Raw genomic sequence first — 56,294 nt, forward strand, 5'->3', positions numbered from 1 at the left:
GATCTGCGCGCCGATGGCGTTCAGCGCGTCCACCAGGTCGCCGATCGGGCGCTCGTGCATGCGCGCCACGCCGTGCAGCGTGTAGTCGCCGCCGATCACGGCCAGGGCCGCCGTCAGCGGGCGGATGGCGGTGCCGGCGTTGCCCATGAACAGGTCGGCCGATGGCGCCAGCGTGACGCCGGCGTCGCCGCCGGCGCCCTGCACGGTGTGCATGGGGTAGCCGTCCATGGTGGGCTGCTCGCTCCAGTTCACGCCCAGCAAACGCAGCGCGTTCAGCATCACGTGCGTGTCGTCGGACGCCAGCAGGCCGCCGATGCGGGTTTCGCCTTCGGCCAGCGCGGCCAGCAGCAGGATGCGGTTGGAGATCGATTTCGAGCCCGGCAGGCGCACCACGCCTTCAGCGTGGGCGACCGGCGCCAGGTCGATGTGTTCGGGATAGTGCTGCGTCATACCAGTCCTTTTGCTTGCTTATTCAGCTTTGTCATTCAGCTTTATCTTGTGCGGGCGGCGCCTCGGCCGCCTCGATCGTCGCGATCCAGCGCTCGCGCGCGTGCCGGGCATTGCCGTACACCGCCTCCAGGGCGGCGCCGTCGCCGGCGGCAAGCTGCGCGCGCAGCGTGGTCAATTGTGCCAGATAGGCGTCCAGTTCCGTCAGCAGCGCGGCCTGGTTGGCCAGGCTGATGTCGCGCCACATTTCCGGCGACGAGCCGGCGATGCGCGTGAAATCGCGAAAGCCGCTGGCGGCGTACTGGAACAGCAAATCGGCGTGCGGCTTGTGGGCGATGTCGTCCACCAGTGCGTAAGCCAGCAAATGGGGCAAATGGCTGACGGCGGCGAACACCTTGTCGTGTTCCTCCGGCGAGAGGCGATGGATCACAGCGCCACAGGCACGCCAGGCGGCGGCCACCAGCTCCACGTCCGCTTCGGCGTTTTCGGCCAGCGGCGTGAGCACTACTTTCTTGCCTTGATACAGATTCGGAATGGCCGCGTCCGGGCCATTGGTTTCGCGGCCCGCGATGGGGTGGCCGGGCACGAAGCGTCCCAGCTTCTCGCCCAGCGCGGCGCGCGCGGCGGCCGCCACGTCGCCCTTGGTGCTGCCGGCGTCGGTGACCACGGTACGCGGGCCCAGGTGCGGCAGCAGGGCCGCCAGGATGTTGCCGGTCTGCGCCACCGGCGCGGCCAGCAGCACCAGGTCGGCGTCCCGCACGGCGCCGGCAATGTCGCTGCCGGCCACGTCGATGATGCCCAGCTCCAGCGCCCGCTGCAGCGAGGCCGGCGAACGGTCCATGCCGACGACGCTGCGCGCGGCGCCGGCCTGCTTCAGCGCCCGCGCAAACGAGCCGCCGATCAGGCCGACGCCGAATATGACTACCTTATTCACGGTCCGTCGCCAGCGCTTTCTGCAAAGCCGAGATCAGGATGGCGTTTTCCTGCGGCAGGCCGATGGAGATGCGCAGCCACTCCGGCAGGCCGTAGTTGCCGACCGGGCGCACGATCACGCCCTGCTTGAGCAGCGCCAGGTTGACGCGCGCGCCGGCGGCCAGGTCCTTGCCCACTTTCACCAGCACGAAGTTGCCGTAGGAAGGCACGTACTCCAGGCCCATCTGCTCGAACGCTTCCACGAACTGCTGGTAGCCGGCGGCGTTGTTGCGCGCGCCCTGCTCCAGGAAGCTCTTGTCGTTGAGCGCGGCAATGGCGGCGGCCTGCGCCAGCGAGTTCACGTTGAAGGGCTGGCGGATGCGGTTCATCAGGTCCGTCAGCGCCGGCTGGGCGATGGCGAAGCCCACGCGCAGGCCCGCCAGGCCGTAGGCCTTGGAGAAGGTGCGCGAGACCAGCAGGTTCGGGTACTGCTTGACCCACGCCGCCGACTCGTACTGGTTTTCCGGCGACAGGTATTCGTTGTAGGCCTCGTCCAGCACCACCACCACGTTGGCCGGGACCTTCTTCAGGAAGGATTCGATCTCGGCCGCGCCGATGAAGGTGCCGGTCGGGTTGTTCGGGTTGGCGATGAAGACCAGGCGCACATCGTCAGCTGCGGCGTCGATGGCGGCGGCCATGGCGTCCAGGTCGTGGCCGTAGTCCTTGGCCGGCACCACGATGGCGCGCGCGCCCAGGCCTTGCGTGGCCAGCGCGTACACCGCGAACGAATACTGCGAGTAGACGATGGCCTGGCCTTTTTCCACGAAGGCGTGGGCGGCGATTTCCAGGATGTCGTTGCTGCCGTTGCCCAGCGTGATCCAGTCGGCCGGCACGTCGTAGCGCTCGGACAGCGCGGCCTTCAGTTCGAAGCCGTTGGCGTCCGGGTAGCGGCCCAGGTCCGCCGCAGCGGCGGCCATGGCTGCCTTGGCCGATTCCGGCACGCCGAACGGGTTCTCATTGGAGGCCAGCTTGACGATGGACGCCTCGTCGAGGCCGAACTCGCGCGCCACTTCGGAAATGGGTTTGCCGGCCTGGTAGGGGGCGATGGCGCGGACGTATTCTGGACCGAAATTCTTGGACATAGTAATTCTCGAGTTAGGTAAAGGTCAGGTCAAAGGTCAGGTGAGACTCACCGGGTAGGAACCCAGCACCTTGAAGAATGCGGCCTGGTCTTTCAGTTCCGCCAGGGCCTGTGCGACGGCCGCGTCGTTCACATGGCCGTCCACGTCGACGTAGAAGTAGTACTCCCAGGTGCCGATGCGGGCCGGGCGGGATTCGAAGCGCGTCATCGACACGCCGTGCTTGGCCAGCGGCGCCAGCAGCTGGTACACGGCGCCGGCCTTGTTCGGCACGGCCAGCACCAGCGAGGTGTGGTCCTTGCCGGACGGCAGCGTTTGCAGGTGGCCGATGACGGCGAAACGGGTGCGGTTGTGCGGGTCGTCCTGGATGTGGCCCTTGACCACGCCCAGCTTGTACTGCGTGCCGGCCATTTCGCTGGCGATGGCCGCCACGCTGGCGTCGTCGCCCGCCATGCGCGCCGCTTCGGCGTTGGAGGCCACCGCGCGGCGCTCGATGTTGGGGTAGTTCTGGTTCAGCCACACCTGGCACTGCGCCAGCGCCTGCGAATGGGCGCAGATCACCTGCACGCCGTCCATATTGCCGGTCTTGGTCATCAGGCTGTGGTGCACCGCGATGGCCACTTCGCCGCTGATCAGGGTGGTGGTGCCCAGCATCAGGTCCAGCGTGCGGTTGATGGCGCCTTCGGATGAATTCTCCACCGGCACCACGCCGAAATCGGCGGTGCCGGCCTCGGTGGCGCGGAACACTTCGTCGATGGAGGCGCACGGCAGGCCTTCGACGGCGCTGCCGAACTGCTGGTACACGGCCTGCTCGCTGAAGGTGCCCACCGGGCCGAGGTAGGCCACGGTGACGCGCTTTTCCAGCGCGCGGCAGGCCGACATGATTTCGCGGAAGATGGTCTGCACGTCGGTGGCGACCATGGGGCCGGGGTTGCGGTCGGCCACGCCGCGCAGCACCTGGGCTTCGCGTTCGGGCCGGAACACCGGCGCGTTGGTCTCGGCCTTGACGTGGCCCACTTCCTGCGCCACCTTGGCGCGCTGGTTCAACAATGCGAGGATCTGCGCGTCGATCGCGTCGATCTGCTCGCGCAGGGGTTTCAGTTTATCGTTCATGAAGGTTGCCTCAGGGGCCAGCGCTCAGCGGCCGGCGAATTCGTTCAAGTAATCGACGAGGGCTTGCACGCCCTCGATAGGCATGGCGTTATAAATGGATGCACGCATGCCGCCGACGGACTTGTGGCCCTTCAGCTGCAACAGGCCGCGCGCTTTGGCGCCGGCCAGGAATGCTTCGTTCTTGCTTTCGTCGCGCAGGTAGAACGGTACGTTCATGCGCGAACGGTATGGCGGCAGGACGCGATTCTGGTAGAAGTCGTCCGCATCGAGCGCGGCGTACAGCAGCGCTGCTTTTTCCATGTTGCGGCGTTCCATCTCGGCCACGCCGCCCTGGCGCTTGAGCCACTGGAACACCAGGCCGGCGATGTAGATGCCGTAGGTGGGCGGCGTGTTGTACATCGATTCGTTGTCGGCCACGTTCTTGAAGTCGAACGCGGACGGGCAGAACGGCAAGGCTTTGCCGATCAGGTCGTCGCGCACGATCACCACGGTGACGCCGGCCGGGCCGATGTTTTTCTGCGCGCCGCCGAAGATCAGGCCGTACTTGGACACGTCCACGGGGCGCGACAGGATGTGCGAGGACATGTCGGCCACCACAGTGGTGTCGCCCTGTGCGGTGGGCACGAAATCGATCTCCACGCCGTCGATGGTCTCGTTGGTGCACAGGTGCAGATAGGCCGCGCCCGGCGTCAGCTTCCATTCGGCCTGCGGCGGCACGAAGGTGTAGTTGTTGTCCTTGGCGCTGGCGGCCACGTTCACCCTGGCGTAGCGCGCCGCTTCCTTGATGGACTTGCTGGACCAGGAACCGGTCTGCACGAAATCGATGGTGGCGTCGCTGCTGCCGACCAGGTTCATCGGGATGACGGCGTTCTGCGACAGGCCGCCGCCCTGCATGAACAGGATCTTGTAGTTGTCCGGCACCGCCAGCAGCTCGCGCAGGTCGCGCTCGGCCGCGCGGTAGATGGAGATGAATTCCGGACCGCGGTGGCTCATTTCCATGACGGACATTCCACTGCCGTTCCAGTCCAGCATTTCAGCGGCGGCCTGGGCCAGCACTTCTTTCGGCAATACGGCTGGGCCGGCGGAGAAATTGTAGATATTCGTCACGTCTCTTTCCTTATTTTTTTACGATGTTCGCCGTCATGTCCTCAACCATCTTGCCGATGCGCGGCATGATGATCTTCTGGCTCGCCACCATGGATTCCTGCATTACCTTGGGCATGGTCGACAGCATCTTGGCGCCGATCGGGCTGCGGTAGAAGTCCAGCAGCTGGCGCATCTCATCGACGCTGTAGTTGCGCGCGTAGATGGCGGTGGTTTCGCGCTCCAGCTCATCCAGCATGGCCGGATCGTTGAACAGCTTCTGCATGGAGGCCATCATGCCGGGAACGGCTTTTTCGATCTCGGCCTGCATCGCCTTCTTGTCGGCGGCGCTCAGCCCCTTGCCCTTGCTTTCCACCATCGACGCCGTCATGGCCTGCATCATGCTCGGCAGCTGCGCCGCCGCTTGCTGCATCGACGCCTGCATCAGGCTGCGCGCGTTGATCGCGTCCATCAGCTGCCTGGCTGCGGCGGTGGACTCGGCCGTGGCCGCGCCGCTGGGCGCGATACCCTGCGCAGCGGCAGGAACGCAGGAAAACGCCAGGGCGGCGGCCAACAGTGCAACGATTTTCTTCACAGGTTTCCTTTTGAAATGTAAAACGGGGGCAATGTCATTGTCGCATTATTCTGCGTACACGACACTGCCCCCGCTGTGGCGGGTTACGGCTTGCGCCTCACCCGCCCTACGCTGCTGCTTACTCCGGCGCCGATTCCGAAGCATCCGGGGTCGCGTCCGGCGTGTCCGGCGAGGCAAGCGCGCCGCCGGACGGCTCCAGTTCCACCTCGTCGATATCGGTTTCCACGATGCGCTGCAGGCCGGACAGCTTGGTGCCGTCTTCCACCGCGATCAAGGTCACGCCTTGCGTGGCGCGGCCCATCTCGCGGATCTCCGCCACCCGGGTGCGGATCAGCACGCCGCCGGTGGTGATCAGCATGATCTCGTCGGTCGGTTCAACCAGCGTGGCGGCAACCACGCGGCCGTTGCGCTCGGAAGTCTGGATGGCGATCATGCCCTTGGTGCCGCGCCCGTGGCGGGTGTACTCGGTGATCGGGGTACGCTTGCCGAAGCCGTTCTCGGTGGCCGTCAGCACGGACTGCTGCTCGTTCTCGGCCACCAGCAGGGCGATCACGTTCTGGCCCTCTTCCAGGTTCATGCCGCGCACGCCGCGCGCGGTGCGGCCCATCGGACGCACGTCGTTCTCGTCGAAGCGCACCGCCTTGCCGGCGTCGGAGAACAGCATCACGTCGTGCTGGCCGTCGGTCAGCGCGGCGCCGATCAGGAAGTCGCCCTCGTCCAGGTCGACCGCGATGATGCCGGCCTTGCGCGGGTTGCTGAAGTCCTTCAGCGGGGTTTTCTTCACGGTGCCCAGGCTGGTGGACATGAACACGTAGTGGTCTTCCGGGAAGGTGCGGTTTTCGCCCGACAGCGGCAGCACCACGGTGATCTTCTCGTCGTCCTGCAGCGGGAACATGTTCACGATAGGCTTGCCGCGCGAGTTGCGCGAGCCTTGCGGCACTTCCCACACCTTCAGCCAGTACATGCGGCCACGGTTGGAGAAGCACAGGATGTAGTCGTGCGTGTTGGCGATGAACAGCTGGTCGATCCAGTCCTCGTCCTTGGTGGCCATGGCCTGCTTGCCGCGCCCGCCGCGCTTTTGCGCGCGGTATTCGGAGATCGGCTGCGACTTCATGTAGCCCAGGTGCGACAGGGTCACCACCATGTCCTGCGGCGTGATCAGGTCTTCCGTGCCCAGGTCGGTGGCGTTGTGCTCGATGGTGGAGCGGCGCTCGTCCTTGCTGCCGTATTCCAGCTGCGCGGCGGTCATCTCGTCGGTGATGATGGTGGTCACGCGGGACGGCTTGGACAGGATGTCCAGCAGGTCGGCGATCAGCGCCATCACGTCCTTGTACTCGTTGACGATCTTGTCCTGTTCCAGGCCGGTCAGGCGCTGCAGGCGCATTTGCAGGATTTCCTGCGCCTGGTCTTCGGACAGCTTGTACAGGCCGTCCGGCTGCAGGCCGTAGTGCTTCGGCAGGTGCTCGGGGCGGAACGCCTCGATGCCGGCCTGGCCTTCGTCGCCGGTGCGGGCCAGCATTTCGCGCACGATGGACGAATCCCAGCCGCGCTCCATCAGGGCCGTTTTCGCCACCGGCGGCGTCGGCGCGGCCTTGATGATGGCGATGAAGTCGTCGATATTGGCCAGCGCCACGGCCAGGCCTTCCAGCACGTGGCCGCGCTCGCGCGCCTTGCGCAGCTCGAACACGGTGCGGCGCGTGACCACTTCGCGGCGGTGCGACAGGAAGCACTGCAGCATCTCTTTCAGGTTCAGCAGCTTGGGCTGGCCGTCGACCAGCGCCACCATGTTCATGCCGAAGGTGTCTTGCAGCTGGGTCTGCTTGTACAGATTGTTCAGCACCACTTCCGGCACTTCGCCGCGTTTCAGCTCGATGACCACGCGCATGCCCGACTTGTCGGATTCGTCGCGGATGTCGGAAATGCCCTCCAGTTTCTTGTCGCGCACGTTTTCGGCGATGCGTTCGAGCAGCGACTTCTTGTTGACCTGGTACGGCAGCTCGTCGACGATGATGGCGGTGCGGCCGCCGTCCTTGCCGTACTCTTCATAGTGGGTCTTGGCGCGCATCACCACGCGGCCGCGGCCGGTGCGGTAGCCGTCGCGCACGCCGGACACGCCGTAGATGATGCCGGCGGTCGGGAAGTCCGGCGCCGGGATCAGTTCGATCAGCTCGTCGATCGAGCAATCCGGGTTGCGCAGCACGTGCAGCGCGCCGTTGATCACTTCGGTCAGGTTGTGCGGCGGGATGTTGGTGGCCATGCCCACCGCGATACCGGACGAACCGTTGATCAGCAGGTTGGGGATGCGGGTCGGCAGGACGGTCGGCTCTTTTTCCTTGCCGTCGTAGTTCGGTGCGAAATCGACCGTGTCCTTGTCGATGTCGGCCAGCATTTCGCCGGCGATCTTGTCCAGGCGGCACTCGGTGTAACGCATCGCTGCCGCGTTGTCGCCGTCGACCGAACCGAAGTTGCCCTGGCCGTCGACCAGCATGTAGCGCAGCGAGAAATCCTGCGCCATGCGCACCAGCGTGTCGTAAATCGAGGCGTCGCCGTGCGGGTGGTATTTGCCCATGACTTCACCGACCACGCGCGCGCATTTGACGTAGGGGCGGTTCCAGACATTATTCAGTTCGTGCATCCCGAACAGGACGCGGCGGTGTACCGGCTTCAGGCCGTCGCGCGCATCCGGCAAGGCACGGCCCACGATCACGCTCATGGCGTAATCGAGGTAGCTCTTGCGCATCTCTTCTTCGAGGGAAATTGGGATTGTTTCTTTTGCGAATTGATCCATGGGTGGGTTTCGTCTGTTCTTTACTGAGGTTGACTTATCTGTTACGCACGCTGACCGTGATTAACCCGCTGTCCGCAGACAAGCGTACGATTTTAGCATGCGCGCCATGGCTGCTGCGCAATTCCGCCGCCGGCCCGCTGCCAGCCCGCGCCGCCGCATGTCATGGAGCGGAAATAATGAAACGTTATTATTTCGCCCGACGTTGCGCAAAAACAACATTTTGGTCGATTGCGGCCCGGATTCAGTTTGCGCTGTTCGTATTCCGTTCCGATGCCTATGGCAAAATGGACGAGAAGTTAATTGCTTGTTTCGCAATCGGGAACCGGCGCGACATAGGGGCGTATGGTAGGATGCGGCCCACGTACCAACGTCGCGCAGTTTTTCTGCGGATATCACCCCGAAAGGAAGAAAAAATATGAATAAATATGTTGCATCGATTTTTGCTGCGTCGGCAGTGATCGCTGGTTCCGCCATGGCCCAGCAGCCAACCACCCCGCCTTTCGCCCCAGTGACCCAGGACATCAAAGCAGCCACGCCCAAGAGCGCCTACGTGCAAGATGCACGCGGCGTGATCGCGCGTGATCCGTTCGGCCTGTGCTGGCGCACCGGCTACTGGACCCCGGCTGACGCCGTGCCAGGCTGCGATCTGCCGATCTGCGTAGAACCGGAAAAACTGGAAAACGGCAAGTGCGTCGCACCGCCGCCACCAGTGGCCCCAGCACCAGCCCCGGCGCCAGCCGCCACGCCCGCGCCAGCCCCGGCGCCAGCGCCAACCTCGGAAAAAGTCAGCTTCGCAGCGGACGCCTTCTTCGACTTCGACAAAGCCGTGCTGAAGCCTGAAGGCAAAGCCAAGCTGGACGACCTGAGCTCGAAACTGGGCGCCATCAACCTGGAAGTCATCATCGCCGTGGGTCACACCGACTCCGTGGGCACCGATGAATACAACCAGAAGCTGTCGATCAAGCGTTCGGAAGCCGTCAAAGCCTACCTGGTCTCCAAAGGCGTGGAAGCGAACCGCGTGTACACCGAAGGCAAAGGCGAGAAGCAGCCAGTGGACGACAACAAGACCGCCGCCGGCCGCGCTAAAAACCGCCGCGTGGAAATCGAAGTGGTGGGCACCCGCAGCAAGTAATTCGTAGATAGCAACATCGCTCAAGCCGCCCGGTTCACGCCGGGCGGCTTTTTTTGCGCGCTCTTCGCATGCTTTTTGTTACGCACACGCTTTGGCGCCAGGCAAAATCCCGCTATCATGCGGATATGAATGCCGACCCTCTAGAAATCCAAAAATTTAGCGAACTGGCCCACCGCTGGTGGGATCCCACGTCCGAATTCCGTCCCCTGCACGAAATCAACCCGCTGCGCCTGGAGTGGATCAACGCGCGCGCCCCGCTGGCGGGCAAGAACGTGATCGACATCGGCTGCGGCGGCGGCATCCTGGCCGAATCGATGGCGCGCAAGGGCGCCAAGGTGACCGGCATCGACCTGTCCGAGAAGGCGCTCAAGGTGGCCGACCTGCACAGCCTGGAAAGCGGCGTGCAGGTGCGCTACAAACTGATCGCCGCCGAAGAGATGGCCGCGCAGGAAGCCGGCCAGTACGACGTGGTGACCTGCATGGAAATGCTGGAGCACGTGCCCGATCCGGCCGCCATCGTGCGCGCCGCCGCCACGCTGGTGAAACCGGGCGGCCACGTATTCTTTTCCACGCTGAACCGCAATCCCAAGTCCTACCTGTTTGCCGTGATCGGCGCCGAGTACGTGCTGCGCATGCTGCCGCGCGGCACCCACGACTACGCCAAGTTCATCACGCCGGCCGAACTGTCGCAATATGTGCGCAGCGCCGGGCTGCAGGTGAACGGCCTGAAGGGCCTGGGCTACAACCCGCTCAGCAAGATCTACTCGCTGAACGACGACACCAGCGTCAATTACATGGTGGCCACCAGCCGCACCGACTGACTCTCCCTCTTAACGGCGGCTGCGGCCGCCCTCTCACCGTCCCCTTCATGAGCCATCCTGCCCCCTTGCCCGCCCCGCGCGCCGTGCTGTTCGACCTGGACGGCACGCTGGCCGACACCGCGCCCGACCTGGCTGCCGCCGTCAACCTGCTGCGCAGCGCGCGCGGCCTGGAAGCCACGCCCTACGAGCTGCTGCGTCCCACCGCGTCGGCCGGCGCGCGCGGCATGATAGGCGCGTCCTTCGGGCTGACGCCGCAGGACGCCGGCTTTGACGAGCTCAAGCATGGATTCTTCGACAACTACGAGGCCGCCATCGCGGTGCACAGCACGCTGTTCGACGGCGTGCCGGCGCTGCTGGCCGGACTGGAAGCGGCCGGCGTGGCCTGGGGCATCGTCACCAACAAGCCAGCCCGCTTTACCGACCCGCTGCTGCCGCTGATCGGCCTGGCGCACGCCGGCTGCGTCATTTCCGGCGACACCACCGCGCATGCCAAGCCGCACCCGGCCCCGCTGCTGGAAGCGGCGCGCCGCCTCGGCCTGCCGCCGGAAGCGTGCTGGTACGTGGGCGACGACCTGCGCGACATCCAGGCCGGCCAGGCCGCCGGCATGGCCACCGTGGCTTGCGCCTGGGGCTATTGCGGCGCCACCGAACCGGCCGCCTGGAACGCCGACTATTTATTGCCGACGCCGCAATCTTTGTTGCAGCTTGTGCAAACAGTGTTGGCTGCGCGCGCCGGAAACGCGCTGGCAGCCTGATAGATTGTCACACGACCATTGCCGTACGGAAATTCTCCCAGTAAGATAAACGGGAAATCAAACACGATGAAAGCCGGAGTACGCACATGACTAGCGATGAACTAATCGCCGACGCCGCTGCGCGCAGCCATACGCCGCAGAGCTGGGATGTGACGGTGTCCGAATCCAAGTTTTACTGGTACGACCTGCTGACGGATTTCCCGCCCATCCCCGACTTCCGCGATCCGCTGGGCCGCTACCTGCGCCGCATGCAGTTCGCGGTGGAAGCGACCATGGAAAAGCGGCTGATGTACATGCTGGTGAGCCGTCCCAAGCTGCGTTTCGACACGTCGCGCTCGACCAGCTGGGGCTTTTTCGGCCTGAAGCTGAGCATTCCCATCCTGGTGGGCGCCGACCAGAAGCGCGACGCGCTGACCATCGAGCTCAACACGCCGGAGGACGCCACCTTAAAGAAGCCCACGGTGCAGGTCTTCGAGCGTTTCATCACGCTGAACTGGGGTTCGATGATCGAAACCTACTCGATCCACGACCTGCTGCAGAATTTCAACACCAAGCACGACTACCCGACCAAAGTGCACTACGTGGGGCAGACGCGCGACCCGGCCGGGCGCCTGATCAAAGGCCGCATCAGCGGCGTCAACCGCGCTTGCGACAACAGCGGCCCGGACAATGACAACTTCCTGCTGATCCAGCGCATGGACTTCAGCACCGGCGCGCCGGTAGTGACCGACGGCGCCTCGGACGAGTTGCACGACCTGATGCTCAAGGACCAGATGGACCTGCTCGAGTGCATACTCATCAAGTACTTCGAGAAAGACGACGAGAAAATGCGCAGTCCGCGCGAAGTGCAGGCCCGCGAAGCGCGCGTGGCAGCGCTATACCAGGCGCACATGCTGCAGCGCCTGCAAGTGGACCTCGGCTTGGAAGCGCCGGACGCGTTCCAGAACCTGTTCTCGGACATGGTAAAAGTGTCCGACCGGCACCTGTTCGAAGTCACTTTCAAGGGAACCGAACCGGTGTTCCGGGTGCCGGGCAAGGTGTGACACCCGGGTCAGTCGGCATTGAAATCGGCAACCAGATATTGACAACAAACCATCCCATAAGTTCCCCCGTCAAGCTCGCGCATTGAGTACTGAGCCTGCCCGAGTTTTCCGAGAGACACCTTTAGCGACGCAACAAGGAAAGTTTTTTGCCTCCGTGATTGCTCGCCAGACACTGTTCGCAACGGCCGGCAAAGCGTGATACACGAGGTGAAGGAATGGAGTACAATAGTAAGTCTGTGGGGACGACCTGGCTTCGACGTGGGTTGCAAAGCAGAACAGGGCATACCGAGGCCTGGTTACCTCGTAAATACACCCAGAAATCAATAACTGCAAACGATAACTCGTACGCACTGGCAGCTTAATTGCTGTTAGCTCCTCAACGCTTCTTCCCTGGGGCGGGCCGTTAAAAGCTGAGGAGTCATTTACAGGGAATCGCGCTATAACGGGTCACTTGAAGTAGCGCTAAATCTAAGGTGAATCGCTGGTACGTAACGTGCACATCCGTGCCGTACCGGTTAAATTAAATGATAGTGCTAAGTATGTAGAACTGTCTGTAGAGTGCTTGCGGACGCGGGTTCGATTCCCGCCGTCTCCACCACCGAACAAATAAAATGGGCCCCAAGCGCAAGCTTGGGGCCCATTTTATTTGTTCGGTAGCGCAGCCAGCGGAATCGGATCCGCGTCCGCCCCGGCGGACGCGGGGCTTTTGCGGGAATTCGGCGAGCATGCTCGCCGCCGCAAAAGCGGGTTGCGCTTGCAAGCGCAACCCTCTCCGACTCGCCCATTCCGAAAATCGCCTTTGGCGATTTTCCGCGTGCGGCGTCTATCAACCTGATCATCTCACTTCCACGCATCTCCGCCCCTCGCCCCAATCCGCAGCGCAGCCTGTGACAATGTGTGCATTTTTCGCTCTAGCAACATGCTACCCTTTAAGCAAGGTCACTCGGCAATCCGCCCAACCAGCCTGGACGAGACATGGAAGCAAGCGACGCGGTGCTGCGCGACATCATCGACCGCTTCGTACAGCCGGAACATGCGGAGCGCTTTCTCTACCTGCTGGAGAAGCCCAAACGCCGTTCACAGCTCTATGAAGAATTGCTGCATGACGCCAGCAGCTTGCGCCGCGACAAGCGGCAAGCGCTGGAGCCGCCGCAGTCCGATCCGGACCAGCTGCTGGCGCTACTGCGCAAAAAGGGTGCCGGGCAGACCTGTTTCATATTCAGCCGCCGGCATGCGCTCGACGGCCAGCAGGTGGATTTCCGCACTGCCCTGGCTTCTGTTGCAGGACAGATGAGCGAAGCCATCCTGTACTGCCCGAAAGCGCACGTCGCTTTCGTCGAGGAACACGATGGCCGGCAGTTCATCCTTTCGGCCAAGTTGTAATTGAGCAACAATCACGCTGCAAGCTGATTATTGGTATATATTTAATGTCGCATATTGGTATCCATCCGCCGGATCAGACGCTGCATTAATCGATCGCCATGCCCAACTACCTGACCCTGATCACAGCCGTGCCGTCCAGCAGCCTGCTGTACGAGGGGCGTTACGACACCTTGCTGGTGCTGCTATCGGTGGTGGTGGCAATCTTCGCCTCATATGCCGCGCTGCTGGTGTCGCAGCATGCGTCCGGCATCGCCAGCGGCGCGCGGCGGCGCAGCTGGCTGCTGGTGGGCGGGCTGTGCCTGGGCCTGGGCATCTGGGCCATGCACTTCGTCGGCATGCTGGCCTTCACGCTGCCCTGCACCAGCAGCTACGATTACCGCATCACCCTGCTCTCCACGCTGCCCGGCATCCTGGCCAGCACCATGGCCCTGAGCCAGATCAGCCACCGCGACATCACCGGCCGCGAACTGGCCGTCGGCGGCCTGCTGCTGGGCGCCGGCATAGGCGCCATGCATTACTCCGGCATGGCGGCCATGCGCCTGGACGGCTTTATCCAGTATGACCTGAAACTGTTCCTGCTTTCCATCGTAGTGGCCGTGGCGCTGGCTACGCTGGCGCTGTGGACCAAGTTCCGCCTGATGACGCTGCGCGCCGGCTGGCGCCAGCACGCCACGCTGATCGGCGCGTGCGTGATGGGCCTGGCCGTGGCCGGCATGCACTACACGGCCATGGCCGCCGCCTATTTCATCCGCGCCGGCGAAAATCCCGCCGCCGAGTCCGAAATCGGCGCCACCTTCCTGGCCACCATCGTGCTGTTCGCCACCAGCCTGATCATTGTGATCACCATCGTGGCCACTTACATCGGCAAGCACAAGCTGTTCTCCTTCGAGCGATCCTACAAGCTGGCCGGCCTGGTGATGGCAGGCTGGATCATGGTCGCGTGGCTGAGCGCGAACTATTTTCACGAGCGCATGGTGCGCGAGCTGGACCGGCACGAATCGGCACAGGCCCGGCAACAGGCGCGCGACGCGGCGGACAACATCTCGGCCCATTTGCAGCGGCTGAAAGGCATTCCTGCGATGCTCAGCCGCAATGAAGCGGTGCGCAGCGCCCTGCGCCAACCAGGGCCCGTGCCGCCCGCGCTGAACCGGGAACTGAAGCTGACGGCGCAAGACCTGGATGCCGACGCCCTGTGGATCATGGACGCGAACGGCCTCTGCATCGCTTCCAGCAACGCCGATACGCCCGCCACCTTTGTCGGCACCAATTACGCCGACCGCACCTATTTCAAGCAAGCCAAAGCAGGCGGCAACGGCCGCCAGTACGCCATCGGCCGCACCAGCAATGTCGCCGGCCTGTACTACTCCACGCCCGTCTTCGACGGCGCGACGTTCACCGGCGCGGTGGCGGTGAAGCGCAACGTCTCGCGGCTGGCGGCGTGGACCGGGCCGGTGCGCGCCTTCCTCTCCGACGCCAACGGCGTCATCGTGCAGGCGGCCGATGCGCGCCTTGAATTCCGCGCCCTGCCGCAGGCGGCGGTCAATGCGATGACGCCGCAGCAGCGCCTGTCGCAGTACCGGCGCGGACACTTCGATGTGCTGCAGGTGAGCTCCTGGGGCGAGGCCTATTTCCCGGCGGCGGTTCGCATCGGCGCCGACCAGGCGCCGGTGCTGATCTCCTCCGCGCCACTGGCCAGTGACGACATGGCCCTGCACGTGGCGCGCCCGCTGCCGGAACTGGCCCGCCTGAGCACGGAGCGTCTGTGGCTGTTCGCGCTGATCGCGCTGGCCGGCAGCATGCTGATCGTCGCCGCTTCGGCCGTCGTGCTGTACCTGCGCGCCTCGCACAAGGTGGAAGCCGACCTGCGCGTGGCCGCCACCGCGTTCGAGGCCCAGGAAGGCATGGTGATTACCGATGCCAACGGCACCATCCTGCGCATCAACCGCGCCTTCACCGACATCACCGGCTACACGGATGCGGACGCGGTCGACCGCAAGCTGGACCTGGCCGACGCCAGCCGCCACGACGTCCAGTTTTGCGCCGGAATCTGGCAAGCCGTGCGCAGCGAAGGCGCATGGCAGGGCGAGATCTGGAACCGGCGCAAGTCCGGCGAATCGTTCCCGGAATGGCTGACCATCACGGCCGTGCGCGACGCCGCCGGCCACGCCACGCACTACGTGTGCACCTTGACCGACATCACCCGCCGCAAGGCCGACGAAGAGGAAATCCGCAACCTGGCACTGTACGACTGCCTGACCACGCTGCCCAACCGGCGCTGCCTGATGGAGCGGCTGGAACACGCCATCCGCGGCAGCGAGCGCAGCGGGCAATACGGCGCCCTGCTCTTCATCGACCTGGATAATTTCAAGGACCTGAACGATACCTTGGGCCACAACATGGGCGACCTGCTGCTGCAGCAAACAGCGCAGCGCTTTGTGTCCAGCGTGCGCTCGAGCGACACCGTGGCGCGCCTGGGCGGCGACGAGTTCATCGTGATGCTGGAAGACCTGGGCACCTGCCAAAAAGAGGCCGTGGCGCACGCGCGCGAAACCGGCGAGAAAATCCTGCGCCGCCTGAACGACGCCTACGCCCTGGGCGACCACGACTTCACCTGCAGCGCCAGCATTGGCGTGACCGTGTTCCAGGGCCACGACCAGAGCGTGGCCATCCTGCTGAAACAGACCGACCTGGCGATGTACCAGGCCAAGGCTGCGGGCCGCAACGCGATGCGCTTCTTTGAACCCAGCATGCAGGAAGTGGTGACGGTACGCGCCACGCTGGACGCCGACTTGCGCCTCGGCTTGCAGCATGGCCAGTTCCGGCTGTACTACCAGCCGCAGGTCGATGCGGCGGAACGCGTCACCGGCGCGGAAGTACTGCTGCGCTGGCTGCACCCGCAGCGCGGCCTGGTGCATCCGCTGGACTTTATCGCGGCGGCCGAGGAATCGGGCCTGATACTGCCGCTGGGGCGCTGGGTGATGGAAACGGCGTGCGCCCAGCTGGCGGCATGGGCGGGACAGCCGGAGATGGCCCATCTGGCGATAGCGGTAAACGTGAGCCCGCTGCAGTTCCGGCAGCCCGATTTCGTCGAGCAGGTCAACGAGGTGCTGATTGCCAGCGGCGCCAATCCGCGCCGCCTGAAACTGGAGCTGACGGAAACCATGCTGCTCGACGACGTGGAACAGGCAATCTGCAAGATGGCCGCCCTGAAGGTGCGCGGCGTGAACTTTGCGCTGGACGATTTCGGCACCGGCTACTCCTCGCTGTCCTACCTGCAGCGCTTGCCCATCAGCCAGCTGAAGATCGACCGCAGCTTCGTGCGCGACGTGTTGAACAGCCCCAGCGACGCCGCCATCACCAAGACCATCATCAGCCTGGCCCACACCATGGGGCTGGCAGCGGTCGCCGAAGGGGTGGAAACGCCGGAGCAGTTCGCCTTGCTGGCGGAGCTGGGCTGCGACGGCTACCAGGGCTACTGGTTCGGCCGTCCCATGCCGGTGCAGGCCTTCGAATCCGTTTTGCAAGGCCAGCAGGCCCTGTCGGCGTGACGCCCGGCGCCCCCGGCGCCACCCGGTGTATGCTAGCGGCATGGACTCCCTGATCGCCGCCTCCGCGCGTGCCCTCGCTGCCGGAGACGCTCTCGGCGCCCTGAAACGCGTCGCCCTGCGCGGCGATCCGCCCGCGCTGGCTTTGCGCGGCATCGCCATGGCGCAACTGGGCGAGCATGCGCGGGCACGCGAACTGCTCAGGCTGGCCGCACGCGGCTTCGGCGCGCACGAGGAACTGTCGCGCGCCCGCTGCGTGGTGGCCGAGGCCGAAGTGGCGCTTGCCATGCGCGATTTCAGCGCCGCGCCGCGCGCGCTGAGTGCAGCCATTGCCACGCTTGAGGCGCATGCCGACCATGCCAACGCGCTGCAGGCGCGCCTGGTGTCCACGCGCCAGCTCCTCCTGCTGGGCCGTCTCGACGAGGCCGCCGCCGCGCTGGCGCTCATCGACACGCAAGGCTTGCCGCCGGCATTGGCGGCCGTGGCCGCACTGGCGGCGGCGGAACTGGCGCTGCGCTCACTGAGCATGGAAGCGGCCCGCAACGCGCTTGCCCATGCGCACCATGCGGCCGAACGCGCCCGCGTGCCCGCGTTGCTGGCCGAAGTGGCCGAAGCGCACACCGCGCTGGAACGCCCTGCCGCGCGCCGCATCTCGGCCGGCAAGGAGCAGTTGCTGCGCCTGGACGATGTGGCCGCCCTGCTGGGCTCCGGCGCCCTGGTGGTGGACGCCTGCCGCCGCGCCATCGGCACCGGCACCGGCGCAGACGCCGACGCAGGCCCGGCCGCATGGCAATCCCTGGCGCGCCGTCCCATCCTGTTCTCGTTGGCGCGCACACTCGCCGAGGCATGGCCTGGCGGCGCCGACCGCGAGTCCCTGATTGCCAGCGCCTTCAATATGCAAGCCCCGGACGAAACCCACCGGGCCCGCTTGCGCGTTGAAATCGGCCGCCTGCGCGCGCTGGCCGCCGGCTTCGCCCGCATCGAAGCCACGCCGCGCGGCTTCGTGCTCAAGCCGCACGGCGAACGCCCGGTGGCCGTGCTGACGCCGCCCATCGACGGCGACCAGGCCTCGCTGCTTGCCCTGCTGTCCGACGGCGCAGCCTGGTCCACCTCTGCCCTGGCGCTGGCCCTGGGCGCCAGCCAGCGCACCGTGCAGCGCGCGCTGGCCGATCTGGAAGCCGTAGGACGCGCGCGCTCCATCGGCAAGGCGCGCACCTGCCGCTGGCTCGCGCCCCCGCTGGCCGGATACACGACAATCTTGTTACTCCCTGCCGCGCTGGCGATGGCATAAAGTTCTCTTGCGGCGCCGATCCGTGGCGCGACACCAGGAGACAGCAATGACCAGCAAGAACCAAAGCAGTCCGCGCACGGCGGAAATCGTGCGCGAGTATGGGCCCTTCGACGGCGCCAGCAGCATCGCCGGCGTCACCCATGACGGCCAGCGCGTGTGGGCCGCCACCGGCGCCAAACTGATCGCCTTCGATCCGGCCAGCGGCGACACCACGCGCACGCTGGACCGTGCCTGCGACGCCGGCACCGCCTTCGACGGCACCTATCTGTACCAGATTGCCGAGGACCGCATCGACAAGATCGACCCCGCCACCGGCAACGTCCTGTCCTCCATCCCCGCGCCCGGCCAGGGCGGCGACTCGGGCCTGACCTGGGCCGAAGGCAGCCTGTGGGTGGGCCAGTACCGCGACCGCAAGATCCACCAGATCGATCCCGCCACCGGCGCCGTCATCCGCAGCATCAGCTCCAACCGCTTCGTCACCGGCGTGACCTGGGTGGACGGCGAACTGTGGCACGCCACCTGGGAGGGCGACGACAGCGAGATCCGCCGCGTCGACCCGAACAGTGGCGATGTGCTGGAGCGGCTGGCAATGCCGGCCGGCACGAACATCAGCGGCCTGGAATCGGACGGCGCGGACCTGTTCTACGCGGGCGGCGGCGGCAGCGGCAAAGTGCGCGCCGTGCGGCGCCCGAAAAACTAAGCCATCAAGGAGCAAATCATGAACGATACCCATACCCATCCCGTGGTCAGCAGCGAGCAGTGGACCAGCGAACGCAAGGCCTTGCTGGAGCGCGAGAAGGAACTGATGCGCCTGCACGATGCAGTCGCCCGCGAACGGCGCGCGCTGCCGTGGGTGCGCATCGACAAGCATTACGTGTTCGATACACCCCAGGGCAAGCGCGCGCTGGCCGATCTGTTCGAAGGCCGCCGCCAGCTGATGGTGCAGCACTTCATGTTCACACCCGGCAAGGAGCAAGGCTGCCGCAGCTGCTCCTACATGGCGGACCACACGGACGGCGCGCTGCCGCACCAGGCCCAGCGGGATCTGGCTTTCGTGGCCGTATCGCGCGCGCCGGTAGAGGACATCGAACGTTTCCGCCGGCGCATGGGCTGGCAGTTCAACTGGGTGTCATCCGGCAGCGGCGATTTCAACTACGACTTCGATGTCAGTTTCACGCCGGAGCAGACGGCCAAGGGCAACGTCTACTATAACTTCACCATGCAGCCCTTCCCGCTGCCGGATGCTCCGGGCATCAGCGTGTTCTACAAGGACGGCGACGGACACATTTACCGCACCTACTCCACCTACGGACGCGGCGTGGAGGTGATGATGCACACCTATGCCTTGCTGGACCTGACGCCCAAGGGCCGGCAGGAGGAAGGCCAGGCCGACACCATGTCCTGGGTGCGCCACCACGACCTGTACGATCCGGCGCCGGCGCACGCCCCCGCAGCGGCATCCGCAGCCTGCTGCCACGCCGCAGCCTGAAGCACGGACCACGCGGACACGCGGAGGTGGCATGGATAGCATATGGCCATGGCTGGCGGTGGCGGGAAGTGGCGCGCTGCACGGGCTGAACCCTGCCACTGGCTGGATCTTCGCCGCCTTACATGGCCGACGCTACGGCGGCCGCATGCCGGCCCTGCGTGCACTGCTGCCGATTGCCGCCGGCCACACCGCGTCTGTGGTGCTGGTGGCCGCTGCGGCCATGCTGGGCATGGCGATGGAGCGCGCCGCGCTCCAGCTGCTGGCCGGTGCGCTATTCCTGCTCGCGGTGCTGACGCTGCTGGGCGCGCCGGCGGCGCTGGGGCGCCGCGTCAAGGCCGCGCGCCTGCCGGGCAGCACATGCACGCCGGGCCGCCCGCCGGCCCGCCATGCCGCGCTGGCGCTGTGGTCCTGCATGGTGTCCACCATCCACGGCGCAGGCCTGATGCTGGTGCCGGCCCTGATTCCGTTCTGCCTCAGCGACGGCCCGGCGCGCCAGATCACCGCCACCGGCTCGCTGGGGCTGGCGCTGGCCGCAGTCTGCGTGCACACCGCTGCGATGCTCGCCGCCGCCGGCCTGATGGCGTCGCTGGCGCTTCTGGCCCCCTTCTCGCCGCAAAAGATAGCGCAATCATTACTCAGCAAGCCTTTTCGAAATTATGGTATCGTGCGTATCCCGTCACATTTATGGTTGCGCAAACATGACTATCTCCAAGATCAAAGGACTGCGCTGGTGGATGATAGGCTTGATCATGCTGGGCGCGGTCATCAACTACCTGACACGCAGCACGCTGGCCGTGTCGGCGCCGACGCTGCTCACTGAACTGAACATCACCACCCAGGAATACTCGTACATCACGGCGGCGTTCCAGGGGGCCATCATGCTGCAGCCGCTGTGCGGCTACGTGCTGGACGTGATCGGCCTGAAATGGGGCTTCGCCATGTTTGCGGCGGCATGGTCGGTCATCTGCATGGCGCACGGCATGGCCACCAGCTGGCAGGCGCTGGCCTGGCTGCGCGGCCTGCTGGGCCTGGCCGAGGGATCGGCCAATCCGGCCGGCATGAAGGCCGTGTCCGAATGGTTCCCGGCCAAGGAGCGCGGGCTGGCGGGCGGCTTCTTCAATATCGGCGCCTCGGTCGGCTCCATGCTGGCGCCGCCGCTGGTGGTGTGGGCCATTTTGCACTACAACTGGCAGTCCGCCTTCGTGATCACCGGCGCGCTGGGCCTGGTGTGGGTGGCGGCCTGGCTGCTGCTGTACGACGCGCCGGCGCGCCACCGCCGCCTGTCCGCCGCCGAGGCCAAGCACATTGCGGACGGACAGGAACAGCATCTGCAGGGCGACGGCAAGCGCCCGTCCATCACCAGCATCCTCAGGATGCGCAATTTCTGGGGCATCGCCCTGCCCCGCTTCCTGGCCGATCCCACCTGGGGCACGCTGTCGTTCTGGGTGCCGCTGTACCTGACCACGGTGCGCCATTTCGACCTGATGCAGATCGCCATGTTCGCCTGGCTGCCCTTCCTGGCGGCCGACCTGGGCTGCCTGTTCGGCCCCGTGGTGGTGCTGGCGCTGCAAAAGCGCGGCGTGCGGCTGATTAACGCGCGCCGCAGCGCGTTCACGCTGGGCGCCTGCATGATGATGGGCGTGGCCTTTGTCGGCTTCGTGGACAGCCCGTATGCCGCGATTGCACTGCTGAGCCTGGCCGGCTTTGCGCACCAGACCTTGTCCGTCACCGTCATCACCATGTCGTCCGACCTGTTCCGCCGCAACGAAGTGGCCACGGTGGCCGGCATGTGCGGCAGCTTCGGCAACCTGGGGCTGCTGCTGTTCTCGCTGCTGATCGGCGGCCTGATTTCCACTGTCGGCTACACGCCGTTCTTTGTCAGCCTGGCGGTGCTGGACCTGGTGGCCGCCTTGCTGCTGTGGGTGCTGGTGCGCGAGCCCCTGCAGCCCGTCCTCGTCACCCAATAGACCATGATTCAGAATCCCATCCTCCCCGGCTTCAATCCCGACCCGTCCATCGTGCGCGTGGGCGACGACTACTACATCGCCACCTCCACCTTCGAATGGTACCCGGGCGTGCAGATCCACCATTCTCGCGACCTGGTGCACTGGCGCCTGCTCACCCGTCCGCTCACCCGCGCCAGCCAGCTCAACATGCTGGGCGCGCCGGACTCCTGCGGCGTGTGGGCGCCCTGCCTGACCCATGCGGACGGCCTGTTCTGGCTGATCTACACGGACGTGAAACGCTACGGCCGCACCTCCACCGGCGCGGCCAGCGGCGGCGCCTCGCTGCGCGACTTCCATAACTACCTCGTCACCAGCCCCACCATCGACGGCCCGTGGTCCGACCCGGTGCACCTCAACAGCAGCGGCTTCGATCCCTCGCTGTTCCACGACGACGACGGCCGCAAGTATGTGCTGAACCAGCTGTGGGACCACCGTCCCGGCAGCAACCGCTTCGCCGGCATCGTGATGCAGGAATACTCGGTGCAGGAGGGCCGCCTGATCGGCCGCCGCGAGAACATCTTCCAGGGCACGCCGCACGGGCTGACCGAAGGGCCGCACATCTACAAGCGCAACGGCTACTACTACCTGCTCACCGCCGAAGGCGGCACCGGCTGGAACCACGGCGTGACCATGGCGCGCGCGCGCAAGCTGCAAGGGCCGTACGAGCTGCATCCAGACCAGACCATCCTGAGTGCGCGCCACCGTCCCGACTCTGCGCTCCAGCGCGCGGGCCATGCCGACCTGGTGGAGACGCAGGACGGGCAGACCTATATGGTGTACCTGTGCGGCCGTCCGCTGCGCAACCGCGGCACCTGCACCTTGGGGCGCGAAACCGCCATCCAGCCGATGGCCTGGGGCAGCGACGGCTGGCTGCGCAGCGCGGACGGCCACGGCACGCCCGAGCTGCAAGCCGCCGCGCCCGGCCTGCCGGAGCAGCGCTTCCCCATCGCGCCCGCGCGCGACGAATTCGACGCCCCGGCGCTGCCGCCGGCATTCCAGTGGCTGCGTACGCCGTGGCCCGAAGAGCTGTTCAGCCTGACGGCACGGCCTGGCCACTTGCGCCTGTATGGCCGCGAAAGCCTGGGCAGCCAGTTCCGCCAGGCGCTGGTGGCGCGCCGCCAGCAAGCGCACTGCTACAGCGCCGCCACCGTCGTGGACTTCGAACCCGAGCACTACCAGCAGCAGGCCGGCCTGGTGTGCTACTACGGCGGCGCCAAATTCCATTACCTGTACATCACGCACGACGAGGCCGCCGGCAAGCATCTGCGCGTGATGAGCAGCCTGCCCAACCACGTGCAGAGCGACGCCTTCACCGCGCCGATTGCGCTGCCGCCCGGTGTGCCGGTGCAGCTGCGCGTGGAAGTGGACGAGGAGCGCCTGCTGTTCGGCTACCGGGTGGGCGCAGACGGCGGCGACTGGCAATGGCTGCCGCAGCAGTTCGATGCCAGCATCCTGTCGGACGAAGCGAACGCGCCGGGCCAGCCCAACTTCACCGGCACTTTTGTCGGCATGGCTTGCCAGGACATGGCGGGCAGCGGCCTGCACGCCGACTTCGACTACTTCGAGTACCGCGAACGGCCGTACAGCATCAACCCTGCCGCAGCCGTTCAGTCAGGAACTCGATAAAGCGCTGCGTCTTGGCGGGCAGCAGGCGGGTTGCCGTGACGGCATACACCGCGGTGGATGGCGCCGTCCATTGCGGCAGGATCTGCCGCAGGCGCCCGCTGGCCACTTCCTCGGCCACCAGCTCCTTCGGGAAGATGGCGATACCCTGCCCCAGCGCCGCCAGGCGCCGCACCATGCCCAGGCTGTTGAGCCGGAAGCGCCCGCTCACCGGCACCCCGGCGCTATCCTCCCCGCGCTGCAGCGCCCACACGCCCTTCGCCGCGCGGAACACCAGGCATTCGTGGCCCGCCAGTTCGTGCGGCTGCGCCGGCTCGCCGGCCCGCTCCAGGTAAGCCGGCGCCGCGTACAGGTAACCGGGCAGGCGCGCCAGCGGCCGCGCAATCAGCGTCGAATCGGGCTGCTCGCCCATGCGGATGGCCAGGTCGAACGGTTCGCTTACCAGGTCCACGTTGCGCGGCGCCAGGTCCAGCTCGAAGCGCAGGCCGGGATACAGGGCCGCGAACTCCACCAGCAAAGGCGCCAGGAAGGTGATGCCGAAGTCCACCGCCACGGCAGCGCGCAGCACGCCGCTGGGCTGGGCCAGCAGGTCGCCCAGTTGCTCGTGCGCCAGCCGGGCCTCGTCCACGATGCGCTTGCAGCGTTCGAAGTAAGTCTGTCCCGCTTCCGTGAGCTCGATCCGGCGCGTGGTGCGGTGCATGAGCCGCAGCCCGATGGCCTTCTCCAGCGCCGTGATGCGGCGCGACAGCGTGGAGTTGGGAATGCCCGTTACTTCGGAGGCGCGCCGGAAACTGAGCACTTTGGCCACCTCCACAAACAAGGCCATGTCGTTGAGCAGGTCCATCGGCATCGCACGCTTGATTGCGTCAAAAATGAATTAATGAATTCCATTTTCTCATATTTATCCCATCGGTGGAATGACGGATACTCGTCGCACGCAAGCTAACCAAGGAACCCGTCATGACCGCCAAACAATTGCTCACCCCCGTCCGCATCGGCCGCACCGACCTGTCCAACCGCATGATCATGGCGCCGATGACGCGCTCCCGCTCGGACGACGCGGGCGTGCCCGGCGAACTGGTCGCCGCCTACTACGCGCAGCGCGCCAGTGCCGGGCTGATCATCACAGAGGGCGTATTCCCCGCAGCCACGGGCAAGGGCTATGTGCGCACGCCCGGCATCGAGACCGATGCGCAAGTCGAGGCGTGGAAAAAAATCACCGGCGCGGTGCACGCGCGCGGCGGCCGCATCTTCATGCAGCTCATGCATTGCGGCCGCATTTCGCATCCCTTGCTGCTGGACGGCGCGCAGCCGGTGGCGCCATCTGCCATCCGCCCCGCAGGCCAGGCCTGGACCGCGCAGGGCCAGCAAGACATGGTCACGCCGCGCGCGCTGGCGCTGGACGAGATCGCGGACGCGATCGACGGCTACCGCCGCGCCACCCGCCGCGCGCTGGCAGCGGGCTTCGACGGCGTGGAGCTGCACGCCGCGTCCGGCTACTTGCCCGAGCAGTTCCTGTCCTCCGGCACCAATCAGCGCGGCGACGCGTACGGTGGCTCGCTGCCCAACCGCGCGCGCTTCGTGCTGGAGGTGCTGGCCGCCATGGCGGGCGAAGCCGGGGCGGACCGCGTTGGCGTCAAGATCTCGCCCGAGATGAACTTCAACGACATCCGCGACGACGCGCCGCAGGAAACCTACGCCTACCTGGTCGAGCATATCGACAAGCTGGGCCTGGCCTACCTGCACGTGGCGCTGTTCGGCGCCAAGACCGACTACCACGCGCTGCTGCGTCCGCGCTTCAAGGGTGCCTACCTGGTGGGCGGCGGGCTGACCCAGGCAAGCGCCGAGGCCTTGCTGGCCGGCGGCCAAGCCGACGCCGCCGTGTTCGGCAGCAGCTTCCTCGCCAACCCGGACCTGCCCGAACGTTTCCGCCGTGGCGCTCCGCTCAACGAGCCGAACCGGGCCGCGTTCTACGGCGGCGGCGCCGAGGGCTACACGGACTACCCGGCGCTGGCGGCGGACGCGGCCTGAGGCAGCCTGAGGCAGCCTGACGCAGCATAGCGTGGCGAAAGCGTGCGGCAGACCTGGCCGCTTGCGGTCACAATAGGCGCTCCACCTGACTGCGGAGGGGCCATGCGCATCGCCACGTTCAATGTCAACGGCATCACCAGCCGCCTGCCTGCGCTGCTGCAATGGCTGGGCGAAACCAGGCCCGACGTCGCCTGCCTGCAGGAGTTGAAGGCGCCGCAGGAGAAATTTCCCGAAGCGGCGCTCAACGCGGCCGGCTACCTATGCATCTGGCACGGGCAGAAGAGCTGGAACGGGGTGGCGATCCTGGCGCGCGGCAAGGCGCCGCTGGAGGTGGGGCGCGGGCTGGCGGGCGATCCCGACGACGCGCAAAGCCGCTACATCGAAGCGGTGGTGGACGGGGTGGTGGTGGCCTGCCTCTACCTGCCCAACGGCAACCCCGCGCCCGGCCCCAAGTTCGACTACAAGCTGAAGTGGTTCGAGCGCCTGATCCTGCGCGCCGCCGAGCTGCTGGACACCGGCGCGCCGGTGGTGCTGGCGGGCGACTTCAACGTCATGCCCACCGAGCTGGACGTCTACAAGCCGGAGCGCTGGGTGGACGACGCGCTGTTCCGCCCGGAAACGCGGGCGGCCTTTCACCGGCTGCTGGAACAAGGCTGGTGCGACGCGCTGCGCACCATGCACCCGGGCGAGCGCATCTACACCTTCTGGGACTATTTCCGCAACGCCTACGGCCGCGACGCCGGCTTGCGCATCGACCATTTGCTGCTCAGTCCCGCGCTGGCCAGCGTGCTGCAAGCGGCCAATGTGGACCGCGACGTGCGCGGCCGGGAGAAGCCCAGCGACCACGCCCCCACCTGGATTGAGCTTGATTTATAGCTGAATCTATTTTGCTGGACATCCCCGGCGCGAGTCCTATACTCCTCATACCCACGCGCAACCGGAATGAGGAGACCATCATGGACGCATACGAACCACGACGCCGCAAATTCGAGCAGCAAACCCACTCGGGCACGACCAGCGCCGGCAGCATGGGCGCCGGCAGCACGGGGGGCAGCAGCCAGTCCGGCATCCGCGACGCCGCAGCGCCCGGCAACAGCCAGTCCGCCGGCCGCACCGACGACTTGCTGTCGGGCGGCTGCACCGAAGACCAGCGCGCCGAAGGCTTCCAGCGCGACTGCAACGCCGACGCCCTGCGGCAAGGCCTGGAGAAACCCGCCCCTTCCGGCAGCGGCGGCAATCGCCAATAGAACACCGCCGGCATCTAGCGGGTATTACGGCGGCTCCGTGCATGGTTCTGTGCTTTCGGGCAAAATGGTTGGATTGCCAACCTGAGGACCTGACCATGATTTACGAAGTCGCCGAAATTCAGATCAAACCCGACACCAACGCCGCGTTCGAAGCGGCCGTCAAGGAAGCCGTGCCGCTGTTCAAGCGCGCCAAGGGCTGCGAGGCGATGCGCCTCGAACGCATCATCGAGCGTCCCGACACCTACCACCTGGTGATCAACTGGACCACGCTGGAGAACCATACCGTCGACTTCCGCGGCAGCGAGGACTTCCAGGCCTGGCGCGCGCTGGTGGGCGGCTTCTTCGCCCAGCCGCCCAAGGTCGAGCACAGCGAAACCGTCATCACCGGTTTCTAAGCCCCCTGCCCCGAAGGCGGCGACGCGGCGCGCCGCTTTCGCCCACAATACGCCATCACGCAACGATCCAAGGAGCACGCCGTCATGGCCAATACAATCCACCGCAATTTCATGTCGCAGGACGACGCCGAGGCCGCCCGCGGCGCGCTGCTGGCGGCGGGCTTCCCCGCCAGCGCCCTCAACCTGGCGCCGCACCGTGCGCTCGCGCAAAGCACCACCGTATCGGCAGTCGATAATATCTTCAACTCCCTCACGCCGGACAGCGCGGACAAAACCGACGAGCCGCGCCCGCGCCCGGTCGCGCTGCTGAGCGTGGACGTGCTGGACGACGACCAGCGCGAGCAGGCCGAAGCCATTTTGCGCCGCCACAACGCCATCGACGCCTAGCGAACTGCGACAGGCCTGACGTGGCGTGGGCGTCACGCCGGGCGATTACCGCAGCCGCTTGCAGAAGGCCGCGAACCAGGTGCCGCGTGCGCGCGAAGCCGGCGGCAAGCGGGCGCAGCGGAGGCAGCTCAAGCCGCGGAGGTGCTAGTGCGCCACTCGCCGCTGCCTCGCGGCGCCGTTGTCGCTGGCCACAGCCTGCCGCACCGCCGGATCGACGCAGACATGATCGGTGGGCACCACTTCACGCCAGACAAAGCCCGGTTTGCATGTATCGGGACCGGACGGCCCGCCATTGGGAGAACGCCGGGAAGCCGCCGCCGCGTTGTCGGCCCACGCCTGCGCGCGGGTCTGCGGCGTCACGCAGACGCGGTCGTTGGCAATCGCCTCGCGCCAGACATAGCCCTGCTCGCACGTATCGCGACCATAGTTGACAGGCGCCGGCACCCGCCGTTCGGCCGCAAGGCCATTGTCGGCCGCCGTTTGGGCCCGGGTTTCCGGCGTTACGCATACCAGGTCGCTCGGGGATGCCTCCCGCCAGACGTATCCGCTTTTGCAGGTGGCCGGGCCGTAAGGACCACCGTTGGGTGAACGGCGGTCAGCGGCTTGCCGGTTGTCCCGGGCCGCTTGCGAACGGGTCGACGGCGGAACGCAGACGTAGTCATCCGCCACCGCCTCCCGCCATACATAGCCCTGCCTGCAAGGCGGAGCGCCAAAGGTCAGCGCCGACGACGTGCTGCCGATTCCAATGCACACGCCGCACGCGTACGTGGTGCAACCGCGCCAGAAGCCGGTCTGGTCCGCAGAACCGTTCTCGCATATCTTGACCACGCCGTAGCACTCTGTTTTCGTGGAGGTCACCGGACAGGCTGGATTGGCGTTGCGGCACAAGGCCTTCTTCCCGGTGACGCAATATCCGCCGTCGCCATAGTCGCTTTCACCAACTTTCTGCTCCCCGGGAAGACACGAGCCATCACAGAACGGCGCGGTACCGCGCCAGGTATCCGCGTGGCAAATTGAGGCCAGCGACATCAGCAATGCCGCTGTAAATGGCAAGCAGCTCGATAGGCTCGGCATGATTTCCTCCTGCGTTGTAGACATTCCCCTACTCACGCAGTTAAGAATAATCGGCGCAGCGGCGCCCCGCGCCGAAACAAGACGCTCCTTGCGCCGCATCAAATGTTGAGCAAGGTCCGGTTGACGAGGAGCGACTGGAAGGCAGGCTGGTGCTTACACAGGGTGGTGGAATACCTGCCGCAGGTAAGCCAGGAAGGTCTCGTCCTTGCACATGGTCTTGCCCGGCGAATCGGACAGCTTGGCCACCGACTGGCCATTGCAGCGCACCAGCTTCATGACGATGTTGAGCGGCGTCAGGCCGACGTCGTTGGTGAGATTGGTGCCGATGCCGAAGCCGGTCATGATGCGGCCGGCGAAGTGGCGGTACAGGCTGAAGGCGGTCGGCAGGTCCAGGCCGTCCGAGAACACCAGGCGCTTGGTGTTGGCGTCGATGCGCAGCGCGGCATAATGCGCCAGCGCCTTCTCGCCCCACACCACCGGATCGCCGGAATCGTGCCGCAGGCCGTCGAACAGCTTGGCGAAGTACAGGTCGAAGTCGTCCAGGAACGCATCCATGCCCACCACGTCGGTCAGCGCCACGCCCAGGTCGCCCCGGTACTCCTGCACCCAGTCCTCCAGCGCAGCCTTCTGGAAGTCGCGCAAGCGCACGCCGAAAGCCTGGAAGGACTGCATGTACTCATGCGCCATGGTCCCGATGGGCACCATGCCAAGGCGTTTGGCCAGGTAAACGTTGGAGGTGCCCTTGAAGTACTGCGGCACCTCGGCCGCCAGGCGCAGCACCACCTCGTCGTGCCAGGCCGAGGAGAAACGGCGGCGCAGGCCGAAGTCGGAAAACTCGAAGGGATGGCGCAGGCCTGGCTGCAGGCCGAAGGCCTTCAGCGAGGCGATCTTGTCGACCAGGCGTTCGCGGCCCTCGGCCAGCGCGCCGGCCTGGTCGAAGCGGCGGAAATACAGCTCGTTGACGATGTAGAGCACGAAGATCTCGAAGCCCATCACATGCACCTGCGGGCCGGCGGCCGTGATGGCCAGCGCGTCGCCCTGCACCTCCACGTGGATGAACTTGCGCTGGAAGCGGAACACGGCCAGGAAATCGACAAAGTCGGCCTTCATGTAGCGCAGCGAGCGCAGATAATCCAGCTCGTCGTCGGCGAAGGACATGGCGCACAAGTGGTCCAGCTGCGCGTTCACTTCATCGGCCAGTTCGGCCAGCGGGAACACGGTCGTGTTCCGGCACAGGAACTCGTACTCGGCGTGCGCGCCGGGGTGACCATGCAGCAAAGCCTGCCACATGCTGAATTTATACAGGTCGGTTTCCAGCAGGCTGCGTACCACGGGGATCATCAAGTTATTCTCCAGTCACTTCAACGGCCGGCATTGACCAGCAGCTCTTGCAGCACGTCGCCCGACTGGGCCAGGCGTACGCCGCTCTCCTCCATCTCTTCGAGGAAGTCCTGGTACTGGTCGCAGAAGCCGGCCACGGGGCTCATGCAGTCGGTGATGAGCACCAGGCGGCGGCGGCCGTCCTCGCCGAACCGCGCGGTGAACTGCGCGGCGATATGTTCAGTGGTCGCCTTGACGCAGTGGCTGCCCGCCTCGCCGGCGATGTAGACCAGTTCCGCTTCGGCCAGGCGGTCGATCAGGGTGCGGTTCAATTGCGTATCAGGATCGGCGTCGTCCGGCACTTCGGCCATCACGGCCGAATAGTGCTCGGTCCAGGGATTGGCACCCTTGGCGATCTTGGTGACGGTGCCGAGCGACGCGTCTTCCCAGCGGTTATAGGCCGAGCGCACATCCTCGTGCACATTGTGGCCCCAAGAGCCGATCTCGCAATGTACCGGCCAGATCATCAGGCGATAGCGCTCGGCCTGTTCGAGCGCATCCAGATAGGCCAGCGCGCGCGGCAAGGCGGCCGAATCGCGCGGCAGGAATTTTTTCCCGCGCACGTCGGCGGCGGTGATCTGGGTAAACGGCTCGGGCGCGGCGCCCTCCGCGTTGAGCCAGAAGGTCGGATGCGCGATGTCGTAGCGGTGGTGGGAATCGAGGGTGACGCTGATAGCCGTCAAGCCGTGGCGGCCGCGGTTGATCAAGCCCGCCAGGCGCAGCATATCCTGGTGCGCCCCTGGCACCGGCAGCGCCGGCGCGTGCAAGCCCTTGGTGGCCGGATTCTCCGGCAGATAAGCGGCAGGCAAGTCGCAAAAGTCATTTTGCGGATCGATGACAAGCAGGTGCAATTTGCGTTTCATGGTCAGGCTCCGTGGCGCGATAGCCCCATGATACCTTCAGCCCGGATTTCCTACAAAACACTAGTGCAATCCTTACAAACATTCGCGAATTCCTACAAGCGACCTGTGCCGCATCCTTCCTACTTCGGGGTCAGACCCCGAAGTAGGAAGGATGCGGCACAGCTTGCTTAGGCGGCAACCAGTTCGTCGATCGATTTGCGGGTCTTGGCCAGGGTGTCGGCCACGGCTTGCTCGCCCAGCGCCACGCCTTCGGCTTGCACGAAGGTGATGTCGGTCAGGCCCAGGAAACCCAGCACGGCGCGCAGGTAGGTGCTCAGGTGGTCGTAGCCGGCTGCCGGACCTTCGCTGTATACGCCGCCGGTGGCCGTGAAGATGTAGACCTTTTTGCCGGTCAACTGGCCGACCGGGCCGGTTTCGGTGTACTTGAAGGTGACGCCGGCGCGGGCGATGTGGTCGATCCAGGCTTTCAGCGTGGAGCTGACCGAGAAGTTATACATCGGCGCGCCGATCACGATCACGTCCGCCGCCTGCACTTCGGCCACCAGCGTGTCGGAAATCTTCACCGTGTGGGCCTGGTCGGCATTGCGCGCTTCGGCCGGGGTGAAGAAGGCGCCCATCATCTGCTCGGTCAGGTGCGGCACGGGATGGGCGGCGAGGTCGCGCTCGACGATCGTGTCGGACGGGTTGGCGGCCTTCCATTTGGCGATGAATTCTGCCGACAGCTGGCGCGACAGGGAACCGGAGTTACGTACGCTGCTGTTGATATAAAGTACATTTGCCATGATGCTGCTCCTTCAAGATGTGGAACCCAAGTGGGACCCGGTTGGGATTGCATGCATCATAGAACGGGTTTAGTATCGATGAAATACTGCAAATTTCAATCGATAGCATCGATTTTTTAGATCATGAGAGACCCCGGCCACCCTTCCCTGGACCAGCTGCGCGTGTTCATCGCCGTCATCGACCATGGCGGCTTCGCCCACGCGGCGCGCGCGCTGCACCGCACGCAGTCCGTCATCAGCTACACCATCGCCAACCTGGAGGACCAGCTCAACATCGCGCTGCTGGACCGCAGCAGCCGCAAACCCACCCTGACCGAGGCCGGCCGCGCCTTGCTGGCCGACGCGCGCGCCGTGTCGATGAAGGTCGACAGCATGCGCTCGCGCGCCAAGGCGCTGTCGGCCGGGCTGGAGGCGGAAGTGTCGCTGGTGGTCGATGTGATGTTCCCCACCTGCCTGCTGGTGCGTATCCTGAACCAGTTCCAGCAGCAGTTCCCCACCGTGGCGATGCGCTTGCGCACCGAGGCGCTGGGGGCGGTGACCCAGCTGGTGCTGGAACGGGTGTGCCACATCGGCATCTGCGGCGGGGTGATCGCGCCGCCGGACGCCATCGAGCGCCGCGCGGCGGGCGAAGTGACGATGATGCCGGTGTGTTCGCCAGACCATCCGCTGGCTAACATCGAGGGCAAGATCCCGGTCTCGGCGCTGCGCGACCACATGCAGCTGGTGCTCACCGACCGCAGTTCGCTCACCGCCGGCAAGGACTTCGGCGTGCTGGGACTGCGCAACTGGCGCCTGGGCGACCTGGCGTCCAAGCACGCGCTGCTGCGCGGGGGGCTGGGCTGGGGCAGCATGCCGCACGCCATGGTCTACGACGACCTGGCCAGCGGCCGCCTGGTGCAGCTCGATATCGCGGACGGCAAGGCGTTCCAGTATCCGCTGTTCGTGATCCATCGCGGCGACGAGGAGCCGGGACCGGCAGGCCGCTGGCTCACGCAGCAGTTTCTGGACCTGGACCACCAGCTGCCGCACGGCGCCTACTGAGTCCGCGCGGGGACGAGCGCTCAGGGCTTGCGGTAAATCGACGGCGCCAGCATGGCCACGTCGCTGTTGATGTCGTTCAGGCTTTCGGAGTGGCCGATGAACAGGTAGCCGCCCGGCTTGAGCTGCTGCGCCACGCGCGCCACCACCTGGCGCTTGGTCGCGGCGCTGAAGTAGATCAGCACATTGCGCAGGAAGATCACGTCGAAGCTGCCCAGCTGCGGCAGTGGCGCGTTGAGGTTTACTTCCATGAACTGCACGCGCTGGCGCAAGGGCCGCTGCACCAGCAGCGTGCCCGCGTACTGGTCCATCCCTTTCAGGCAGAAACGCTGCAGGTAGCTGCGCGGGATGTTGCCGGTGCGTTCCATCGGATAGTGGCCGAAGCGCGCCTTGTGCAGCACGCGGCTGCTGATGTCGGACGCGGTGATCTCCCAGCGCTGCTGTTCCAGCACGTCGGCCAGCACCATGGCGATGCTGTACGGTTCTTCGCCGGAGGAGCAGGCGGCGCTCCATACGCGCAGGGCCTGGCCGCTCGCGCGCGCTTCCTGCGCCACATTGCGCAGCAGGTCGAAATGCTTGTTCTCGCGGAAGAAGTAGGTCTCGTTGGTGGTCAGCAGGTCCACTGCGAATTGCGTTTCACCGGGCGCCTGCCCGCTGGCCAGCAGCTTGAAGTACTCGCCGTAGGAGCTCACGCGGTGGTGCTGCAGGCGCTTGGACAGGCGGCCGCTGACCAGCGCCTTTTTGCTGGGCGCCATCGTGATGCCGGCGGCGTCGAATATGAAGCGCTGGAACTGCGCGAACTCATGGTCGCTGATGGCGGCGGGTGTCATGCGGCCGCCAACGCGCTGATTTCGTCCACCGACAGCACCTGGCTGGCGTCCAGCAGGATCACGAACTTGCCGTTGACCTTGCCCATGCCGGCGATGAAGTCGCTGCGGATGCGCGCGCCGAAGGCCGGCGCCGGTTCGATGTCGGCCGCGGCAATTTCCAGCACGGCGCTGACGGCGTCCACCATCACGCCGAGCACCTGGTGTTCTCCGGTGTGCCCCTGCACCACTTCAACGATGACGATGCAGGTGCGCTTGGTGATTTCGCTGGCCTGGCGGCCGAAGCGCGCGGCCAGGTCCATCACCGGCACCACGGCGCCGCGCAGGTTGATCACGCCGCGTATCGCTTCGGGCATCATCGGCACCGGCGTCAGTCCGGCGTATTCGATGATTTCCTTCACCGCCAGGATGCCGACCGCATAGGTCTCGCCGCCCAGGGTGAAGGTCAGGTATTGCGCAGGGGCTTGCGGTAACGCTTGCATATGCCGTTCCCGCTCAGAACTTGGTGAAGTGCGCTTCGTCCGGCTCGCCGTCCGGGAAGTGCGCCAGGCTGACATGGCCACCGGACGGCGACGCGGGCTTGCGGCCGCCGCTGCGCGCAGGCGGTTTGCGCAATACTTGCACGTTGGCGCGCTGCTGCACCGGCGCGGCGCCGGCCACGCGGAAGAAGGCAATGGCGGCCTGCAGTTCCTCGGCCTGGCTGCTCATCTCTTCGGCGGTGGACGCCAGTTCCTCGGAGCCGGCGGCATTCTGCTGGGTGGTGCTGGACAGCTGGCCGACCGCCGCGTTGATCTGGCCCACGCCGGTGGACTGTTCTTCCGATGCCGCCGTGATCTCCTGCACCAGGTCGGAGGTCTTCTTGATGTTGGGGACCATGGAGTTCAGCAGTTCTCCGGCGCGCTCGGCCAGGCTCACGCTGCTGGCCGCCACTTCGCCGATTTCCTGCGCCGCCACCTGCGAGCGCTCGGCCAGCTTGCGCACTTCAGCCGCGACCACGGCGAAGCCTTTGCCATGTTCGCCTGCGCGCGCCGCCTCGATGGCAGCGTTCAGGGCCAGCAGGTTGGTCTGGTAGGCAATGTCGTCGATGATGACGATCTTGTTGGCGATCTGCTTCATGGCCGCCACGGTTTCCCTCACCGCCGCACCGCCCTCGGTGGCCTCGATGGCGGCCTTGCTGGCCATGGCGTCGGTCACTTTGGCGTTCTCGGTGTTCTGCGCGATGGAGGCGGTCATTTCCTCGACCGAGGCGCTGGTCTGCTCCACGCCCGCCGCCTGCTCGCTGGCCGCCTGCGACAGCGACTGCGCGGTGGCGCTCACTTCTTCGGATGCACCGGCCAGCACCTGGGCGCCGTTGGTCACTTCGGCCACCACCTGCGACAGCTTGTCCACCATCTGCTTCATCGAATACAGCAGGCTGCTGCGGTCGCCTTCGCGCACGCGGATGTCGACCGCCAGATTGCCGTGGGCGACTTCACCGACGATCTGCGCCGCATAATCAGGCTCGCCGCCCAGCTGGCGCAGCAGGCTGCGGATCAAGATCCAGGACAGCAGCACGCCAATCAGCAGGCCTCCGCAGATCAGGCCCACGTTCAGGCGCGTGGTGTCGTCGTATTGCCTGACCGCGTCTTCGTACTCCTGCCTGGCCACATCTTCCTGCAGCGTGCGCAGCTTGGTCAGCAAGTCCAGGGGCAGGTAAAAGTCCTTTTCGATATTGCGCATGGCCTCGGCGGCAGCCTTCTGGTTGCCGGCCCTGGCCAGCGCCATGGCGGCGGCGCGCTTGTCGTTGTAGGCATTCCAGGCTGGCGTGAACTCATCGACCATCTTCTTTTCCTCGGGCGTGAGCACCGTACCCAGGTAATCGCCCATGTTCTTCTTGAAGGCTGCGTCGTTCTTTTCCAGCGCCACCAGGTCGGCTTCCACCTCGGCCGGCGTGGCGCCGAACGAGGCTTGCACACTGCGGTGGCGCATGCGCAGCATGGCGTCGCCGATCTTGGCCAACTGGCCGAGGGCGATGGTGCGGTCCTCGTACACCGTTTTGAGCTTGCCGTTGCTGAAGTTCATGCCGCGCATGCCCGCGTAGCCGACAGCCATCACGATGATGGACAGCAGCGCGACCAGGATGCCGAGGCGGGTGCCTACCTTGAGTTTGTTGAACATGCTCGTCTCCGAAAGATCTTGAAATAATTACGCGGCTTGTAGTTGCAGGTGCTGGGACCCGGCGCCGCCATGGTGCTGCAGCAGGGCCGCCACATCCAGTATCAGCGCCACTTCACCGCTGCCCAGGATGGTGGAGCCGCTGATGCAGCGTACGCCGCTGAATACGGGGCTGAGCGGCTTGATCACGGTCTGGAACTCGCCCAGCAAGCTGTCCACCACCAGCCCGGCGCGCTGGCCTGCGTGCTTCAGCACCACGATGGATTCGCGCCGCCCGGCCGGGCCTTGCACGCCGAACATGTCGCGCAGGCGCACGAAGGGCAATACCTGGCCGCGCAGGTTGGCGTAGTCCTGGCCAGGTTCGGCCGCGAATTCGATGCACTCCTCTATCGTGTCGAGCGGGATCACATAGGTGGACTTGCCCAGGCCGACCAGGAAGCCATCGATGATGGCGAGCGTGAGCGGCAGGCGCACCGTCACCGTGGTGCCCTTGCCTTCCGCGCTGTCGACCGACACGCTGCCGCGCAGCGCGTTGATATTGCGCTTGACCACGTCCATGCCCACGCCGCGGCCGGACAGGTTGGTCACCTGTTCGGCCGTTGAGAAGCCCGGTTCGAAGATGAGCGCGTAAATTTCACCGTCGCTCAGCTTGCGGTCGGCCTCCACCAGGCCCCGCTCGACGGCCTTGGCGAAGATGCGCTCCTTCTTCAAGCCGCCGCCATCGTCGCTCACTTCGATGACGATGCTGCCGGAGTCGTGATAGGCGTTGAGCCGCACGGTGCCGCGCTCGGGCTTGCCCGCCGCGGTGCGCCGTTCGGCCGCTTCGATGCCGTGGTCGATGGCGTTGCGCACCAGGTGCATCAGCGGGTCGCCGATTTTCTCCACCACGGTCTTGTCCAGCTCAGCGTCCTCGCCGTTGACCACCAGCGCGATGTCCTTGCCCAGTTCGCGCGACACGTCGTGTACCACGCGCTGGAAGCGGTTGAAGGTGGCGCCGATTTTCACCATGCGCAGCTGCAGCGCGCTGTCGCGCACTTCCTCCACCAGCGTGGACAGGCGCGAGGTGCTTTCCTGCAGTTCGGCGTTGCGCACGCGGCGCGCGATCAGGTCGGCCGAGGCGCCGGCGATGATCAATTCACCCACCAGGTTGATCAGGTGGTCCAGCTTGTCAGCGTCCACGCGCACGGTGCGCGATTCGGCGCCCCGTTGATCCGGCTGCGCTTTCTGCAGCTCCTGCGGCTGTACCGGGGCCTGCAGCTGCGGCAGCCCCGGAGGCTGGGGCGGCATGACGCGCACCGTGCAATCGTCCTGCACGAATTCGAACACCGCCTCGATGGTGGCCTGGTCGGCGCCGCTGTCGAAGGCGATCTCGTAGCCCAGGTAGCAGGACTCGGGGTCCATCTGGCCGGGATCCGGCAGCGCGTCGTCCACGGTGGCAATGGCGGTGATGCGGCCGATCTGGTTCAGGTAGCGCAAGAAGGACAGCGGGTCCATGCCGTTGCGCAGCACGTCCGGTCCGAAACGCAGGGAGATGTGCCAGTGCGTGCCTTGGCTGCGCGCCACCGGGGCTCCACCGTCCGCTACCGTGGCGGCGGCGCCATCCGCCGCGCAAGCGGCGTTGGCATGCCCATCGTCCAGGTAGGCGGACAGCCGTAGCAGCAAAGGCGCGCCGCGCTGCCGCATGGCGTCGTCCGCGCCGGCCTGACCGGCTTCCAGCGCGTCCGTCATGGCGCCGATATGGTCGCAGCAGGACAGCAGCAGCGTGACCAGCTCGCCGTCCGTATCGACCGTCCCGGCGCGGACTTCATCGAGCACGCTTTCCAGCACGTGGGTGAAGGCGACGATGTGGTCCAGGCTGAACAGGCCGGCCGAGCCCTTGATGGTGTGTGCGGCGCGGAAGATGGCGTTCACCGCTTCCAGCCGATCCCCATGGCGGCCCAGCGCCAGCAGCGCGTTCTCCATGTCGGCCAGCAGGTCGCGGCACTCCGCGATATAGGTTTGCAGCGCGTCGTCGAGGTTCATGCCACGCTCCTGCCGCCGCCGTTGCCGCCGGCCGCCATCAGCAGCGGATCGCCGAACCAGCCGGCCAGGTCCATCAGCTCGAAGACTTCCAGCACGGCCGGACTGTGAGCCACCAGGCGCAGCTGACGCTGCAGCTGCAGCGCGCTGCGCCTGGCCAGCATCAGCAGCTGCACGCCGGCGGTGTCGATTTCGGTCACGCCGGCCAGGTCCACTTCCAGTGCATGGCCGCCAGCGTGGGCGCGGCTGACGGCGGCCAGCAGCGCCGCCTTCAGCTCGGCGGCGCGGTAGATGGTCAGCTCGCCTTCGATAAACAGCAGACCCGGATCGATATCCCCTGGCATGGCCGCTCCCGCTGCTTAAGGCAGGCAGAGTTTTTGCACGGCGCCCAGCAGCACTTCGGGCTTGAAGGGCTTGACCACCCAGGCCTTGGCGCCGGCCGCCTGGCCTTCGCGCTTCTTGGCCTCCTGCGATTCCGTGGTCAGCATGATCACCGGCGTAAACTTGTGGCTGGCCTGCTGCTTCAGCTCGCGCACGAAGGTGATGCCGTCCATATTGGGCATGTTCACGTCGCACACGATCAGGTTGACCTTCTTCTCGCCCAGCTTGCTCAGCGCAATCTGGCCGTCGGCCGCTTCGATCACGTCATAGCCCGCGCTCTTCAGCGCGATGCCCACGACCTGCCGCAGCGAAGCCGAGTCGTCTACCACCATAATGGTCTTGGCCATACCTACTCCTTAAAAAAACGTAACTTCATCGGCCGGCGCGGGCAGCGCCGCCGGCTTGGCGCGCTGCGGGGACGCGGACGGCGGCGCCGGCGGCGCGGCCCGGCTGTCCAGCGCATACTCCTCGGCCATGGCATAGGTTTTTTCCAGCTCGGCCAGCAAGCCGGCGGCATCCAGCGGCTGCAGGCGGCGGTCCTGCTCGAAGCCGGCGCAATGCCGTTCCAGCGCCGCGCGCAGCAAGTCGATGTTCTGCTTCACATGGCTCATGATCTGGGTCACGCGGTCCTGGAACTGCAGCTGCACCAGCGCCTCGCCCACCTCGTACTGGATGCCGACGCTTTCTTCCTTCAGCAGATTGCTGGACTGGACCAGCGCGTCGGTGACACCGCGGAAACCGCTCAGTACACCGGCAATCGCCTGTTCGGACACGCGCATCGACTCTTCTTCCAGCGCGCCCGACTGCTGCGCCGCCTGCGCCGTGGCGACAATGGCATTGCTCACCAGGGCCACCTTTTCGGCGATGCGGCGGCCGGTATCGGCCGACTGGTTGGACAGCATGCGCACTTCCTTGGCCACCACGGCGAAACCGCGTCCGCGCTCGCCGGCGCGCGCCGCCTCGATGGCCGCGTTCAGCGCCAGCAAATTGGTCTGGGCGGCGATACTGGCGACGTCGGCCGCCATTTCCTTCAGTTCGCGCACGAACAGGCCCAGGCCGTTCACCTTGTCCAGCATGGCGGCCTTGCTTTCGGTGGCCGAACGCAGCGAGGCGACCACGCCTTGCAGCTCGCGCTCGCTGTTGGCAAACACCGTCACCAGGCCGTCGCCGCCGTCCATGGACGCGGTGGCGACGCTGGCGGCGCCCACGGCCTGGTCCAGCCGCTCCACGATGCCGCCGAAACGGCCGGCCAGCGCGGCCACCGCCTCATCCATCTGCGCAATTGAATTCTCGATATGGCGCGACCATACCGGCGCGACCGACACGCCGAGCGCGCGCTGCCCTTCCAGGTAATCGTCCACCGACTGGTTGAAGGTGCTTTGCATGGCGTTGAAATACAGCCCGCTGGCGTAGCCGCAAGCCACCAGCAGCAACACGGTGAGGCCGCCGGCCAGGCTGAAACCGCTGAAGGCCAGCACCGCGAACGCCGCCAGCAGCGCCAGCGACAGCGGAAGGAACAGGCAGGCATGGCTGCGTACGAAATTTTTCACTGCCGGGATTCTCCTGGGGATACGCTGCCCGTCCAGCCGGGTGAAGTCGCCAGCAAACTGTATCCACCAGGGAACTGCCTGTAACCTGTACTTTGGTACAGTGTGGAATTCCTGCATGCACCAAAGTACAAGTTACAGCGGCCCGCTGCTGCCTTTAGAGTGGGTCATGGCTAGAAATAACGACATCATCGACATCTTCCTGCTGCCCGGCGAATACTTCGTGGGCGGACCGGAATACCGCATCCGCACCCTGCTAGGGTCATGCGTGTCGATTACCCTGTGGCATCCGGCACGGCGGGTCGGCACCATGTCGCATTTTCTGTTGTCGGCGCGCAACTCATCGAAGGATCCGGGCTTGAACAGCCGTTACGGGGAAGAGGCGCTGGAACTGATGCTGGCCGAATTGCGCGCCATGGGGGTGGACCCGGCCGAGTGCCAAGCCAAGATATTCGGCGGCAGCCAGATGTTCCCGGGGCGGGACGACCAGAAGGCCAGCAACATCGGGCGCCAGAACGGCGAGGTGGCGCTGCGCCTGCTGCGCGCGCACGCCATCCCGGTGGTGTCCGAAAGCCTGTACGGCGTCGGGCACCGCAGCATCATCTTCGATATCCGCAGCGGCAATGTGTGGAGCCGCCAGGCGCAGCCGGAGGAAAGCGCTTCGGCTGCCGGCAAGCCGGCGCTGCGGGAACCGAAGTTCGCCGAGGCCAGGCCGGGCGACAGCAAGGCGGGCGAAACCGCTACGGGGCTCCCGCGCTGTGCAGTCTTGACTTGAGCCGCCGCACTTCCTCGCACAAGTCCACCACCAGCGCCGCCAGTTCCTCGTCGGCCTCGAAATCGCGCTCCACGCGCAGCAGGTGGAGCGCGCGCCGCAGTTCGCCGCTGGCGAAGCGCCACGCGTGCGGCGGGGCCGCCGTGGCCGCGCCTGCCGCGTCCACCACGATAGGGGCCGCCGTCACGCTGCAGAGCAGCGCGCCGCTGCTGACATGGCGCACCACCCAGTCCGGCTCCACGGCGCAGGCACGCGCCAGCTCTTCCAGTGTCAGCGCAGCCTCGTCCAGCAACTCACCATGAATCTGCATAATCAAGCTCCCATGCCGGCGCGCGGGTTGAAGTCCAGCTCGCGCGCCATGGTTTCGTACAGCTGGCGCGCGCGCTCGGTGTCGGCGGGCGGCAGCACCAGTTCCAGCATCAGGTAAAGATCGCCGCCGGCCGCGCCGGATTGCGCCTGCGCGCGCGACGGCGGAATGCCGCGCCCCTTCAGGCGCAGCTTGCGCCCGCCCTGCGACTTGGGCGGCACCGCCACCGTGACGCGGCCGGACGGCGTGGGCACGTCGATTTGCGCACCCAGCGCCGCCTCCCACGGCGCCACCGGCACCGTCTGGTAGACGTCGCGTCCTTCGATGCGGTAGCGCGCGTGGTGGCGGAAGCGGATTTCCAAATACAGGTCGCCGGCCGGCGCGCCGCCGCTGCCCGGATGGCCCTGGCCGGACAGGCGCAGCTGCTGGCCTGCGGTGATGCCTTGCGGGATGTTCACGTCCAGGGTGCGCTCGCGCGTGACGGTGCGGCCGTGCGCGTCCTCCTCCTGCAGGCGGACGCTGACGGTGCGGCTGGCGCCGTGGTAGGCGTCGGCCAGGTCGATTTCCAGCGCGGCGTGGCTGTCCCCGCCGCGCTGCTGCATCGGCCGGCCCCGGCCCCGGTTGCCGCCGATATTGGCGAACAGGTCGGCGAAGAAGTCGCTGTCGAAGCCGGCGCCGCCCGGCGCGCGGCCGCCGCCCATGCCGCCCATATTGCCCCAGTCCGGCGGCGGACGGAATTCCTGGCCGGCGCGGTACTGGCCGTTGTTGCCCAGCGCGTCATAGGCGGCGCGTTTTTCCGCGTCGCCCAGCACGCCGTAGGCTTCGTTCAATTCCTTGGTTTTCTTGTCCGCGTCCGCTTCCTTGCTGACGTCCGGATGGTATTTGCGCACCAGCTTGCGGTACGCCTTCTTGATCTCGTCGGCGCTGGCGGTCTTGGAAACGCCAAGCGCATGATAGTAGTCCTTGTATTCCACGATGGAGTGTCTCCAGGCAGCCCTGTCAGGTCCAGATTACAAGGAATCGCGCGCGGCCAGCGCGCGATTTGAACCGTTGGCCGGCCTGCCAGGAGCGCGGTTGGCCGCGGTTAGCGGATACGGCGCAGCGACGACGGCTTGTCGTTCATCGGCCCCAGGTTGTCGTAGCGGCCCGGGCCGTAGACGACGCACTGGCCGCCGAAGTTGTCGTGTTCGCACAGTTGCCACTGGCCTTCGTGGATGACCATGGAACTGGCGCGGTCGTTGAAGTCGGTGGCGCGGAAACTGCGGGTTTCGCCCTGGAAGGACACGCGGCGGCCTTCAAAGCGCGCGTGTTCGAACAGTTCGATCGGGTCGGGGCGGTAGCCGCCCTGGCGGTCATCGTGGCGGTCGCGCCATTCTTCGCGGCGCGCCTCGCGGCGTTCGTCGCGATCATCGCGGCCGTCACGGTCGCGGTCGCGGAACCCGCCGCCGCCGCGTCCGCCACGCTCCACCTGGCGCAGCGAGGAAATGCTGTTGTTGAAGCGGCGCAGGTCGTTGTGCTCGCCGCGCTCGAACACGGCGCAGTAGCCGCCGAAGTCCTTGTGCTCGCAAACTTCCCACACGCCCGAATGCACCACCAGGCTGGAAGTGCGGTCGTTGAAGCCGGCCGCGCGCAGGTCGCGCGCACCGTCGCGGATGGTCACTTCTTCGCCGCGGAAATTGTCGCGCGAGAACAGCGTGATTTCGCCGGCCTGGGCGGCGGCGAACTGGCTCAGCAGGGCGGCCGCGCAGGCCAGGGTCTTGATGCTAGTGCGTTTCATGGGTCTTAGCTCCGTAATATTCTTCTCATCCAGCGGATCGATGCCTTCTATCAACGATTTAGCTGGAGCATCAGCCTACACGACTGTGTAACAAATTCCTACTGCACCGAGTAGAATCGTTGCTTTAGTCCTAAGATTTCCTCCCCATGCCGACCACTTTCACCCTCTCCAGCATCCGCACCGAAGCCGCCGCCCTGTGGAAGCTGGCCTGGCCGGTGCTGGTGGGGCAGCTGGCGACGGTGGGCATGGCGGTGGCCGACGTGGCCATGACCGGCCACGCCAGCGCCAGCGAACTGGCCGCCGTGTCGCTGGGCGCGTCGATCTGGTCCATCATCCTGGTCACCGTCAGCGGCACCATGATGGCGGTTAACAGCGTGGTGGCGCACGAGGTGGGCGCCGGCGCCTTCGGCACCATCCCGCACTCGGTGCGCCAGGCCCTGTGGAAGGCGCTGGGCGTGGGCGTGATCGCCGCGCTGCTGGCCAACCTGGCCACCTTGCTGTTCAACCACCTGTACCTGGCGCCCGAGATCAATGCGCGCGCCTCGCTGTTCGTGCACATCATCAGCCTCGGCCTGCCGCCGTTCGCCGCCTACCGCGCGCTGTACGGCTATTCCACCTCGATCAACGAGACCAAGCCGGTAATGGTGATCGCCCTGCTCGGGCTGGTGTTCAACGTGATCGTCAACTGGCTGCTGATCTTTGGCCGCTTCGGCCTGCCCAAGCTGGGCGGCGTCGGCTGCGCCGTGGCCACTGCCGGCTGCATGTGGCTGATGCTGGGCGCCATGATCCTGTGGATACGCCACGCCCCCGCCTACCGCCAGACCTACCCGTTCACGCACTGGGAATGGCCGCACTGGCCGGAAATCCGCAGCATGCTCAAGCTCGGCCTGCCGATCGGCGTCACCTATTTTGCCGAAGTGAGCGCCTTCGGCGCGGTCAGCCTGCTGGTGGCGCGCTTCGGCGTGGTGGAAGTGTCGGCGCACCAGATCGCGCTGAACTTCGCCTCGCTGGTGTTCATGGTGCCGCTCAGCTTCGGCATCGGCCTGATCACGCGGGTCGGCCAGGCCATGGGCGAAGGCAACCCGGCGCGGGCCCGCTTCGCGTCCTGGGTGGGGGTGTCGATGTCGCTCATCTTCGCCTTGCTGTCGGCCCTCTTCATCGCACTGTTCCGGCACCAGATCGCCGCCGCCTACACCTCCGACGCGGCGGTGCAGGCGCTGTGCGCCCACCTGCTGCTGTTCGCCGCGCTGTTCCAGCTGTCCGACGCGGCCCAGGTGGCCTGCTCCTGCGCCATCCGCGGCTACAAGGTCACGCGCCAGCCGATGCTGATCCAGCTGCTGGCGTTCTGGGTGTTCGCGCTGCCGCTGGGCTACCTGCTGGGGCTGGCGCCGCCATGGGCGCCCTTCGTCCCCGCCGCGCCCATGGCCGCCAGCGGCTTCTGGATCGGCCTGGTGCTGGGCCTGACCATCGCCGCCGTGCTGCTGACCGGCTTCCTGAACCGGCTGTCGCTGCAGCGCCTGCACGCATCCGCTTGAGGACGCTGCGCGCGCCGAATGAACCACGGTTTTTCGGCGCGTTTTCCAAATCCAAGCAATGCGGCACTCTGGTATTGTCTTGCCCACTTGAACATTTCGGGATCTTCCATGCGCTTTATCCTCTCCTTCCTGGCACTGGCGGCGGCCATGCCCGCCTACGCTGAACGTTTGACGCTGGACCGCATCTATGGCGACCAGGCCCTGGCCGGCGCCGGCGTGCGCAGCCTCAAGGTGTCGCCCGACGGCGCCCGCGTGACCTTCCTGCGCGGCCGCGACGACAACCAGTACCAGCTGGACCTGTGGGAATTCAACATGAAGGACAAGACCCAGCACCGCCTGGTGGACTCGAAGACCCTGGTGCCGGAAGAGAACCTGTCGGACGCGGAAAAAGCCAAGCGCGAGCGCGAGCGCACCGCCAGCCTGAAAGGCATCCTGAGCTACAGCTGGTCGCCGGACGGCAAGCAGCTGCTGGTGCCGATCGCCGGCAACCTGTACCTGATCGACACCGCCAAGCCGGACGCGGCGCGCCTGGTGGCGTCCGGCGCCGTGCTGGACCCGAAGATTTCGCCGCAGGGCCGCTACGTGTCCTTCGTGCGCAGCCAGAACCTGTTCGTGATCGAGCTGTCCACCGGCAAGGAGCGCCAGCTGACCACCGACGGCGGCGGCCTGATCCACAACGGCGAAGCCGAGTTCATCGCCCAGGAAGAAATGGGCCAGCGCACCGGCTACTACTGGGCGCCGGACGACAGCGCCATCGCCTACAAGCGCTACGACGACAGCCCGGTGCCGGTGGCGCGCCGCTTTGAGATCTACGCCGACCGCACCGACGTGGTCGAGCAGCGCTACCCGGCAGCGGGCGACCCCAACGTGACGGTGCAGCTGAAGATCGTCTCGCCGGTGAGCGGCGAGACGCGCGACGTCGACCTGGGCAGCAACCCGGACATCTACCTGGTGCGCGCCGACTGGAGCGCCAACAGCAAGGCCCTGCTGTTCCAGCGCCAGAGCCGCGACCAGAAGACCCTGGAACTGATCTCGGTGGACGCCGCCTCGCTCAAGCAGCGCGTGCTGATCACGGAAAAAGCCGACACCTGGACCACCATCCACGACGACCTGCGCTTCCTGAAAAACCGCGACGCCTTCATCTGGTCGTCCGAGCGCAGCGGCCGCAACCACCTGTACCTGTACAGCCTGGACGGCAAGCTGCTGCACGCCATCAGCAAGGGCGAATGGGGCATCGACAACGTGCTGGCGGTGGACGAGAAGGCCGGCAAGGTCTACGTCGCCTCCAACCGCGACGCGGTGGTCGACAAGCAGACCTATGTGCTGGCCCTGAACGGCAGCACGGCCGACAAGCCCAAGCGCATCACCCAGGGCGACGGCTGGCACGACGCCGCGTTCTCGCGCAACGGCGAAGTGTTCGTCGACACCTATTCCAACCCGAGCACGCCGCCGCAGGTCAGCATCCGCCGCCCGGACGGCAGCATGGTCGACTGGCTGGAACAGAACGAACTGAACGACAAGCACCCGTACGCCAAGTTCAAGGCCGACCACCTGCCGACCGAGTTCGGCACCCTGCCCGCGAAAGACGGCCAGACGCTGCACTACGCCATCATCAAGCCCTACAAGTTCGACGCCAGCAAGCGCTACCCGGTGTACCTGTCCACCTACGGCGGCCCGCACGCGCAGCACGTGGCGCGCAAGTGGGGCAACTACTTCGACCAGTACATGGCGCAGCAAGGCTTCGTGGTGTTCCGCCTGGACAACCGCGGCTCTTCGCGCCGCGAGCGCGTGTTCACCGACGCCAACTACAAGCGCCTGGGCACGGTGGAAGTGGAAGACCAGCTGGCCGGCGTAGAATGGCTGAGCAAGCAAAGCTACGTGGACGCCAAGCGCATCGGCGTGTTCGGCTGGAGCTATGGCGGCTTCATGACCTTGCGCCTGCTGTCGCAAGCGTCCGACAAGATCGCCATGGGCGTGTCGGTGGCGCCGGTGACGGACTGGAAACTGTACGACACCCACTACACCGAGCAGTTCATGAGCACGCCGAAGGACAACCCCGAAGGCTACAAGCAGAGCAGCATCTACGCCCACGTGGACGGCCTGAAATCGCCGCTGCTGCTGGTGCACGGCATGGCCGACGACAACGTGCTGTTCACCAACACCACGCGCATGATAGACGCGCTGGTCAAGCGCAATGTGCACTTCGAGCTGATGACCTACCCGGGCGCCAAGCACGGCATCTCCGGCACCACCAGCCAGCGCCACGTGTACGGCAACATCGAAGCCTTCTTCAAGAAGAACCTCAAGCCCGAAACGATTCAGTAAAGTAAAAAGGGGTCAGGGTTAATTATCCGTACGGATAATTAACCCTGACCCCATATTGCTGCCTGGAAGCCCGCGTGATGCGGGCTTTTCCGTTTTAGCGGTTGCCGCGGTCGATGGCGTCCTTGACCGCTTCCTTGGCGTCGCCTACGCCTTTCTGCAGCTTGCCTTCGGATTGCTTGGCCAGGCCCTTGGCCTGCTGTTCGGAGCTGCCTACCAGTTCGCCCACTTCCTGCTGAACTTTACCGGCGATGTCTTTCGCTTTGCCTTTGACTTGGTCCTTGTTCATGATGCTCTCCTTGGTTGGTTAGGCTCACACGCAGATGCGGTGTGCTGGAGTGCATCGTAGCCCCCGGTCCCCCATGCTTCTGTACGCTCGCGCACACTAAGCGGACATTGGCTTGCGCCACAAGCTGGCCAGCCAGGGCTGCTGTTCACGCGGCAGGCCGGGCGGACGGTAGTAGTGGCCCAGCGCCTCGAAGCCGGCGGCGGTCAGGTACCGTTCCCAGGTTTCATAATCGTAGTAGCTGCCGTAGCGCGGGCCGTTCCAGCCTTCGCGGTTGTCGCCGCGCGGGTTGGAACTGAACAGTACGCCATCCGGCTTGAGCGCGGCGTGCAGGCGCAGCAGCACGTCCGGCAAGGCGGCGCTGGGGACGTGGAACAAGGAGGCATTGGCAAAGATGCCGTCGAACTCGCCGGGCGGCAAGTCGAGCTGCACGAAGTCCTGCTGCCACACTTCGCAGCCGCTCCAGGCGCGCGCCATGCGCACGAACTCGGCCGAGCCATCGACCCCGACTGCACTGTGGCCCAGCCCGCTAAAGGTCTTGAGGTCGCGCCCCGGGCCGCAGCCCAGGTCGAGGATGCGGTATGGGGCGCTGGACCGGATGGCGCCCAGCAGCGCAGACACATTCTGGCTGACGTCGTGGTCGCGCGTGCCTTCGAAAAACTGCTGCGCACTGTGCTCGTAGTGCTGCAGCGTGGCCTGCGTGATCTGCGTGATCTGCTTGAGTTGCTTGATGTCGTTATCCGGTTCCATGCCCCTACTTTACCAGACGCGCACGCGCTGCTGCGGCGCCAGGTACAGCTGCTGGTTGGGCTGGACGTTGAAGGCCTTGTACCACGCGTCCAGGTTGCGCACGGTGTAGGTGCGCCATTGGGCCGGGGCGTGGCCGTCCGTCATCACCTGGCGCCGCAGCGACGGTTCGCGCGTCACGGTGCGCCAGCCTTGCGCGTAGCCGAGGAAGAAGGCGCGGTCGTCGGCTTGCGGGTTGGCGATCTTGAACGCGTCGTAGGAAGCCGCCAGGCCGGCCAGGTCGGACAGGTTTTCGCTCAAGGTCAGCTGGCCGTTGATGGCCAGGTCCGCGAACGGTTTGTAGCCGCTGTACTGCGCCACCAGTGCGCCCGAGGCGGTCTTGAAGTGGGCCGCGTCGGCCGGGGTCCACCAGTCGCGCAGGCGGCCTTCGGAGTCGAACTGGGAGCCGGCGTCGTCGAAGCTGTGGCTGATTTCGTGACCGATGATGGCGCCGATGGCGCCGTAGTTTTGCGCGTCCGGCCCCTTCGGATCGAAGAACGGCGGCTGCAGGATGGCGGCCGGGAAGTTCAGCGCGTTCTGCATCGGCATGTTGACGGCGTTGACCAGTTGCGGCGGCATGCACCACTCCTTGCCATCCACCGGCTGGTTCAGCTTGGCCAGCTGCTGGACGTAGCGCAGGCGCGAGGCGCGCCCGGCGTTGCCGTAGGCGTCGTCGGCCTTGACCGCCAGCTGGGCGTAGGAGGTGAATTTGTCCGGATAGCCGACGCCGACGTACAGCGCGTCCAGCTTGGCGTGCGCTTCCTTGCGGGTGGCCGGCGCCATCCAGTCCAGCCGGTCGATGCGGCCGTGGAAGGCGTGCACGATGTTGGCCACCATTTGCTGCAGCTTGGCCTTGGCTTCGGGCGGGAAATATTTGGCGACGTACATCTTGCCGACGGCGTCCGGCATGCCATGGTTGACGGCGTCCAAGCCCCGCTTCCAGCGCGCGGCCATCTGCGGCGTGCCGCCCAGGGTGCGGCCGTAAAAGTCAAAATGCTGCTCGCTGAACGCTTGCGGCAGGTGCGCGGCATTGGTGTTGATGGTGTGGAAGGCGAGGAAGTCTTTCCACGCGTCCAGCGAACATTCCTTCAGCAGCGCGGCCACGCCCACCACGGCGCCCGGATGCCACAGCATGAACTGTTGCTGGCGGCCCAGGCCGGCAGTGTGGAAGAACAGCTTCCAGTCCATGCCCGGCGCCTTCTTCGCGAAGTCGGCGGCGCGCCAGGTATTGTTGGCCTTGAGCACGTCGGCCGAGTCTTCGCGGCTGGCGTGGGTCAGCGCCAGCTTGCGCTCCAGTTCGTATACGCGCGCGGCGCGGGTTTCCGGGTCGCTATAGCCGGCCAGCTTGAACATGGCGGCGATGTGGGCCTGGTAGGCGGTGCGCAGCTTGTGCATGCGCTCGTTGTCTTCCAGGTAGTACACCCGGTCCGGCAGACCCAGCCCGCCCTGCAGCAGGTAGGGCATGTTGCGCTTGGGCTCGTTCAAACCCTGCGCCACCCACAGGCCCAGGATGTTCTCGGTGTGGAATTCGGTGTTGTTGAGCGGATCGACGTCGGCGCGCAGCGTGGCGGCCAGCGCGCGGGTCAGCTCGGTCTTGTCTTTGATGGCGGCGATCTTCTTGAGCGCCGGCTGCATGGGCGCCAGGCCCCTGGCCTCGATGGCGGCCTCGTCCATGAAAGCGCGATAGTAGTCGCTTACTTTCAGCGCTTCGGCGTCGGCCTGCTTGTCGCCCGGCACCGCTTCGACCAGCTTGATGATGCGCTGGTTGGTTTCCTCGGCCAGCTGGGCCATGGAACTCCAGCTGCCACGGTCGGCCGGGATCTGGGCGGACTTCAGCCAGTCCGCATTGGCGTAGGCAAAGAAATCGTCGCCAGGCTGCACCATGGCGGCGGCGGGGACGGCAGGCGTCTCCGCCGGGCCCGCGCAGGCAGGCGCGATGGCCTGCAGCGCGCCGGCCAATGCGAAGCTGAGTACGGTCTTGATGGGTGCGTGCATGTTCCTGTTTCCTGTTGTTGTGTTTTTGGTCGGCGTGGTACGCCAGCATCCACTCTAAGCAAGTGCCCGCCGGGATGCGAGCGTTGTGCGACAGGCTGCAGATTCCAGGGATGCGCTGCAGAATACAGGGAATGCTGTGCGTCAATGCTACGCCCGGCATAAAAAGGCCACAAAATTGGGGCGAATCGCTATATAGTTCACCTACAGCAACGCACATAAAACCAGGAGAGCCCCCTATGAAACTTGAAGCCCTTTTCCAGAACCCGACTGCGTTGCCCACGGCTCCCAAGGTTGTTGAAGAACTGATCAGCAGCTTCGACAAGGCCAGCGTTTCGACCGAAGAAATCGCGAAAAAATTGTCCACCGACCCAGTGCTCAGCGCCAAGCTGCTGCGCCTGGCCAACTCGGCCTACTACCACGTCTCGCGCAGCATCGGCACCGTCGAGGACGCCGTGCTGATGCTGGGCTTCGTCACCGTGCGCACGCTGGTGATCAGCTCCGGCCTGGTGAGCGGTTTCAAGACCGTGCCCGGCCTGGACCTGAAACAATTCTGGCGCTACAGCCTGTACACCGCAGTGTCGGCCAAGTGGATTGCCAAAAAGACCAAAGAGAACACCGACCTGGCGTTCACCATCGGCATGATGCACGCCATCGGCCAACTGGTGATGCACGCCGCCATGCCCGAGCAAGCCATGCAGCTGGACAAGGTTGCCGGTCCGCTGGACTCGCGCCGCCTGGATGCCGAGCAAGCGTCGCTGGCCTACACCTTCGCCGACGTGGGCGCGGAACTGGCCAAGCGCTGGAAGTTCCCGGAAGCGTTCTCCGAGACCATCATGGCCTTCCCCGACCCGATGAACCACGAGCACGGCACCCGCCTGGCCGGCATCATCCACCTGGCCGCCTGGCGCGCGCGCGTGGAAGAGAACAAGCTGACCGACGAGGAAATCGAAGCCTGCTATCCGACCGAGATCGCCGAGGAACTGGGCCTGGAGCCGAACGCGCTGATCGACGACATGCCGCCGCCTAGCGAACTGAGCGCTGGCCTGGAAGAACTGGTCAAATAAAGCCCTGCCTGCCAGCCGCCGGCCGGCGCCGCCCTTCGGGGCCGCGCCGGCCTTGTTTTTTTGCCTATCCCAAAACTATTTTCAAATTATTTTTCAAAAACCCTAAAGTTCCCGAAACGCATGACGTTAATCCAGACAAGCAGTAATCCATTTTTACTTTTCAGGATGCGCCATGACCTCCAACGAAGTCCTCTCGATGTACGAAAATGTTGCCAGCCTGACCAATAACATGGCCATGGCAGCACGCGCGAGCGACTGGGAGAGCCTGGGCCGCCTGGAAAAGCAGACTGCGATGGCAACCGCCACGGTTGCTGCCGGCGCCACCGTCGCCCCGCTGGACGGCGCAGCGCGCCAGCGCAAGATTGACCTGCTGAAGCAAATCCTGGCCAACGACCGCGCCATCCGCGACGTGACCGAACCCTGGCTGAACCGCACGCCCGGCATGGCCCAGTAGCATGGCCCAGTAAGCCGTCCACGCCCCAACGAAAAAAAAGCGCCTCACGGCGCTTTTTTTTGCCTGAGAGGAAAATGGAGCCTGACCCCATTTTCCCTTCTGACAATATTACCGGCTGATTGCTACGCGCAGGGACAAGGCGATGCCCTTGGCGGCCTGGCGGATTTCGTCCAGCGAGGGGAAGCTGGGGGCGATGCGGATGTGGCTGTCGTCCGGATCGTTGCCGTAGGGGTAGGCGGCGCCTGCCGGGGTCAGCGTGATGCCGGCTTCTTTCGCCAGCGCGATGGTGCGCTTGGCGGCGCCCGGCGGGGTCACCAGGTCAATGAAGTAGCCGCCTTTCGGACGGGTCCAGCTCACACCTTCCACTTGCCCCAGGTATTCCTCGAATTGCGCCAGCACGATGTCGAACTTGGGCTTGAGCAGCGCGCGGTGCTGTTCCATCAGCGCTTCCACGGTGGCCTTGTCCTTCAGGAAGCGCACGTGGCGCAGCTGGTTGACTTTGTCCGGGCCAATGCTGCGGATGCCGGCGTGCTTGCTCCACCAGGCGATGTTGGCCGGCGAAGCGGCCAGCGCGGCTACGCCGGAGCCGGCCCAGCTGACCTTGGAGCTGGAGGCAAACACGATGGCGCGGTCCGGCTGGCCGGCCTTGGCGCACTCGTCCAGGATATTGGCCATGCCGATCTTCTCGTCGCCCAGGTGGTGGAAGCGGTAGGCGTCGTCCCACATCAGGCGGAAGTCGGGGGCGGCGGTTTTCATGGCGGCCAGGCGGCGCACGGTTTCGTCCGAGTAGACCACGCCGCCCGGGTTGCTGTACTTGGGCACGCACCACATGCCCTTGATGCTGGCGTCGGACGCGACCAGGCGTTCGACCAGGTCCATGTCCAGGCCGTCGTCGGTCATCGGGATGTTGATCATCTTGATGCCGCGCTGCTCGCAAATGGCGAAGTGGCGGTCGTAGCCCGGCACCGGGCACAGGAAGCTGACCGGCTGGCCGGACGAGATCCATGGCGCATGGCCGGGCACGCCCAGCAGCAGGCTGTAGACGACGACGTCGTGCATCAGCGACAGGCTGGCGCTGCTGTCGACCACCACTTGCGCAGCCGGCACGTCCAGCAGTTCGGCGAACAGGGCGCGCGCTTCCGGCAGGCCCACGCCCCCGCCGTAGTTGCGGGTGTCGGTGCCGTCGCCGGCGGCGTAGCCGTCCAGCGCGGCCATCAGCTGGTTGGACAGGTCCAGTTGCTCGGGCGCGGGCTTGCCGCGCGACATGTCAAGTTTCAGGCCGAGTTGCTTGAATGCGTCGTATTGCGACGCGATGGTGGCGGAAGTTGCGGTGCTCATGATGCCTTTCCTATGGATTGAAAGCGGGTGCGCAGTGCGCGGGCACCACCCAGCGCCTGTCGCCAGGCGGGAGCGCTGGCTATGCTGACAAGAAAGGAACGGAAAGAATGCTGAAGAGCGGCGGCCGGGTCAGTCGCCGGGATAGTCATGCTTGCGCATGCCGGGATGGCAACCCGGCGAGTATAGCGCGTTTTGCGCACCGCCGCCGGCACCGCTCGCATGGTGCTTATTCCTTCTCGGGTATAGCCTCGTCCGCCACTGCGGCTTCCGGCGCGGCGGCGCTCTTGTTCCTGCGCCAGCCTTGCCACACTTTCAGGGGCTCGGTGGAGAATTTGATCTTCTTGCGGCGAATCAGATAGGCCAGCAGGCCGCCGGCCAGCGCCAGCAGCAGGACGCCGCCCACCACCATGGTGGTGGTGTTGATGCCGCCGGCCTCGCGCTTTTTCTTGCCGTTGACCTTAGGCGGCGCGGAAGGCGGAATGACCGTGCCTGCCTTGTTGGCCGCTTCGGCCGCGCCGGCGGCTGCCGATGCTGCCGGGGCGGCTTGGGGACCTGGCGCCGGCGCGGACGCGGCGGCATTGGCGGCATTGACGGCAGATGCAGCGGAAGACGCAGCTGGTGCTGCGGCCACTGCACCGCCCTGCCCCAAAGCCGCCTGCAATTGCTTGACCTTGTCTTCCAGGTCCACCAGCTTGGTCTTCAGCTCGGCATTGGTCTGGTCCAGCGCCACGCACTGCTGAGCTTCGGCGTCGGACTGGCCGGGTGCGCAAACGCCGGCCTTGGCCGCACCGGTTTTGCTCCTGGCCACGCGCGGCTCAGACCCAAGCTTGATCGGTACCGCCGCCGGGCCCGGCTTGACCTCGGCCGCAGGCGGCGGCGTGAAAGCGGCATCGCCGGCGGCATCGCGCGCGGCGTTGGCTGCGGCGCGCATCCTCGCGGCGCGCATGGCAGCTGCGCGGTTGGCTGCCGCCTGGGCTTCCTGGGCGGCGCGCTCGGCGGCGGACGGTGCGGCGGCGGGGCCGACGCCGGCGTCGACCGCTAACGGCGGTGCGGTTTGCGGCCGTGGCGCGGCAGCGGCAAGCGCAGCGGCTGAACCGGTAGAAGCAGGCAGCGCAGGCGCCGCGGAGCGCACCGGCGGCGGCTCCGGCGTCAGCCACAGCGTGGCGGAACGCACGCTGGCGCGGCTGCCCGCACCCAGTTCAAGAAAGAGATGCACCAGTTCGGCGTCCAGCGGCTGCAACGTCGTTAAATGCAAAAACTGCCGGTTGTCCCGCCTGACCACCGACATGCGCAGCGACGACAGCGCCGGATGCATGCGCACGTTGGCGCCCAGGTAGATATTCTGTCCGGCCAGCCTGACCTGCACGCCCGCCTGGTCCTCCGGCGTCAGCATCACCAGCTCAATGTCGGCCGACAGCTGCTGCCCGATATGCGAGCGCACCACCACATCGCCCAGCTCTGCCGCTGGCGCGATGGACGGCAAGGCAGCGCACGAGAAGGCGGCCGCCAGCACGATGGCGCCGGCGCGGCGGGCGGGAAAACGGTAAGGGCTACGCTGCATGTATTCGGGGTCGCTAGGCTGCGAATTTCTAAAGTGTAACAGTCTTAACGGCTGGAATTCCCGGTTTTGAAGTCCTGCGCCGGAATTTGGACTCTGCGCTACACTAATTGCATATTCCATCACGAGAGGCATCCATGAGTACCCGTTCCGAGCGAGACAGTTTTGGCCCGATCGACGTCCCCGCAGATAAACTGTGGGGCGCGCAAACCCAGCGCTCGCTGGAACACTTCGCCATCTCCACCGAACGCATGCCGCCCGAGCTGATCAATGCGCTGGCCAGCGTCAAGCGCGCCGCCGCCCGCGTCAACTTCGACCTTGGCCTGCTGGACGAAGCCAAGGCCTCGGCCATCACCCAGGCGGCGGACGAAGTATTGGCCGGCCAGCACGCAGGCGAATTCCCGCTGGCCGTGTGGCAAACCGGTTCCGGCACCCAGTCCAATATGAACATGAACGAAGTGCTGGCCAACCGGGGTTCGGAAATCCTGGGCGGCGAGCGCGGCGAACAACGCCTGCTGCACCCGAACGACCATGTGAACATGGGCCAGTCGTCCAATGACATCTTCCCCACCGCCATCCACGTGGCCTCGGCCAACGCCCTCGCCCACGCCGTGCTGCCCGCGCTGCGCGACCTGCGCGCCACGCTGGACGCCAAGGCCAAGGCCTTCGCCGATATCGTCAAGATCGGCCGCACCCACCTGCAGGACGCCACGCCGCTGACCCTGGGCCAGGAATTCTCCGGTTACGTGGCCCAGCTGGACTACGCCGACCTGGCCATTACCGCCGCCCTGCCCCCGCTGCTGGAACTGGCCGCCGGCGGCACGGCAGTGGGCACCGGCCTGAACGCGCACCCGGAATACGCCACCCGCATCGCCGCCGAGCTGGCCGACCGCTTGCAGCTGCCGTTCGAAACCGCCGACAACAAATTCGCCGCCCTGGCCGCGCACGACGCGCTGGTGGCCGCCCACGGCGCCATGAAAACCCTGGCCACGGCGCTGATGAAAATCGCTAACGACGTGCGCTGGATGGCCTCCGGCCCGCGCTCGGGACTGGGCGAGATCACCATCCCGGAAAACGAGCCGGGCAGCTCCATCATGCCGGGCAAGGTCAACCCTACCCAGTGCGAAGCCGTTACCATGCTGTGCTGCCAGGTGTTCGGCAACGATGTCGCCATTACCGTGGGCGGCGCCTCCGGCAACTTCGAGCTGAACGTGTACAAGCCGCTGATCGCGCACAACTTCCTGCAAAGCGCGCGCCTGCTGGCCGATGGCATGCGCAGCTTCGACCATCATTGCGCGCAGGGCATCGAGGCCAACCTGGGCCGCATCGGCGAGCTGATGGAACGGTCGCTGATGCTGGTCACTGCGCTGGCGCCGCATATAGGCTATGATCGCGCCGCGCAAATTGCCAAGAAGGCGCAGCACGACGGCACGACATTGAAGGAAGCAGCGCTGGCACTGGGCTTCGTCAGCGCGGAACAGTTCGACCAGTGGATCGTGCCGCTGGAGATGACGCAGCCCAGCGCCAGGGCTTGAGCCTGTGCGCTTCGGCTGAATTTTTTGATAACTGAACAACACGTCATCGCGACAAAGGATAAAATAAATGCAAAAGGTTAGTTTTGAACTGACGTCGGAATTCATCGAACTGAACCAGCTGTTGAAAAACGTGGGCCTGTGCGACAGCGGCGGCGCCGGCAAGGTGCTGGTGGCCAGCGGCCAGGTGAAAGTCGACGGCAAGCAGGAATTGCGCAAGACCTGCAAGATACGCGCAGGTCAGCAAGTCAGCGTAGGCGATGTGCGCATCAGCGTCGAGGGTGACAGCGGCGCAGACGGCGCTTGATCGGGCTTGAGTGGCAAGGCAGGAATCGCAATTGCAATATTTCTTGCATTTGGGCAATCAATCGCTAAGCTGAAGGTGGAGCAGGCTGTGCCTGTTCCGCACAGTGATGTTGCTCAACCAGCAGGAGGGGGATCGCCATGGACGGCCCTGAACACAAGCTGCAAACCCAGGAGCGCCTGATCGGCGATTTGCGGCAAGTGATTGAAAACGCGGAAGAACTCCTGAAAAACACCGACCAGCACACCAGCGCGCTGTACCAAAACGCGCGAGCGAAGCTCACCCAGGCGCTGCAGGCCGCCACCGAAGAACTGGCGCGTTTCGAAGACGCGCAACTGGCGCGCATGATCGCCGCCACCCATGCCGCCAGCTTGCAGCACCGCGACAGCAGCGGTGAAGCCAAGCTGATGCGCGCGTTCCGCTAACCGTTCCTTGCCACCGTCAATCCGGCCGTTTCTTCCCGATCAATGCATCGAGCGAAAAACGGCCCGGACCGAAGGCCACCACGACCAGCAGCATCGCTCCCCAGTAAAAATGGTCATTGATGGCCGCCGGGCATTCAAAGCTGAACAGCTGTGGATAGGAAAGCACGGCCATGGCATTGACGAAGAACAGCGCCAGCGCGGCCGGACGCGAGAACAGCCCGACAAACAGCAGCAGCGGCAGCACCAGTTCGCCGCCGGTGCCCATGTAGGCAGCCAGGTCCGGCGGCAATAGCGGCACCTGGTATTCATCGTGGAACAGCGCCAGCGTCGTGCTCCAGTCGTTCACTTTGGTCAGGCCGGCTTTCAGAAATTGCCAGCCGACGTACAGCCGGACCGCCAGGCTGGCCAGCGAGCCGCCCCATGCGCTCAGCGCGGCGTCGTAGCGGGTGGACAGGCGATGCAATGCAGACAGGTTTTTCATGTCAGTCTCGATTCCAGGTTGGGGCAGCCAGCGGCTGCGGTATCAATGCGTGAGCGTGGCGCCCGGCG

General features: G+C 65.7%; 56 protein-coding genes and 1 other RNA gene (2 of these 57 cut by a window edge). 28 read left to right on the top strand and 29 right to left on the bottom strand.

What is annotated here, in order from left to right; genetic code table 11:
- From aroA to gyrA, 7 genes are all read right to left on the bottom strand, one after another.
- Nucleotides 1-450: the 5' portion of a 3-phosphoshikimate 1-carboxyvinyltransferase gene (gene aroA / locus ASD15_RS30970; protein WP_057158908.1), read on the bottom strand. Its footprint begins 885 nt before the window's first position; 450 of the gene's 1,335 nt are visible here — the first part of the coding sequence; it begins with the start codon at nt 448-450; its stop codon lies beyond the left edge, outside the window.
- 31 nt (nt 451-481) lie between these two features.
- Entirely contained in the window at nt 482-1,381 is a 900-nt protein-coding gene (locus ASD15_RS30975) for a prephenate dehydrogenase/arogenate dehydrogenase family protein (protein WP_057158909.1), read from the bottom strand.
- The gene (hisC, locus tag ASD15_RS30980; RefSeq protein ID WP_057158910.1) at nt 1,374-2,501 is read right to left on the bottom strand and encodes a histidinol-phosphate transaminase; all 1,128 of its coding nucleotides are present in this window, start codon (nt 2,499-2,501) and stop codon (nt 1,374-1,376) included. Before hisC ends, ASD15_RS30975 begins: the two co-directional genes overlap by 8 nt.
- Before the next feature lie 36 nt (nt 2,502-2,537).
- Nucleotides 2,538-3,611 (bottom strand): prephenate dehydratase, encoded by a 1,074-nt coding sequence (gene pheA / locus ASD15_RS30985; protein ID WP_057158911.1) that lies wholly within the window; start codon nt 3,609-3,611, stop codon nt 2,538-2,540.
- 24 nt (nt 3,612-3,635) lie between these two features.
- Nucleotides 3,636-4,718, bottom strand: coding sequence for a 3-phosphoserine/phosphohydroxythreonine transaminase (gene serC / locus ASD15_RS30990; protein ID WP_057158912.1), 1,083 nt, complete (start codon nt 4,716-4,718; stop codon nt 3,636-3,638).
- 10 nt (nt 4,719-4,728) lie between these two features.
- Nucleotides 4,729-5,289: a DUF2059 domain-containing protein gene (locus tag ASD15_RS30995; protein WP_057158913.1), complete on the bottom strand. Its 561-nt coding sequence runs from the start codon at nt 5,287-5,289 to the stop codon at nt 4,729-4,731.
- 118 nt (nt 5,290-5,407) lie between these two features.
- Nucleotides 5,408-8,077: a DNA gyrase subunit A gene (gene gyrA / locus ASD15_RS31000; RefSeq protein WP_057158914.1), complete on the bottom strand. Its 2,670-nt coding sequence runs from the start codon at nt 8,075-8,077 to the stop codon at nt 5,408-5,410.
- Between gyrA and ASD15_RS32830 the strand changes: the two genes are divergently transcribed.
- From ASD15_RS32830 to ASD15_RS31060, 14 genes are all read left to right on the top strand, one after another.
- Nucleotides 8,047-8,496, top strand: a complete 450-nt coding sequence (locus ASD15_RS32830) for a hypothetical protein (RefSeq protein ID WP_162249958.1) — start codon at nt 8,047-8,049, stop codon at nt 8,494-8,496. The genes gyrA and ASD15_RS32830 overlap by 31 nt on opposite strands.
- A complete protein-coding gene (gene ompA / locus ASD15_RS31005) occupies nt 8,493-9,209 on the top strand; it encodes an outer membrane protein OmpA (RefSeq protein WP_057158915.1) in 717 nt (238 codons plus the stop codon). Before ASD15_RS32830 ends, ompA begins: the two co-directional genes overlap by 4 nt.
- 125 nt (nt 9,210-9,334) lie before the next feature.
- The gene (ubiG, locus tag ASD15_RS31010; RefSeq protein WP_057158916.1) at nt 9,335-10,030 is read left to right on the top strand and encodes a bifunctional 2-polyprenyl-6-hydroxyphenol methylase/3-demethylubiquinol 3-O-methyltransferase UbiG; all 696 of its coding nucleotides are present in this window, start codon (nt 9,335-9,337) and stop codon (nt 10,028-10,030) included.
- Nucleotides 10,031-10,077: 47 nt separating this feature from the next.
- Nucleotides 10,078-10,785 (top strand): HAD family hydrolase, encoded by a 708-nt coding sequence (locus ASD15_RS31015; RefSeq protein ID WP_057158917.1) that lies wholly within the window; start codon nt 10,078-10,080, stop codon nt 10,783-10,785.
- An 86-nt stretch (nt 10,786-10,871) separates the two neighbouring features.
- Entirely contained in the window at nt 10,872-11,828 is a 957-nt protein-coding gene (locus ASD15_RS31020) for a hypothetical protein (RefSeq protein ID WP_057158918.1), read from the top strand.
- A gap of 238 nt (nt 11,829-12,066) precedes the next feature.
- Nucleotides 12,067-12,426: a transfer-messenger RNA gene (gene ssrA / locus ASD15_RS32085) on the top strand.
- Nucleotides 12,427-12,803: 377 nt separating this feature from the next.
- Nucleotides 12,804-13,211, top strand: coding sequence for a hypothetical protein (locus tag ASD15_RS31025; RefSeq protein WP_057158919.1), 408 nt, complete (start codon nt 12,804-12,806; stop codon nt 13,209-13,211).
- Nucleotides 13,212-13,309: 98 nt separating this feature from the next.
- A complete protein-coding gene (locus ASD15_RS31030; RefSeq protein ID WP_057158920.1) occupies nt 13,310-16,759 on the top strand; it encodes an EAL domain-containing protein in 3,450 nt (1,149 codons plus the stop codon).
- Nucleotides 16,760-16,799: 40 nt separating this feature from the next.
- Entirely contained in the window at nt 16,800-18,047 is a 1,248-nt protein-coding gene (locus tag ASD15_RS31035; protein ID WP_057158921.1) for a hypothetical protein, read from the top strand.
- Between the two features lie 46 nt (nt 18,048-18,093).
- Nucleotides 18,094-18,747, top strand: a complete 654-nt coding sequence (locus ASD15_RS31040) for a PQQ-binding-like beta-propeller repeat protein (protein ID WP_057158922.1) — start codon at nt 18,094-18,096, stop codon at nt 18,745-18,747.
- Between the two features lie 18 nt (nt 18,748-18,765).
- Entirely contained in the window at nt 18,766-19,536 is a 771-nt protein-coding gene (locus ASD15_RS31045) for a thioredoxin family protein (protein WP_057158923.1), read from the top strand.
- A 31-nt stretch (nt 19,537-19,567) separates the two neighbouring features.
- Nucleotides 19,568-20,356, top strand: coding sequence for a hypothetical protein (locus ASD15_RS32090; RefSeq protein ID WP_200954131.1), 789 nt, complete (start codon nt 19,568-19,570; stop codon nt 20,354-20,356).
- Nucleotides 20,286-21,503, top strand: coding sequence for an MFS transporter (locus ASD15_RS31055; RefSeq protein WP_307188311.1), 1,218 nt, complete (start codon nt 20,286-20,288; stop codon nt 21,501-21,503). The genes ASD15_RS32090 and ASD15_RS31055 overlap by 71 nt, the downstream gene beginning before the upstream one ends.
- A gap of 3 nt (nt 21,504-21,506) precedes the next feature.
- A complete protein-coding gene (locus ASD15_RS31060) occupies nt 21,507-23,168 on the top strand; it encodes a glycoside hydrolase family 43 protein (protein ID WP_057158926.1) in 1,662 nt (553 codons plus the stop codon).
- On the opposite strand, the gene ASD15_RS31065 is transcribed toward ASD15_RS31060, so the two are convergent.
- A complete protein-coding gene (locus ASD15_RS31065; RefSeq protein WP_057159015.1) occupies nt 23,131-24,009 on the bottom strand; it encodes a LysR family transcriptional regulator in 879 nt (292 codons plus the stop codon). The genes ASD15_RS31060 and ASD15_RS31065 overlap by 38 nt on opposite strands.
- A 116-nt stretch (nt 24,010-24,125) precedes the next feature.
- On the opposite strand from ASD15_RS31065, the gene ASD15_RS31070 reads away from it, so the two are divergent.
- The 5 genes from ASD15_RS31070 (at nt 24,126) to ASD15_RS31090 (ending at nt 27,225) form a co-directional block, all read left to right on the top strand.
- Entirely contained in the window at nt 24,126-25,196 is a 1,071-nt protein-coding gene (locus tag ASD15_RS31070) for an alkene reductase (protein ID WP_057158927.1), read from the top strand.
- A 102-nt stretch (nt 25,197-25,298) separates the two neighbouring features.
- Entirely contained in the window at nt 25,299-26,072 is a 774-nt protein-coding gene (xth, locus tag ASD15_RS31075) for an exodeoxyribonuclease III (RefSeq protein ID WP_057158928.1), read from the top strand.
- 80 nt (nt 26,073-26,152) lie between these two features.
- Nucleotides 26,153-26,443, top strand: a complete 291-nt coding sequence (locus ASD15_RS31080; protein WP_057158929.1) for a hypothetical protein — start codon at nt 26,153-26,155, stop codon at nt 26,441-26,443.
- A 95-nt stretch (nt 26,444-26,538) separates the two neighbouring features.
- Nucleotides 26,539-26,838 carry an antibiotic biosynthesis monooxygenase gene (locus ASD15_RS31085; RefSeq protein ID WP_057158930.1) on the top strand — a complete coding sequence of 100 codons (300 nt, stop codon included), beginning with the start codon at nt 26,539-26,541 and terminating at the stop codon, nt 26,836-26,838.
- Nucleotides 26,839-26,922: 84 nt separating this feature from the next.
- The gene (locus ASD15_RS31090; protein WP_057158931.1) at nt 26,923-27,225 is read left to right on the top strand and encodes a hypothetical protein; all 303 of its coding nucleotides are present in this window, start codon (nt 26,923-26,925) and stop codon (nt 27,223-27,225) included.
- Between the two features lie 144 nt (nt 27,226-27,369).
- Here ASD15_RS31090 and ASD15_RS32725 read toward each other — a convergent pair whose 3' ends face one another.
- From ASD15_RS32725 to ASD15_RS31105, 4 genes are all read right to left on the bottom strand, one after another.
- Nucleotides 27,370-28,299 carry a hypothetical protein gene (locus ASD15_RS32725; RefSeq protein ID WP_157201212.1) on the bottom strand — a complete coding sequence of 310 codons (930 nt, stop codon included), beginning with the start codon at nt 28,297-28,299 and terminating at the stop codon, nt 27,370-27,372.
- 153 nt (nt 28,300-28,452) lie between these two features.
- Nucleotides 28,453-29,640, bottom strand: a complete 1,188-nt coding sequence (gene pncB / locus ASD15_RS31095; protein WP_057158932.1) for a nicotinate phosphoribosyltransferase — start codon at nt 29,638-29,640, stop codon at nt 28,453-28,455.
- Nucleotides 29,641-29,660: 20 nt separating this feature from the next.
- Nucleotides 29,661-30,542: a hypothetical protein gene (locus ASD15_RS31100; protein ID WP_057158933.1), complete on the bottom strand. Its 882-nt coding sequence runs from the start codon at nt 30,540-30,542 to the stop codon at nt 29,661-29,663.
- Nucleotides 30,543-30,709: 167 nt separating this feature from the next.
- Complete coding sequence (locus ASD15_RS31105; protein ID WP_057158934.1) at nt 30,710-31,324, bottom strand: FMN-dependent NADH-azoreductase; 615 nt, start codon at nt 31,322-31,324, stop codon at nt 30,710-30,712.
- Nucleotides 31,325-31,447: 123 nt separating this feature from the next.
- Between ASD15_RS31105 and ASD15_RS31110 the strand changes: the two genes are divergently transcribed.
- Nucleotides 31,448-32,365, top strand: coding sequence for a LysR family transcriptional regulator (locus ASD15_RS31110; RefSeq protein WP_057158935.1), 918 nt, complete (start codon nt 31,448-31,450; stop codon nt 32,363-32,365).
- A 20-nt stretch (nt 32,366-32,385) separates the two neighbouring features.
- Here the strand turns inward: ASD15_RS31110 and ASD15_RS31115 are convergent, their stop codons facing one another.
- The 7 genes from ASD15_RS31115 to ASD15_RS31145 are packed head-to-tail and all read right to left on the bottom strand — an operon-like array spanning nt 32,386 to nt 39,293.
- Nucleotides 32,386-33,192 carry a protein-glutamate O-methyltransferase CheR gene (locus ASD15_RS31115; RefSeq protein ID WP_057158936.1) on the bottom strand — a complete coding sequence of 269 codons (807 nt, stop codon included), beginning with the start codon at nt 33,190-33,192 and terminating at the stop codon, nt 32,386-32,388.
- On the bottom strand, nt 33,189-33,671 hold the full coding sequence (locus ASD15_RS31120; protein ID WP_057158937.1) for a chemotaxis protein CheW: 483 nt from the start codon (nt 33,669-33,671) through the stop codon (nt 33,189-33,191). The genes ASD15_RS31115 and ASD15_RS31120 overlap by 4 nt, the downstream gene beginning before the upstream one ends.
- Before the next feature lie 13 nt (nt 33,672-33,684).
- The gene (locus tag ASD15_RS31125; protein WP_057158938.1) at nt 33,685-35,346 is read right to left on the bottom strand and encodes a methyl-accepting chemotaxis protein; all 1,662 of its coding nucleotides are present in this window, start codon (nt 35,344-35,346) and stop codon (nt 33,685-33,687) included.
- A 27-nt stretch (nt 35,347-35,373) separates the two neighbouring features.
- Nucleotides 35,374-37,365, bottom strand: a complete 1,992-nt coding sequence (locus ASD15_RS31130) for a chemotaxis protein CheA (protein ID WP_057158939.1) — start codon at nt 37,363-37,365, stop codon at nt 35,374-35,376.
- Nucleotides 37,362-37,706 carry a lipid asymmetry maintenance protein MlaB gene (locus tag ASD15_RS31135; RefSeq protein WP_057158940.1) on the bottom strand — a complete coding sequence of 115 codons (345 nt, stop codon included), beginning with the start codon at nt 37,704-37,706 and terminating at the stop codon, nt 37,362-37,364. Before ASD15_RS31135 ends, ASD15_RS31130 begins: the two co-directional genes overlap by 4 nt.
- 15 nt (nt 37,707-37,721) lie before the next feature.
- Nucleotides 37,722-38,090, bottom strand: a complete 369-nt coding sequence (locus ASD15_RS31140; protein WP_057158941.1) for a response regulator — start codon at nt 38,088-38,090, stop codon at nt 37,722-37,724.
- 9 nt (nt 38,091-38,099) lie between these two features.
- On the bottom strand, nt 38,100-39,293 hold the full coding sequence (locus ASD15_RS31145) for a methyl-accepting chemotaxis protein (protein WP_057158942.1): 1,194 nt from the start codon (nt 39,291-39,293) through the stop codon (nt 38,100-38,102).
- 166 nt (nt 39,294-39,459) lie between these two features.
- On the opposite strand from ASD15_RS31145, the gene ASD15_RS31150 reads away from it, so the two are divergent.
- A complete protein-coding gene (locus ASD15_RS31150) occupies nt 39,460-40,065 on the top strand; it encodes a chemotaxis protein CheD (protein ID WP_200954132.1) in 606 nt (201 codons plus the stop codon).
- On the opposite strand, the gene ASD15_RS31155 is transcribed toward ASD15_RS31150, so the two are convergent.
- The 3 genes from ASD15_RS31155 to ASD15_RS31165 form a co-directional block, all read right to left on the bottom strand.
- The gene (locus ASD15_RS31155; protein WP_057158943.1) at nt 40,031-40,372 is read right to left on the bottom strand and encodes a hypothetical protein; all 342 of its coding nucleotides are present in this window, start codon (nt 40,370-40,372) and stop codon (nt 40,031-40,033) included. The two genes, ASD15_RS31150 and ASD15_RS31155, sit on opposite strands and share 35 nt — an antisense overlap.
- 2 nt (nt 40,373-40,374) lie before the next feature.
- On the bottom strand, nt 40,375-41,343 hold the full coding sequence (locus ASD15_RS31160) for a DnaJ C-terminal domain-containing protein (RefSeq protein ID WP_057158944.1): 969 nt from the start codon (nt 41,341-41,343) through the stop codon (nt 40,375-40,377).
- A gap of 110 nt (nt 41,344-41,453) precedes the next feature.
- Nucleotides 41,454-42,146, bottom strand: coding sequence for a beta/gamma crystallin family protein (locus tag ASD15_RS31165; RefSeq protein ID WP_057158945.1), 693 nt, complete (start codon nt 42,144-42,146; stop codon nt 41,454-41,456).
- Between the two features lie 146 nt (nt 42,147-42,292).
- Between ASD15_RS31165 and ASD15_RS31170 the strand changes: the two genes are divergently transcribed.
- Nucleotides 42,293-43,681, top strand: coding sequence for an MATE family efflux transporter (locus ASD15_RS31170; protein ID WP_057158946.1), 1,389 nt, complete (start codon nt 42,293-42,295; stop codon nt 43,679-43,681).
- A gap of 108 nt (nt 43,682-43,789) precedes the next feature.
- On the top strand, nt 43,790-46,006 hold the full coding sequence (locus ASD15_RS31175; protein WP_057158947.1) for a S9 family peptidase: 2,217 nt from the start codon (nt 43,790-43,792) through the stop codon (nt 46,004-46,006).
- A 94-nt stretch (nt 46,007-46,100) separates the two neighbouring features.
- On the opposite strand, the gene ASD15_RS31180 is transcribed toward ASD15_RS31175, so the two are convergent.
- From ASD15_RS31180 to ASD15_RS31190, 3 genes are all read right to left on the bottom strand, one after another.
- Nucleotides 46,101-46,292: a CsbD family protein gene (locus ASD15_RS31180; protein ID WP_057158948.1), complete on the bottom strand. Its 192-nt coding sequence runs from the start codon at nt 46,290-46,292 to the stop codon at nt 46,101-46,103.
- 96 nt (nt 46,293-46,388) lie between these two features.
- Nucleotides 46,389-47,039, bottom strand: coding sequence for a bifunctional 2-polyprenyl-6-hydroxyphenol methylase/3-demethylubiquinol 3-O-methyltransferase UbiG (locus ASD15_RS31185; protein WP_057158949.1), 651 nt, complete (start codon nt 47,037-47,039; stop codon nt 46,389-46,391).
- 9 nt (nt 47,040-47,048) lie between these two features.
- Nucleotides 47,049-49,070, bottom strand: coding sequence for a M13 family metallopeptidase (locus tag ASD15_RS31190; RefSeq protein WP_057158950.1), 2,022 nt, complete (start codon nt 49,068-49,070; stop codon nt 47,049-47,051).
- A gap of 236 nt (nt 49,071-49,306) precedes the next feature.
- Between ASD15_RS31190 and ASD15_RS31195 the strand changes: the two genes are divergently transcribed.
- Nucleotides 49,307-50,134: an HDOD domain-containing protein gene (locus ASD15_RS31195; protein ID WP_057158951.1), complete on the top strand. Its 828-nt coding sequence runs from the start codon at nt 49,307-49,309 to the stop codon at nt 50,132-50,134.
- A 172-nt stretch (nt 50,135-50,306) separates the two neighbouring features.
- The gene (locus ASD15_RS31200) at nt 50,307-50,588 is read left to right on the top strand and encodes a flagellar protein FliT (RefSeq protein ID WP_057158952.1); all 282 of its coding nucleotides are present in this window, start codon (nt 50,307-50,309) and stop codon (nt 50,586-50,588) included.
- A gap of 108 nt (nt 50,589-50,696) precedes the next feature.
- On the opposite strand, the gene ASD15_RS31205 is transcribed toward ASD15_RS31200, so the two are convergent.
- Nucleotides 50,697-51,926: an aminotransferase class I/II-fold pyridoxal phosphate-dependent enzyme gene (locus ASD15_RS31205; RefSeq protein ID WP_057158953.1), complete on the bottom strand. Its 1,230-nt coding sequence runs from the start codon at nt 51,924-51,926 to the stop codon at nt 50,697-50,699.
- A gap of 226 nt (nt 51,927-52,152) precedes the next feature.
- The gene (locus ASD15_RS31210) at nt 52,153-53,487 is read right to left on the bottom strand and encodes a FimV family protein (RefSeq protein WP_057158954.1); all 1,335 of its coding nucleotides are present in this window, start codon (nt 53,485-53,487) and stop codon (nt 52,153-52,155) included.
- A 134-nt stretch (nt 53,488-53,621) separates the two neighbouring features.
- Here ASD15_RS31210 and fumC point away from each other — a divergent pair, with 134 nt between their 5' ends.
- The 3 genes from fumC (at nt 53,622) to ASD15_RS31225 (ending at nt 55,745) form a co-directional block, all read left to right on the top strand.
- A complete protein-coding gene (fumC, locus tag ASD15_RS31215) occupies nt 53,622-55,019 on the top strand; it encodes a class II fumarate hydratase (RefSeq protein WP_057158955.1) in 1,398 nt (465 codons plus the stop codon).
- Nucleotides 55,020-55,086: 67 nt separating this feature from the next.
- Nucleotides 55,087-55,323: an RNA-binding S4 domain-containing protein gene (locus ASD15_RS31220; RefSeq protein WP_056403114.1), complete on the top strand. Its 237-nt coding sequence runs from the start codon at nt 55,087-55,089 to the stop codon at nt 55,321-55,323.
- A 137-nt stretch (nt 55,324-55,460) separates the two neighbouring features.
- A complete protein-coding gene (locus ASD15_RS31225; RefSeq protein WP_057158956.1) occupies nt 55,461-55,745 on the top strand; it encodes a DUF883 domain-containing protein in 285 nt (94 codons plus the stop codon).
- Nucleotides 55,746-55,761: 16 nt separating this feature from the next.
- Here ASD15_RS31225 and ASD15_RS31230 read toward each other — a convergent pair whose 3' ends face one another.
- On the bottom strand, nt 55,762-56,226 hold the full coding sequence (locus ASD15_RS31230; RefSeq protein WP_057158957.1) for a DoxX family protein: 465 nt from the start codon (nt 56,224-56,226) through the stop codon (nt 55,762-55,764).
- Nucleotides 56,227-56,268: 42 nt separating this feature from the next.
- On the bottom strand, nt 56,269-56,294 hold the final stretch of the coding sequence (locus tag ASD15_RS31235) for a DUF692 family multinuclear iron-containing protein (protein WP_057158958.1). Its footprint extends 1,666 nt past the window's final position; the window shows 26 of its 1,692 coding nt (coding positions 1,667-1,692); its start codon lies off the right edge, out of view; its stop codon occupies nt 56,269-56,271.

This window comes from Massilia sp. Root351 (assembly GCF_001425045.1).
GTDB lineage: Bacteria > Pseudomonadota > Gammaproteobacteria > Burkholderiales > Burkholderiaceae_D > Rugamonas.

Coding starts and splice junctions, on each gene's coding strand:
- hisC (WP_057158910.1), bottom strand. CDS start 2,501: ATGTCCAAGAATTTCGGTCCAGAATACGTCCGCGCCATCGCCCCCTAC.
- pheA (WP_057158911.1), bottom strand. CDS start 3,611: ATGAACGATAAACTGAAACCCCTGCGCGAGCAGATCGACGCGATCGAC.
- gyrA (WP_057158914.1), bottom strand. CDS start 8,077: ATGGATCAATTCGCAAAAGAAACAATCCCAATTTCCCTCGAAGAAGAG.
- ompA (WP_057158915.1), top strand. CDS start 8,493: ATGAATAAATATGTTGCATCGATTTTTGCTGCGTCGGCAGTGATCGCT.
- ubiG (WP_057158916.1), top strand. CDS start 9,335: ATGAATGCCGACCCTCTAGAAATCCAAAAATTTAGCGAACTGGCCCAC.
- ASD15_RS31015 (WP_057158917.1), top strand. CDS start 10,078: ATGAGCCATCCTGCCCCCTTGCCCGCCCCGCGCGCCGTGCTGTTCGAC.
- ASD15_RS31020 (WP_057158918.1), top strand. CDS start 10,872: ATGACTAGCGATGAACTAATCGCCGACGCCGCTGCGCGCAGCCATACG.
- ASD15_RS31025 (WP_057158919.1), top strand. CDS start 12,804: ATGGAAGCAAGCGACGCGGTGCTGCGCGACATCATCGACCGCTTCGTA.
- ASD15_RS31030 (WP_057158920.1), top strand. CDS start 13,310: ATGCCCAACTACCTGACCCTGATCACAGCCGTGCCGTCCAGCAGCCTG.
- ASD15_RS31035 (WP_057158921.1), top strand. CDS start 16,800: ATGGACTCCCTGATCGCCGCCTCCGCGCGTGCCCTCGCTGCCGGAGAC.
- ASD15_RS31040 (WP_057158922.1), top strand. CDS start 18,094: ATGACCAGCAAGAACCAAAGCAGTCCGCGCACGGCGGAAATCGTGCGC.
- ASD15_RS31045 (WP_057158923.1), top strand. CDS start 18,766: ATGAACGATACCCATACCCATCCCGTGGTCAGCAGCGAGCAGTGGACC.
- ASD15_RS32090 (WP_200954131.1), top strand. CDS start 19,568: ATGGATAGCATATGGCCATGGCTGGCGGTGGCGGGAAGTGGCGCGCTG.
- ASD15_RS31055 (WP_307188311.1), top strand. CDS start 20,286: ATGCTGGGCGCGGTCATCAACTACCTGACACGCAGCACGCTGGCCGTG.
- ASD15_RS31060 (WP_057158926.1), top strand. CDS start 21,507: ATGATTCAGAATCCCATCCTCCCCGGCTTCAATCCCGACCCGTCCATC.
- ASD15_RS31065 (WP_057159015.1), bottom strand. CDS start 24,009: ATGGACCTGCTCAACGACATGGCCTTGTTTGTGGAGGTGGCCAAAGTG.
- ASD15_RS31070 (WP_057158927.1), top strand. CDS start 24,126: ATGACCGCCAAACAATTGCTCACCCCCGTCCGCATCGGCCGCACCGAC.
- xth (WP_057158928.1), top strand. CDS start 25,299: ATGCGCATCGCCACGTTCAATGTCAACGGCATCACCAGCCGCCTGCCT.
- ASD15_RS31080 (WP_057158929.1), top strand. CDS start 26,153: ATGGACGCATACGAACCACGACGCCGCAAATTCGAGCAGCAAACCCAC.
- ASD15_RS31085 (WP_057158930.1), top strand. CDS start 26,539: ATGATTTACGAAGTCGCCGAAATTCAGATCAAACCCGACACCAACGCC.
- ASD15_RS31090 (WP_057158931.1), top strand. CDS start 26,923: ATGGCCAATACAATCCACCGCAATTTCATGTCGCAGGACGACGCCGAG.
- ASD15_RS32725 (WP_157201212.1), bottom strand. CDS start 28,299: ATGCCGAGCCTATCGAGCTGCTTGCCATTTACAGCGGCATTGCTGATG.
- pncB (WP_057158932.1), bottom strand. CDS start 29,640: ATGATCCCCGTGGTACGCAGCCTGCTGGAAACCGACCTGTATAAATTC.
- ASD15_RS31100 (WP_057158933.1), bottom strand. CDS start 30,542: ATGAAACGCAAATTGCACCTGCTTGTCATCGATCCGCAAAATGACTTT.
- ASD15_RS31105 (WP_057158934.1), bottom strand. CDS start 31,324: ATGGCAAATGTACTTTATATCAACAGCAGCGTACGTAACTCCGGTTCC.
- ASD15_RS31110 (WP_057158935.1), top strand. CDS start 31,448: ATGAGAGACCCCGGCCACCCTTCCCTGGACCAGCTGCGCGTGTTCATC.
- ASD15_RS31115 (WP_057158936.1), bottom strand. CDS start 33,192: ATGACACCCGCCGCCATCAGCGACCATGAGTTCGCGCAGTTCCAGCGC.
- ASD15_RS31120 (WP_057158937.1), bottom strand. CDS start 33,671: ATGCAAGCGTTACCGCAAGCCCCTGCGCAATACCTGACCTTCACCCTG.
- ASD15_RS31125 (WP_057158938.1), bottom strand. CDS start 35,346: ATGTTCAACAAACTCAAGGTAGGCACCCGCCTCGGCATCCTGGTCGCG.
- ASD15_RS31130 (WP_057158939.1), bottom strand. CDS start 37,365: ATGAACCTCGACGACGCGCTGCAAACCTATATCGCGGAGTGCCGCGAC.
- ASD15_RS31135 (WP_057158940.1), bottom strand. CDS start 37,706: ATGCCAGGGGATATCGATCCGGGTCTGCTGTTTATCGAAGGCGAGCTG.
- ASD15_RS31140 (WP_057158941.1), bottom strand. CDS start 38,090: ATGGCCAAGACCATTATGGTGGTAGACGACTCGGCTTCGCTGCGGCAG.
- ASD15_RS31150 (WP_200954132.1), top strand. CDS start 39,460: ATGGCTAGAAATAACGACATCATCGACATCTTCCTGCTGCCCGGCGAA.
- ASD15_RS31155 (WP_057158943.1), bottom strand. CDS start 40,372: ATGCAGATTCATGGTGAGTTGCTGGACGAGGCTGCGCTGACACTGGAA.
- ASD15_RS31165 (WP_057158945.1), bottom strand. CDS start 42,146: ATGAAACGCACTAGCATCAAGACCCTGGCCTGCGCGGCCGCCCTGCTG.
- ASD15_RS31170 (WP_057158946.1), top strand. CDS start 42,293: ATGCCGACCACTTTCACCCTCTCCAGCATCCGCACCGAAGCCGCCGCC.
- ASD15_RS31175 (WP_057158947.1), top strand. CDS start 43,790: ATGCGCTTTATCCTCTCCTTCCTGGCACTGGCGGCGGCCATGCCCGCC.
- ASD15_RS31180 (WP_057158948.1), bottom strand. CDS start 46,292: ATGAACAAGGACCAAGTCAAAGGCAAAGCGAAAGACATCGCCGGTAAA.
- ASD15_RS31185 (WP_057158949.1), bottom strand. CDS start 47,039: ATGGAACCGGATAACGACATCAAGCAACTCAAGCAGATCACGCAGATC.
- ASD15_RS31190 (WP_057158950.1), bottom strand. CDS start 49,070: ATGCACGCACCCATCAAGACCGTACTCAGCTTCGCATTGGCCGGCGCG.
- ASD15_RS31195 (WP_057158951.1), top strand. CDS start 49,307: ATGAAACTTGAAGCCCTTTTCCAGAACCCGACTGCGTTGCCCACGGCT.
- ASD15_RS31200 (WP_057158952.1), top strand. CDS start 50,307: ATGACCTCCAACGAAGTCCTCTCGATGTACGAAAATGTTGCCAGCCTG.
- ASD15_RS31205 (WP_057158953.1), bottom strand. CDS start 51,926: ATGAGCACCGCAACTTCCGCCACCATCGCGTCGCAATACGACGCATTC.
- ASD15_RS31210 (WP_057158954.1), bottom strand. CDS start 53,487: ATGCAGCGTAGCCCTTACCGTTTTCCCGCCCGCCGCGCCGGCGCCATC.
- fumC (WP_057158955.1), top strand. CDS start 53,622: ATGAGTACCCGTTCCGAGCGAGACAGTTTTGGCCCGATCGACGTCCCC.
- ASD15_RS31220 (WP_056403114.1), top strand. CDS start 55,087: ATGCAAAAGGTTAGTTTTGAACTGACGTCGGAATTCATCGAACTGAAC.
- ASD15_RS31225 (WP_057158956.1), top strand. CDS start 55,461: ATGGACGGCCCTGAACACAAGCTGCAAACCCAGGAGCGCCTGATCGGC.
- ASD15_RS31230 (WP_057158957.1), bottom strand. CDS start 56,226: ATGAAAAACCTGTCTGCATTGCATCGCCTGTCCACCCGCTACGACGCC.